Source organism: Zhengella sedimenti (assembly GCF_046506625.1).
GTDB lineage: Bacteria > Pseudomonadota > Alphaproteobacteria > Rhizobiales > Rhizobiaceae > Zhengella > Zhengella sedimenti.
The window spans coordinates 439028-496698 of sequence record NZ_JBKFFP010000002.1 but is presented as its reverse complement, the minus strand read 5'-3'; the positions used below and the strand labels follow the sequence as shown (position 1 = coordinate 496698).

Annotated in this window: 45 protein-coding genes, 1 tRNA gene and 1 pseudogene (1 of these 47 cut by a window edge); 23 read left to right on the top strand and 24 right to left on the bottom strand. The window is 66.3% G+C overall.

Annotated elements, in window-relative coordinates:
* Positions 1 to 877, bottom strand: the 5' portion of a protein-coding gene (locus tag ACLB6G_RS08050; protein ID WP_410355627.1) for an HlyD family type I secretion periplasmic adaptor subunit. It extends 485 nt beyond the left edge of the window; the window shows 877 of its 1362 coding nt (coding positions 1-877); its start codon is at positions 875 to 877; the stop codon falls past the left edge of the window.
* Positions 874 to 2865 carry a type I secretion system permease/ATPase gene (locus ACLB6G_RS08045; RefSeq protein ID WP_410355626.1) on the bottom strand — a complete coding sequence of 664 codons (1992 nt, stop codon included), beginning with the start codon at positions 2863 to 2865 and terminating at the stop codon, positions 874 to 876. Before ACLB6G_RS08045 ends, ACLB6G_RS08050 begins: the two co-directional genes overlap by 4 nt.
* Positions 2866 to 3175: 310 nt before the next feature.
* Between ACLB6G_RS08045 and ACLB6G_RS08040 the strand changes: the two genes are divergently transcribed.
* Positions 3176 to 4303 (top strand): DegT/DnrJ/EryC1/StrS family aminotransferase, encoded by a 1128-nt coding sequence (locus ACLB6G_RS08040; protein WP_410355625.1) that lies wholly within the window; start codon positions 3176 to 3178, stop codon positions 4301 to 4303.
* A 20-nt stretch (positions 4304 to 4323) separates the two neighbouring features.
* On the opposite strand, the gene ACLB6G_RS08035 is transcribed toward ACLB6G_RS08040, so the two are convergent.
* Positions 4324 to 5571 carry an MFS transporter gene (locus tag ACLB6G_RS08035; protein ID WP_410355624.1) on the bottom strand — a complete coding sequence of 416 codons (1248 nt, stop codon included), beginning with the start codon at positions 5569 to 5571 and terminating at the stop codon, positions 4324 to 4326.
* 127 nt (positions 5572 to 5698) lie between these two features.
* Here ACLB6G_RS08035 and ACLB6G_RS08030 point away from each other — a divergent pair, with 127 nt between their 5' ends.
* Positions 5699 to 6517 (top strand): class I SAM-dependent DNA methyltransferase, encoded by an 819-nt coding sequence (locus ACLB6G_RS08030; RefSeq protein WP_410355623.1) that lies wholly within the window; start codon positions 5699 to 5701, stop codon positions 6515 to 6517.
* A 6-nt stretch (positions 6518 to 6523) separates the two neighbouring features.
* On the opposite strand, the gene ACLB6G_RS08025 is transcribed toward ACLB6G_RS08030, so the two are convergent.
* The 6 genes from ACLB6G_RS08025 to ACLB6G_RS08000 all read right to left on the bottom strand — a co-directional run bounded on the left by ACLB6G_RS08025 (position 6524) and on the right by ACLB6G_RS08000 (position 13074).
* Entirely contained in the window at positions 6524 to 8134 is a 1611-nt protein-coding gene (locus tag ACLB6G_RS08025; RefSeq protein WP_410355622.1) for a GMC family oxidoreductase, read from the bottom strand.
* A gap of 128 nt (positions 8135 to 8262) precedes the next feature.
* Entirely contained in the window at positions 8263 to 9225 is a 963-nt protein-coding gene (locus ACLB6G_RS08020) for a fumarylacetoacetate hydrolase family protein (protein ID WP_410355621.1), read from the bottom strand.
* Between the two features lie 11 nt (positions 9226 to 9236).
* Positions 9237 to 10007 (bottom strand): cyclase family protein, encoded by a 771-nt coding sequence (locus ACLB6G_RS08015; protein WP_410355620.1) that lies wholly within the window; start codon positions 10005 to 10007, stop codon positions 9237 to 9239.
* Positions 10008 to 10068: 61 nt separating this feature from the next.
* On the bottom strand, positions 10069 to 11376 hold the full coding sequence (locus ACLB6G_RS08010) for a TRAP transporter large permease (RefSeq protein ID WP_410355619.1): 1308 nt from the start codon (positions 11374 to 11376) through the stop codon (positions 10069 to 10071).
* Positions 11376 to 11918, bottom strand: coding sequence for a TRAP transporter small permease subunit (locus ACLB6G_RS08005; protein WP_410355618.1), 543 nt, complete (start codon positions 11916 to 11918; stop codon positions 11376 to 11378). The genes ACLB6G_RS08010 and ACLB6G_RS08005 overlap by 1 nt, the downstream gene beginning before the upstream one ends.
* Positions 11919 to 12009: 91 nt before the next feature.
* Positions 12010 to 13074: a C4-dicarboxylate TRAP transporter substrate-binding protein gene (locus tag ACLB6G_RS08000; protein ID WP_410355617.1), complete on the bottom strand. Its 1065-nt coding sequence runs from the start codon at positions 13072 to 13074 to the stop codon at positions 12010 to 12012.
* A 137-nt stretch (positions 13075 to 13211) separates the two neighbouring features.
* Here ACLB6G_RS08000 and ACLB6G_RS07995 point away from each other — a divergent pair, with 137 nt between their 5' ends.
* Complete coding sequence (locus ACLB6G_RS07995; protein WP_410355616.1) at positions 13212 to 13901, top strand: TetR/AcrR family transcriptional regulator; 690 nt, start codon at positions 13212 to 13214, stop codon at positions 13899 to 13901.
* On the opposite strand, the gene ACLB6G_RS07990 is transcribed toward ACLB6G_RS07995, so the two are convergent.
* Positions 13847 to 14809, bottom strand: a complete 963-nt coding sequence (locus tag ACLB6G_RS07990) for a LysR substrate-binding domain-containing protein (protein ID WP_410355615.1) — start codon at positions 14807 to 14809, stop codon at positions 13847 to 13849. The two genes, ACLB6G_RS07995 and ACLB6G_RS07990, sit on opposite strands and share 55 nt — an antisense overlap.
* Before the next feature lie 127 nt (positions 14810 to 14936).
* On the opposite strand from ACLB6G_RS07990, the gene ACLB6G_RS07985 reads away from it, so the two are divergent.
* Both ACLB6G_RS07985 and ACLB6G_RS07980 read left to right on the top strand, forming a co-directional pair.
* Positions 14937 to 16493: a trimethylamine methyltransferase family protein gene (locus ACLB6G_RS07985; protein WP_410355909.1), complete on the top strand. Its 1557-nt coding sequence runs from the start codon at positions 14937 to 14939 to the stop codon at positions 16491 to 16493.
* 81 nt (positions 16494 to 16574) lie between these two features.
* A complete protein-coding gene (locus tag ACLB6G_RS07980) occupies positions 16575 to 18620 on the top strand; it encodes an oxidoreductase (RefSeq protein ID WP_410355614.1) in 2046 nt (681 codons plus the stop codon).
* Here ACLB6G_RS07980 and ACLB6G_RS07975 read toward each other — a convergent pair.
* From ACLB6G_RS07975 to ACLB6G_RS07960, 4 genes are all read right to left on the bottom strand, one after another.
* Complete coding sequence (locus tag ACLB6G_RS07975) at positions 18604 to 19875, bottom strand: O-antigen ligase family protein (protein WP_410355613.1); 1272 nt, start codon at positions 19873 to 19875, stop codon at positions 18604 to 18606. The genes ACLB6G_RS07980 and ACLB6G_RS07975 overlap by 17 nt on opposite strands.
* A 172-nt stretch (positions 19876 to 20047) precedes the next feature.
* On the bottom strand, positions 20048 to 20803 hold the full coding sequence (locus ACLB6G_RS07970; protein WP_410355612.1) for an SDR family NAD(P)-dependent oxidoreductase: 756 nt from the start codon (positions 20801 to 20803) through the stop codon (positions 20048 to 20050).
* Between the two features lie 44 nt (positions 20804 to 20847).
* Entirely contained in the window at positions 20848 to 21879 is a 1032-nt protein-coding gene (locus ACLB6G_RS07965) for a transketolase family protein (protein ID WP_410355611.1), read from the bottom strand.
* Positions 21876 to 22727: a transketolase gene (locus ACLB6G_RS07960; RefSeq protein WP_410355610.1), complete on the bottom strand. Its 852-nt coding sequence runs from the start codon at positions 22725 to 22727 to the stop codon at positions 21876 to 21878. Before ACLB6G_RS07960 ends, ACLB6G_RS07965 begins: the two co-directional genes overlap by 4 nt.
* 329 nt (positions 22728 to 23056) lie before the next feature.
* Between ACLB6G_RS07960 and ACLB6G_RS07955 the strand changes: the two genes are divergently transcribed.
* The 11 genes from ACLB6G_RS07955 (at position 23057) to ACLB6G_RS07905 (ending at position 34834) form a co-directional block, all read left to right on the top strand.
* Entirely contained in the window at positions 23057 to 24241 is a 1185-nt protein-coding gene (locus ACLB6G_RS07955; RefSeq protein ID WP_410355609.1) for an acyl-CoA dehydrogenase family protein, read from the top strand.
* A gap of 12 nt (positions 24242 to 24253) precedes the next feature.
* A complete protein-coding gene (locus tag ACLB6G_RS07950) occupies positions 24254 to 25318 on the top strand; it encodes an acyl-CoA dehydrogenase family protein (protein ID WP_410355608.1) in 1065 nt (354 codons plus the stop codon).
* A 27-nt stretch (positions 25319 to 25345) separates the two neighbouring features.
* A complete protein-coding gene (locus ACLB6G_RS07945; protein ID WP_410355607.1) occupies positions 25346 to 26143 on the top strand; it encodes an enoyl-CoA hydratase/isomerase family protein in 798 nt (265 codons plus the stop codon).
* 44 nt (positions 26144 to 26187) lie between these two features.
* Positions 26188 to 27453, top strand: a complete 1266-nt coding sequence (locus ACLB6G_RS07940; RefSeq protein WP_410355606.1) for an ABC transporter substrate-binding protein — start codon at positions 26188 to 26190, stop codon at positions 27451 to 27453.
* Positions 27454 to 27518: 65 nt separating this feature from the next.
* Entirely contained in the window at positions 27519 to 28403 is an 885-nt protein-coding gene (locus ACLB6G_RS07935; protein ID WP_410355605.1) for a branched-chain amino acid ABC transporter permease, read from the top strand.
* Positions 28400 to 29419: a branched-chain amino acid ABC transporter permease gene (locus ACLB6G_RS07930; RefSeq protein ID WP_410355604.1), complete on the top strand. Its 1020-nt coding sequence runs from the start codon at positions 28400 to 28402 to the stop codon at positions 29417 to 29419. Before ACLB6G_RS07935 ends, ACLB6G_RS07930 begins: the two co-directional genes overlap by 4 nt.
* Positions 29416 to 30174 (top strand): ABC transporter ATP-binding protein, encoded by a 759-nt coding sequence (locus ACLB6G_RS07925; protein WP_410355603.1) that lies wholly within the window; start codon positions 29416 to 29418, stop codon positions 30172 to 30174. The genes ACLB6G_RS07930 and ACLB6G_RS07925 overlap by 4 nt, the downstream gene beginning before the upstream one ends.
* Entirely contained in the window at positions 30161 to 30880 is a 720-nt protein-coding gene (locus ACLB6G_RS07920) for an ABC transporter ATP-binding protein (RefSeq protein ID WP_410355602.1), read from the top strand. Before ACLB6G_RS07925 ends, ACLB6G_RS07920 begins: the two co-directional genes overlap by 14 nt.
* The gene (locus tag ACLB6G_RS07915; RefSeq protein ID WP_410355601.1) at positions 30840 to 32522 is read left to right on the top strand and encodes an AMP-binding protein; all 1683 of its coding nucleotides are present in this window, start codon (positions 30840 to 30842) and stop codon (positions 32520 to 32522) included. The genes ACLB6G_RS07920 and ACLB6G_RS07915 overlap by 41 nt, the downstream gene beginning before the upstream one ends.
* A 78-nt stretch (positions 32523 to 32600) precedes the next feature.
* Entirely contained in the window at positions 32601 to 33242 is a 642-nt protein-coding gene (locus ACLB6G_RS07910) for a TetR/AcrR family transcriptional regulator (protein ID WP_410355600.1), read from the top strand.
* 11 nt (positions 33243 to 33253) lie between these two features.
* Complete coding sequence (locus ACLB6G_RS07905) at positions 33254 to 34834, top strand: class I adenylate-forming enzyme family protein (RefSeq protein WP_410355599.1); 1581 nt, start codon at positions 33254 to 33256, stop codon at positions 34832 to 34834.
* 42 nt (positions 34835 to 34876) lie between these two features.
* Here the strand turns inward: ACLB6G_RS07905 and ACLB6G_RS07900 are convergent, their stop codons facing one another.
* The 5 genes from ACLB6G_RS07900 to ACLB6G_RS07880 all read right to left on the bottom strand — a co-directional run bounded on the left by ACLB6G_RS07900 (position 34877) and on the right by ACLB6G_RS07880 (position 40871).
* Positions 34877 to 35461 carry a hypothetical protein gene (locus ACLB6G_RS07900; RefSeq protein ID WP_410355598.1) on the bottom strand — a complete coding sequence of 195 codons (585 nt, stop codon included), beginning with the start codon at positions 35459 to 35461 and terminating at the stop codon, positions 34877 to 34879.
* A 23-nt stretch (positions 35462 to 35484) separates the two neighbouring features.
* The gene (locus tag ACLB6G_RS07895; RefSeq protein ID WP_410355597.1) at positions 35485 to 36867 is read right to left on the bottom strand and encodes a hypothetical protein; all 1383 of its coding nucleotides are present in this window, start codon (positions 36865 to 36867) and stop codon (positions 35485 to 35487) included.
* Positions 36868 to 36873: 6 nt separating this feature from the next.
* Positions 36874 to 39915, bottom strand: a complete 3042-nt coding sequence (locus ACLB6G_RS07890; protein WP_410355596.1) for a hypothetical protein — start codon at positions 39913 to 39915, stop codon at positions 36874 to 36876.
* 5 nt (positions 39916 to 39920) lie between these two features.
* Entirely contained in the window at positions 39921 to 40643 is a 723-nt protein-coding gene (locus ACLB6G_RS07885) for a hypothetical protein (protein ID WP_410355595.1), read from the bottom strand.
* 151 nt (positions 40644 to 40794) lie between these two features.
* A tRNA-Pro gene (locus ACLB6G_RS07880) sits at positions 40795 to 40871 on the bottom strand.
* 194 nt (positions 40872 to 41065) lie between these two features.
* Here ACLB6G_RS07880 and ACLB6G_RS07875 point away from each other — a divergent pair.
* A complete protein-coding gene (locus tag ACLB6G_RS07875; protein WP_410355594.1) occupies positions 41066 to 42583 on the top strand; it encodes a phosphomannomutase/phosphoglucomutase in 1518 nt (505 codons plus the stop codon).
* Between the two features lie 20 nt (positions 42584 to 42603).
* Complete coding sequence (locus ACLB6G_RS07870) at positions 42604 to 44847, top strand: AGE family epimerase/isomerase (RefSeq protein WP_410355593.1); 2244 nt, start codon at positions 42604 to 42606, stop codon at positions 44845 to 44847.
* 4 nt (positions 44848 to 44851) lie between these two features.
* On the opposite strand, the gene betB is transcribed toward ACLB6G_RS07870, so the two are convergent.
* The 3 genes from betB to betC are packed head-to-tail and all read right to left on the bottom strand — an operon-like array spanning position 44852 to position 49544.
* A complete protein-coding gene (betB, locus tag ACLB6G_RS07865; RefSeq protein ID WP_410355592.1) occupies positions 44852 to 46315 on the bottom strand; it encodes a betaine-aldehyde dehydrogenase in 1464 nt (487 codons plus the stop codon).
* Positions 46316 to 46330: 15 nt separating this feature from the next.
* Positions 46331 to 47980 (bottom strand): choline dehydrogenase, encoded by a 1650-nt coding sequence (gene betA / locus ACLB6G_RS07860; RefSeq protein WP_410355908.1) that lies wholly within the window; start codon positions 47978 to 47980, stop codon positions 46331 to 46333.
* A gap of 37 nt (positions 47981 to 48017) precedes the next feature.
* Complete coding sequence (gene betC / locus ACLB6G_RS07855) at positions 48018 to 49544, bottom strand: choline-sulfatase (protein WP_410355591.1); 1527 nt, start codon at positions 49542 to 49544, stop codon at positions 48018 to 48020.
* Positions 49545 to 49765: 221 nt separating this feature from the next.
* On the opposite strand from betC, the gene ACLB6G_RS07850 reads away from it, so the two are divergent.
* Positions 49766 to 50932: an acetyl-CoA acetyltransferase gene (locus tag ACLB6G_RS07850; protein WP_410355590.1), complete on the top strand. Its 1167-nt coding sequence runs from the start codon at positions 49766 to 49768 to the stop codon at positions 50930 to 50932.
* Entirely contained in the window at positions 50929 to 51675 is a 747-nt protein-coding gene (locus ACLB6G_RS07845; protein ID WP_410355589.1) for an SDR family NAD(P)-dependent oxidoreductase, read from the top strand. Before ACLB6G_RS07850 ends, ACLB6G_RS07845 begins: the two co-directional genes overlap by 4 nt.
* Before the next feature lie 8 nt (positions 51676 to 51683).
* Here ACLB6G_RS07845 and ACLB6G_RS07840 read toward each other — a convergent pair.
* A pseudogene (locus tag ACLB6G_RS07840) lies at positions 51684 to 52418 on the bottom strand (DUF3750 domain-containing protein); the annotation flags it as partial.
* Between the two features lie 76 nt (positions 52419 to 52494).
* On the opposite strand from ACLB6G_RS07840, the gene ACLB6G_RS07835 reads away from it, so the two are divergent.
* Entirely contained in the window at positions 52495 to 53502 is a 1008-nt protein-coding gene (locus tag ACLB6G_RS07835) for an asparaginase (protein ID WP_410355588.1), read from the top strand.
* A gap of 28 nt (positions 53503 to 53530) precedes the next feature.
* Here ACLB6G_RS07835 and ACLB6G_RS07830 read toward each other — a convergent pair whose 3' ends face one another.
* Positions 53531 to 54901, bottom strand: a complete 1371-nt coding sequence (locus tag ACLB6G_RS07830; protein WP_410355587.1) for a TIGR03808 family TAT-translocated repetitive protein — start codon at positions 54899 to 54901, stop codon at positions 53531 to 53533.
* 107 nt (positions 54902 to 55008) lie between these two features.
* On the opposite strand from ACLB6G_RS07830, the gene ACLB6G_RS07825 reads away from it, so the two are divergent.
* A complete protein-coding gene (locus ACLB6G_RS07825) occupies positions 55009 to 56079 on the top strand; it encodes an AI-2E family transporter (RefSeq protein WP_410355586.1) in 1071 nt (356 codons plus the stop codon).
* 8 nt (positions 56080 to 56087) lie between these two features.
* On the top strand, positions 56088 to 57623 hold the full coding sequence (locus tag ACLB6G_RS07820; RefSeq protein ID WP_410355585.1) for a phospholipase D family protein: 1536 nt from the start codon (positions 56088 to 56090) through the stop codon (positions 57621 to 57623).
* The last annotated feature ends 48 nt before the right edge of the window (positions 57624 to 57671 follow it).

Here is a 57671-nt window from a genome sequence, read left to right as displayed (position 1 = left end):
TCTGCTCCAGGATGTCGCCGAGCTTCAGGCGCGCCTCCGTGAGTTCCGTGACGGCCGTTTCCACGCGCTGGCTGTTCAACCGTTCGAGCTGTTCCTGCGCTTCCACCACCTGGATACGGGTTCTGGCGAGCTGCGATTCCATGTCGCCCTGGCGCCCTGCGAGGTCGGCCTCGGTTCTGAGCAGCGCGGTATATTCGGAGCGGTTGGTCAGCCCGCGGTCAAGCAGGCGTTTCTTGCGCTCCATTTCGTCCGAAACGACGGCTGTCTGGTCGGCCAGCGCCTTTTTCTGTGCATTGAGGCCGGTCTCATTGGCTTCGAGCGCGATCTTGCGCTGCCGGATGATGTTGAGTTCGGTGTGGTGCCGGCCGAGCCTGGCCTCGAACTGGCTCCGCTGTTCGCGCATCGCCTGTTCGAAATTCTCGTTCCCGGCCAGCGGGTGGTCTTCGGGAACCAGGACCTGGATCCTGTTGTCGCGCTCGGCTTCCAGCCTCAGGATTTGCGCGTGCAGTCCGGCCGATTGTTTTTCCAGCCTGTTCAGGCTCACCTTTGCCAGCGTGTCGTCGAGCCGGATGAGGGGCTGGCCGGCCGAGACCCGGTCGCCTTCCTTCACCGCGATTTCGCTGACAATGCCACCTTCAAGGTGCTGGATGACGACGTTCTGGCCGGCTGCCGCGACCACGCCGGGTGCGATGACGGCACCACTCAGCGGTGCGGTCACGGCCCATACCCCGAATGTGCCCGCCAGCACCGCGATGGCAATGTAACCGGCATGCACGAGCGATCCGCTCGACCGGTTGACCGCACGCGTCCAGGCCGTTCCCCGTTCGCTCTGTTCCTGGCCGGCGGCGGCTGTGATGGTCCCCGGATGCGCGTTCATGACGGGTTTCCTGCTGTCTTGGGCAGGGGAGCCGGCTGGTCGGCGGTGCCAGGCTGCGCGGCGGCCTCATCCGTCCTTGGACGGATGGTGGCCTTGCCGTTGTTGGAGATGGACATTTCCGAGATCCGGTCGGCAAGGGTCTTGGCCTTGACGGGCGCGATCTCCCCTGCTGCGCCATTGATGGCCTTGTTGACATTGGCCGGCACGGCCGCCGGAGTGGGCTGGGCGGGTTGCGAAGGGCCCGCGGCGGCCGGTCCCGTCTGGGCCGCGGCCTGCGGGGACCGGGTGTTGGCCGGACCGGCGGCCGGTGCGGCGGCAGGGCGGCCGCGGTCACCCTTGGCCAGCGCCTCGAGCACCGCCTGTGTCGGGCCCAGCATGTCGATCATGCCCTGGCGCATCACCATGAGGCGGTCGCACAGCGGCGCGATCGACGGTCGGTGCGTGATGATGATGACGGTCCGGCCATCGGCCTTGGCGCCGCGGATCGCGGTTTCCAGCGCCGTCTCGCCTTCCTTGTCGAGGTTGGAATTCGGCTCGTCCAGAACGAGGATGGCCGGTTTGCCGTAGAAGGCGCGCGCCAGCGCCAGGCGCTGGCGTTCCCCGCCGGAAAGCCGTTCGCCGTTGGGGCCGAGTTCCGTGGAATAGCCCTTGATGCGCCCGACGATGAGATCGTGCGCGCCGGCCTTCTGGGCTGCCCGGATCACGTCCTCGTCGCTGAAGCCGGGCTCGAACCGGGCGATGTTCTGCGCGATGGTGCCGGGAAAGAACTCGATTTCCTGGCCGAGATAGCCGACATGCCGGCCACGGTCGGCGTCGAGCCACTGGCCGATGTCGGCGCTGTCATAGGCGACGCTGCCCTGGCTGGGCCGGATCGCGCCGACCAGCAGCCGCGCCAGCGTGGATTTCCCCGCGCCGCTGGGGCCGACAATGCCCAGGCATTCGCCAGCCTTGATGTCGAAATTCATGCGCTTGATCACCGCTTCGCTGCCCGGCATGGCATTGGGCAGGAAGTAGGTGAGGTTTTCCGCCGTGATCGCGCCGGTCGGGTCGGGAAGAAGCACCGATCCTTCCTGCTGCTCGGCCTTCAGCTTTGCCAGGGGAAGGATGCGGCGGAAGGCCGACCATGCCGTCTGTACATGCCGCCATGCGCCGATGATCTGGTCCAGCGGCTGCAGGGCGCGTCCGGCGATGATCGAGGATGCGAAGATCATGCCTGCCGTCATCTCGCCGGCCAGCACGTAATAGGCACCGACACACAGGATGGCGATCTGGAGCCCCATGCGGATGAAGCGCGATATGCCGGTGAACAGCGAGTTGATCCACTGGTAGCCGTCGTTCTCGCGGACGACCTCGCTCATCTTGCCGCCCCATTGCTCGATGACGTTGAACGTCATGCCCATGGCGCGGATCGTCTCGCTGTTGCGGGCGAAGGTCTGGGCCAGCGCGTTGCTCTCCGCATTCGCCTTGGCGTGGCGCGAGAGCTGGCCCTTGGTCATCAGCTGGTTGGCGACGGTGATCGCTATGAGCACGACGACACCGGCCAGGGTCATGTAGAACAGCGCCGGATGGATGAAATAGAGCAGCACAAGGAAAAGAGGCGCGAAGGGCAGGTCGAACAGGAAGAAAAGCGTGCGCGAGGTGACGAAATTGCGCACTGTCGACAAATCCTGGATGACGGGCACCTCGCCCGATGCGGCCTTGGGCCCGTACATGGCCACATGCATGGCATTGCTGGCCAGCGCGCTGTCGAGACGGTTGGCAACCCTTGATGCATAAATGGACCGCACCGCCTCCAGGAAGCCCATCAGCATGAAGGCGGCCATGAAGATCACGGTGATGTAGAGCAGTGTGCTCATGCTGCCCGATGTCAGCACACGGTCATAGATTTGCAGGAGATACAGCGGCTGGACCAGGAGCAGGATATTCACGACAAGCGAAAAAAGCCCGATCTCGAGGACCGCTCGACCAAAAATGCTTTTGAGGGTCATCCCGCCCGCTTTCTGCGAAGTTTGTGTTTTGAAAGGGCAATCAAATCATCATACGCGCCGGAGGCAACAACTTTCAAGTGCTTCCATAAGTAGGAATATCATTGAGAACCCTCGTTTCCCGTGACACGGGTCACACGCCCGGGGCGTGCTGTTGCCCTCCTTGCTAAACCCAAAAAGTTTTTTTCCGGTTGCAATGAATCGTGTGTTCCTGTTTTGAGCGGATCGGTTAAACCGGCACCCGACCGCCACGGGCGGCGCCGGGCGGGGCCGCTTCCGGCGAACGGGATGATAAAACGGGGCAGGGCAGTCAATGGGTATTCCCTTCATCGATCTGGGCGCGCAGCAGGCTGGGATCCGCGAGCGCATCGACGCGGCGGTTGCCGGGGTTCTCGACAGCGGTGCCTATGTGATGGGGCCGGCGGTCGCCGCCTTCGAAAAGGAACTTGCGGCGTTCTGCGGCGCGAAACATGCCCTTTCCTGCGCCAATGGAACGGATGCGCTGATGCTGGGCCTGATGGCGTTCGGCGTCCGCGCCGGCGATGCGGTCTTCGTGCCGTCATTCACCTTTGCCGCCACCGCCGAGGTCGTTCCCTGCATGGGCGCGGTTCCCTTCTTCGTCGATATCCTGCCCGGCACCTTCAACATGGACCCGCAGAGCCTCAAGCGCTGCATCGTGGCTGCCCGTGACATGGGGCTCAATCCGCGCATGGTCGTGCCGGTCGACCTGTTCGGCCTGCCCGCCGACATGGGCGCCATCCAGCCGGTCGCCGACGAGGCCGGCCTCGTCGTCATGTGCGACAGCGCGCAGGGCTTCGGCGGGCGCATCGGCAACCGCATGACCGGCACCTTCGGCAAGCTGACGACCACGTCCTTCTTCCCGGCCAAGCCGCTCGGTTGCTATGGCGACGGTGGCGCGGTCTTCACCGACGACGACGAGCTCGCCGCGCTGATCGACAGCTACCGCATCCACGGCAAGGGCACCGACAAGTACGACAACGTGCGCATCGGCATGAATTCACGCCTTGATTCCATCCAGGCGGCCATCCTGTCGGTGAAGCTGTCGATCTATGCGCATGAGATCGAGGCGCGCAACCGCATTGCCGCGCGCTACAACAGGCTCCTGAAGGATCACGTCATCGTCCCGGCCGTGCCCGACGGCTACGAGTCGGTCTGGGCGCAATACACGGTCCGCCTGCCCGATGCCCGCACGCGCAGCGAGGCCCAGACCCATTTGGCAAGGAACGGCATTCCCACGGCGGTCTATTATCCGATCCCGCTGCATCGCCAGACCGCCTACGAAACATTCCCGTCCGACCCGGCCGGCATGAAGGCGACCGATCTCGCCGCCGAGGAGGTGCTGAGCCTGCCTATGCACGCCTATCTCGACGAGGAAACGCAGGACCGCATCGCCGATACGCTCGCCGAGGCGCTCGCCTGAAACCGGTTGTGCCGTCCGGCTCAGGCCGGTACGGCCCTGCCGCGGCGCGGACGCCCGCGCCACAGCAGGAAGCCCATCACCGCGATGTTGACCGCGTTCCAGGCGATGCCGTTGATGAAGGCCGCCTGGTATGAGCCGGTCATGTCGTAGATGGCCCCCGACATCCAGCCGCCGATCGCCATGCCCATGATGGTCGCCATGATGACCAGCCCCGTGCGCTGGCCCGCCTCCGCGGCCGGCATGTATTCGCGCACGATGATGGCGTAGCTCGGCACGATGCCGCCCTGCGAAAGGCCGAAGATGAAGGAGACCACATAGAGCGAGGTCAGCCCGTCGGAGGGCAGGTAGAGCACCAGCGCAAGACCCTGGCCGAGCGAGCCGATCAGCAGGGTGCGCACGCCGCCGATCCGGTCTGCGAGCCAACCCGAGGCAAGCCGCGAGAAGATGCCCGCGCCGAGCATCAGCGCCAGCATGTCGGCACCCCGCGCCACGCCGTAGCCGAGGTCCGCGCACAGTGCCACGATATGGACCTGCGGCATCGACATGGCGATGCAGCAGGCCAGCCCGGCGATGAACAGCATGGCCTGGAGTGACGCGGGCGAAAGGCCCGCATCCATCGGCTGGAAACCGGCCGGCTTTGCCCCGGCGGCCGGTGGCAGGCCGCGCGGCGAGGCCCGGCGCATCATGGCCGTGAGCGGGATCATCAGCGCCAGGCAGGTCACGCCGATCACCGCATAGGTCAGCCGCCAGCCGCCAGCGGCCATCAGCGGCTGCATGACCAGCGGCCAGAACGTGCCGGCCAGATAGTTGCCGCAGGCGACGACCGCGATGGCGATGCCGCGCCGGCGCACGAACCAGTGCGAGATGTCGGCCAGCAGCGGCGCGAAGGCCGCGCCCGCGCCAAGCCCGATCAGGCCCTGCAGCGCCACGACCAGCCAGAAGGCGGGCGCCGCCGCGCAAAGCAGGAAACCCGCGCCGAGCAGCGTGGCGGCGAGCGCCAGCGGCAGCGCCGAACCGTGCCGGTCGATCAGCCGTCCGCCGAACAGGTTGCCGAGCGCGAAACCGATCATGGTCAGCGTATAGGCCAGCGAGGTTTGAGACCGGTCGAGCCCGAACTCCGCTTCCATGGCCGGCAGCACCACGACCACGGACCACATGCCCGCGCCCCCGACCGTTCCGTAGGCAAGGCACGCGCCCATGCGCGTCCAGGCATAGGGCCCGTCAATATCGTCACCCGAACCGGGCTCGGCGGAAAACCAGGAACGCATCCTCACCTCTGTTCCGCCATGTCGTTTCGGGCTTTCCGTCCCGTGGCGGCCGGGCTAAAGCCTTGAGGGGGACAATTTATGCCGGCCGGAGGCCGGCGCAAGGCTGAAATGAAACGGGGTCCGCGACATGACCGATTTTGACGAGGACAGGCTGGCGGAAGCCTATGAGCGGGCGCTGAAGCTGGAGAAGGCCGGTGACGTCGATGGCGCCGAGGCCGCCTGGCGCGAGGTGCTCGCCCTCGATCCGGCCGATCATTGCGGCGCTTCCGTGCGCCTTGCCGCCCTGGGCCGGGCGCCCGATCCGGACAAGGCACCCGACGCCTATGTCGAGACGCTGTTCGACCAGCACGCCGCCGCCTTCGACGAGATCCTCGTCGAACAGCTTGGCTACGCCATACCGTTGCAATTGCGCCAGATGCTGCTGGACCATGCGCCGGGACCGCATCAGCGCGGCCTGGATCTGGGCTGCGGGACGGGACTGACCGGCAGCGCGCTGGATGGCATGGTCGCCGACTTCATCGGCGTCGACATTTCCGAACGGATGGTCGAGATGGCCGACGAGCGCGACGTCTATGACGGGCTCTATGTCGCCGAGGCGGTCGATTTCGTAGAGAATGTCGAGGACGAGGCGCCCTGGGATCTCGTCGCCGCCACCGATGTCATGCCCTATCTGGGCGACCTGGAGCGCCTGGTCGCGGGCGTGGCGCAGCGGACCAATCCGGGCGCGCTCTTCGCCTTTTCCACCGAGACCATGCCGGACGAGGCAATCGGCGGGAAGGGCTGGAAGGTCACGCCGAAGCACCGCTTCGCCCATAGTCCCGCCTATCTCAAGGCGGTGTTGTCGCGTCACGGCTTCACCATCACGCAGATCGAGCCGGTGACCGTGCGCATGGACGAGGGCCAGCCCATTCCGGGCCATCTCGTCCTGGCGCGAAAGGTCAACTGAGCGCGCTCAGGCCGCCCTTGCATCCGCGCGGATCATGTCGGCGGCCTTCTCCGCGATCATCAGCACCGGCGAATTGGTGTTTCCGGACGTGATGGTCGGCATGATGGAGGCGTCAGCCACGCGCAGGCCGTCGAGCCCGTGCACCTTCAGGCGTTCGTCGACCACCGCCATCGGATCGGACCCCATCCTGGCCGTGCCGACCGGGTGGAAGATGGTCGTGCCGATGGCGCCTGCGGCCTCCACCAGTTCCTCGTCGCTCTGGTATTGCGGCCCCGGCATGAATTCCTCCGGGTTGTAGCGCTGCACCGGTTCCTGCGAGACGATCCCGCGCGTGATGCGGATGGCGCGCACTGCGACCTGCTGGTCGTGGGTGGTGGAAAGGTAATTGGGCTGGATGACCGGATGGGCCGCCGGATCGGCCGAGCGGATGCGCACATGGCCGCGGCTGTGCGGACGCAGGTTGCACACCGAGGCGGTGAAGGCAGGGAATGGGTGCAGCGGCTCGCCGAACTTGTTCAGCGACAGCGGCTGCACGTGGTATTGCAGGTCCGGATAGTCCAGCGACGGATCGGATTTCGTGAACGCGCCAAGCTGCGAGGGCGCCATCGACATCGGTCCAGTGCGCTTCAGCATGTATTCCAGCCCGATCTTCGCCTTGCCGAACAGCGAGGCGGCGCGCTGGTTCAGCGTGTCGACGCCGCTCACCTTGAAGGCCATCCGCAGTTGCAGATGGTCCTGCAGGTTCTCGCCGACGCCGTCCATCGCGTGCAGCACCTCGATGCCGTGTTGTTGCAGGACGCCGGCAGGGCCGATGCCGGACAATTGCAGGATCTGTACGCTGCCGAGCGACCCTGCCGACAGGATCACCTCGCCGCGCGCCTTTGCTTCCATGGCCTGGCCGTTCCGGGTGAAGGCAACGCCGGTCACGCGCTTGCCGTCAAGGATGAGGCGGCTGACCTGTGCATTCGTCATCACCGTCAGGTTCGGCCGGTTCATGGCCGGGCGCAGGAAGGCCTTGGCGGTGTTCCAGCGCCAGCCATTGCGCTGGTTGACCCGGAAATAGGAGACGCCCTCGTTGGTGCCGCGGTTGAAGTCGTCGGTTGCCGGAATGCCGGCGGCCACGCAGGCATCGCGGAAGGCGTCGAGAATGTCCCAGCGCAGCCGCTGTTCCTCCACCCGCCATTCGCCGCCAGCGCCGTGCATCTCGTCCGGTCCGGCGTAATAGTCCTCCGATTTCTTGAAGTAGGGCAGCACATCGTCCCAGCCCCAGCCCGTGTTGCCCAGTTGGCGCCAGTGGTCGTAGTCGCCCTTCTGGCCGCGCATGTAGATCATGCCGTTGATGGAGGAGCAGCCGCCGAGCACGCGCCCGCGCGGATAGAGCAGCGAGCGCCCGTTCAGGCCCTTTTCCGCTTCCGTGCTGTAGCCCCAGTCGGTACGCGGATTGCCGATGCAGTAGAGATAGCCGACCGGGACATGCACCCAGATGTAGTCGTCCTTGCCGCCGGCCTCCAGCAGCAGCACGCGCCGGGAGGCGTCCTCCGACAGCCGGTTGGCCAGCGCGCAGCCCGCCGTACCCGCGCCCACGATCACATAGTCGAACTCACCGATGGCTGCCATGGCCTCCCCCTGTTGCCGCCGCGGGAACCGCGCGGCATCCTCCTGCCACGCCATGATGGACTGCCGGGCGCGCAAGGAAAAGGGCAGGCGGTGCAAACCGGTTGGCGCATCCGCGCACGCCCCCGGCCTTATCCTTGCGCGACGACCATGTTGCGCAAGACGCCGATGCCCTCCACCTCCAGTTCCACGATGTCGCCGGATTGCAGGTAGCGGTTCTGCTCCAGTCCGCAGCAATTGCCGACCGTGCCCGAGCCGATCACCTCGCCGGGATGCAGCGTCTCGTCGGCGCTGACATGGGCGATGATGGCGTCGAAGCCGTGCAGCATGCCCGACGTGTCGGACGTCATCCACGGCGTGCCGTTGACGCGCACCTCCACCTTGAGCGCCTGCGGATCGGGGATCTCGTCGCGCGTGACGATCCACGGGCCGAGCGCATTGCCGCTGTCGAAGCTCTTGCCCTTGGCCGGACCGAGCATGCCCTGCATTTCCTTCAACTGTGCGTCACGCGCCGAAAAATCGTTGAAGATCGTGTAGCCGAAGATGTGGTCGAAGGCGTCTTCCCTGGAAATGTTCTTGCCGCGCGAACCGATGACGGCGGCGAATTCCAGCTCGAAATCCATGAATTTCGAATAGCGCGGCCAGGTCACCGTCGCCTCCGGCCCGATCACCGAGAAGCGGTTGGTGATGTAGTAGATCGGCAGGTCGCGATAGACCGCGGGCACGTCGTCGGGCAGTCTGGTCTCAGGCTCGGGCTGGCCTTGCAGCTTTGCCGCCAGCTTCTGCATGCCCGCCGGTGCCTGGCGCACATGCAGCGGGTAGACCGAGGCATCGCGCATCTGCGGCGGCACGGGCAGGGGTGCGAGCAGCTTCACGTCGCCCATGGCGATGCGGTGCTGCGGGCCTGCCCTTTCCAGCGCCATGCGGGCGATGGCCATGCCGTCCGCCCCCGCCTCGATCAGGCTCACCATGGTGTCCAGATAGCCGCGCGCCTCGGCCCCGGCGGCTGCCTTCAGGTCGATGAGCGCGGCGCCATCGTCCACCACGGCGCCGATTCTCTGCTGCAGGTCTTTCTCGTAGGTGGCAAGTTTCATGGTGCTTTTCCTCAATCCCGGAAGATGGCGACCGGCCGGCACCAGCCCGCGCTCGCCGCCTTCACCTTCACGGGAAAACACGCGACCTCGAAACCGGTTGCAGGCAGGCTGTCGAGATTGGCCAGTTTCTCGATATGGCAGTAGCCGTGCACCATGCCGGCACGATGGCCTTCCCATATCAGGGAGGCGTCGCCCGTCTCCGCCACCCGTTTCGCCGTATGGACAAAGGGCGCGTCCCAGCTCCACGCATCCGTGCCGCAGACGCGCACGCCCCGGTCGGTGAGATAAAGCGTGGCTTCCCGGCCCATGCCGCACCCCGTCGCCACGTAATGCGGCTGGCCGTAGGCCGCCCCGGCGGCGGTGTTGACGAGCACGATGTCGCCTGCGGCAAGGTCATGGCCGATCGCCTTGAAGGCCGCATCGATCTCGTCCGCCGTCACCACGTGACCGTCGGCGAAATGGCGGAAATCCAGCTTCACCCCGCGCCCCCAGCACCACTCCAGCGGCACCTCGTCGATGGTGATGGCGCGTTTCCCGCCGTCCATCGTGGAATGGTAGTGGTAGGGCGCGTCGATGTGGGTCCCGTTATGCGTGGACAGCGTCACCTGTTCCACCGCCCAGCCCTCGCCGCCGGGAAGCTGGTCGCGGGTGACACCGGGAAAGAAGGAAAGAAGCTGTTCCGCCGTGTCGTTATGCCCGAAATAGGCGATCTTCGGGCCCAGCCCCGGCGGATCGGCATAGTCGGTGTTTTCCAGCGGGTTGGAGAGGTCGACGATTCTCATGGTCTTGCTCCGTGGTTGCCGGGCCGCGCGAGCCCGTCCGGGTGGCGGGGAGGGCGCATGTCTACCGCCCCAGGATGAAGGTGACGATGGTGGGAAACGCGATGACGGCGACGAGCGTAACCGCCATGACCAGCGCGAAGGGCGCCGCCCCGATGAAAACGTCCTTCAGTTCCACGCCCGTGCCCTTGAGGGTGGACGTGACGACGAAGACGGAAATGCCGAGCGGCGGCGTCAGCAGGCCGATCTCGATGGCCATGACGGTGATAAGGCCGAAATGCACCGGATCGATGCCCAGCCCCTGCGCGATGGGGAAGGCCAGCGGCACAGTGACCAGCATGATCGAGGCGCTGTCGAGAATGGTGCCGAGCACGACGAGGATGGCGCTGAACAGGAGCAGGAAGCCGAACGGCCCGAGGCCGGCCTGCGTCGCCCAGTTGGTCACAGCACCGGGCACGCCGGAAAAGGCCAGCATCCGCCCGTAAATGGCCGCGCCGATGATGAGGAAGCACACCGCCGCGGTGATATGCCCGGTCTGCACCGTGATCCGCCAGGCGCGCGCGGCATCCAGGCGGCGCATGGCGAATGCGATGGCAAGCGCGGCGAAGGCGCCGACAGCGCCGGCCTCCGTCGGCGTGAAGAAACCCAGATAGATGCCACCCAGAACGATGGCCGCCAGGAAGACGACCGGCAGCAGCATGCGCCGGCGCACGTGTTCGCCTTCACCTTCGCCGGCAAGCGCGCCCTTGCCGACCCGCTCTGGCCGGGTCATCCCGATGAAGACGATCCAGGCCGCGAAGCCGGCGGTCAGCAGCAGGCCGGGGCCGATGCCGCCCAGGAACAATTCGCCGATGGAACTGTCGGTCAGCACGGCAAACAGGATGAGCAGCAGGCTTGGCGGGATCAGCATGCCGAGCACCGACGATCCGGCGACGACGCCCGCGGCGAGGCGCTTGTCATAGCCTGCCCGGATCATCTCCGGCACCGAGACCCTCGCGAAGACGGCCGCCGAGGCTATCGAAATGCCGGTGATGGCGGCGAAGACGGCGTTGGAAAAGACCGTGGCAATGCCGAGCCCGCCCGTCAGGCCGCGCATCATGCGGGCGATGACGGCGAAGGTGTCGCGGCCAAGCCCGGTTTCCGACACGGCAATGCCCATCAGCACGAAGAGCGGAACCACGCCGAAGGCATAGTCGGCGATGGAATCGGTGGCCGCCAGCGCCACGAAGTTCAGCGCGAGATTGAGCTTGCCGGTGATCGCCCAGACACCGAACAGCGAAACGGTGGACAGCGCGATGGCCACATGCATGCCGCCCCAGATGAGGATGAGGATGGCGGCCAGCGACACCATGCCGATGGTCAGCGGCTCCATCAGCCTTCCTCCGCCATGCCCGTGCCGGCCCGTGCCCGCTGCGCCGCCTGCCAGCACTGGATGAGGTATGAGAGCGACAGCAGCGCCGATCCGCCGACGATGATGGCGAGGAACGGCCAGACAGGTAGCACGAAATGGCCGACCGCACCCTCGAACTCGCCGCGATCATATGCCTTGATCAGACGCGGCCAGACCGTCCAGGCAAGCGCTGCCGTCAGCGCCGCGCCGGTCGCCTGCGCCAGCGCGTCGAGTGCATGGCCGAGGCGCGGGCGGCGTCGTATCAGGGCGTTCAGCAATCCGTCGGACCGGATCATCTGGCCGCTCACGTGGGTATGCGTGATCTGCAGGAAGACGATGCCCACGATGGAGAACTTCACCATTTCCGGCACGCCTGCGATCGGCGCGGCAAGGACGTTGCGGCCCAGCACATCGGCGACGATCAGCACCATCAGCAGGATGATCCAGGCTGTCGCCGCCACATTGGCCAGCACGGTGACGCCGGAAAACAGGCGCGCAAGGGCATTGGTCGGGTGTCTGGGCATGGCAGGCCTGGTGCGGCTGGCAATGACTGTGGGGCAGGGCGGGGACGCGGGCCGTTGCCGCGCCCCCGGTGAGGGGCTCAGGCGGGCCGCATCATTCCTTCGACCAGTCGCGGATCAGCGTCTCGCCAGCCGCTTCCTGCTTGGCCATGAAGGCCTTGAGGACTTCCGTCCCGGCCAGTCCCGCTGCATCCTGCGCCTTGGCCCATTCCATGGCGATGTTGGGCAGCGTGTCGGCCCAGCGCTTGCGCTCCGCCGGGTCCATCTCCGAGATTTCGGCGCCGGCGGCTTCAAGCGCCGCATAGGCCCCGGCCACCCGCTCTTCCAGGCCCGAACGGTAGGCCTTGGCATAGGCGGCGACGCCCGCCCGGATGGCATCCTGCACGGCTTCGGGCTGTTCCTCGAACCAGCTTTTCTTGGCGACCAGCGCGCCGGCATATTGAGCGCCGAAATGCACCTTCGTGATGTATTTCGCCTGTTCGACCAGCTTGGCCGGCGCGGCTGCCGTGGGGAACACGACGACGCCCTCGATCACGCCGGTCTGCAGGTCGTTGTAATAGGTGGTCAGGTTGCCCGAAACGCCGACGGCGCCCGTTTCCTTGAGCCAGTTGACCGCCGGTCCGGGCGCACCGATCTTCCTGCCCTTCAGGTCGTCGATGGACTTGACCGGGAATTTCGTGATCAGGAAATAATCCTCCAGCCCGAAGCCGCCGGAGAGGTATTCCAGGTCCTTGTCTTCCCACAGCTTGCGCATGTCGGGAATTTCCTCGTGCATCTCCTCGATGGCATCGAAGACGACGGCCGCATCGGGCGAATGGAACGGCGTGACATAGGAGACGTTCTGCAGCGGCAGCAGCGAGGCCTCGAACAGGCTGGAGACGACGCCGATCTGCGCCAGTCCCTCTTCCATGGCCTCCAGTTCGCCGCCCACCTTGGCCAGCGTGCCGCCATAGGCTTCCGTCCAGTTCACCGTGTGGCCGGAGCCTTCCAGTGCCTTGTTGACCGCCGGGATGAAGGCTTCCGGAATGAGCTTCACCCACAGGAAGACCGGCGGATGGCCGGCGACGGTCGTGATGTCGATCTCGTCGGCATGTGCGGCTGGCGAAGACAGGAAGCTGGCGGCGAGCAGGCCCGCGGCCATGATGGTTCTGCGAAGCATGACGGTCCTCCCAAATGACCTGGTGTGATGCCGGGCCTCCCAACCCGGACGTCGTCCCGCGTGGCATCCGCCGTGCGCAGGGACTGGAAAACTATCTGTACGTATGTATTAATTGTCAAGGGATCATGGAGGCCGGCGTGAAGGCAGGCGGAAGACAGCGTGAGGATGGCCGGGTGCTGCGCGGCGAGGCGACGCGCGAGCGCGTGCTCGATGCCGCCGAGCGCCTCTTCGCCGACCATGGCTTCGACGCCGTCTCGATCCGGCAGATCGCGCAGGAGGCGGAGGTGACGCTGGGCGTCGTCGGCTTCCATTCGGGATCGAAGGAAGCGCTGTTCTCAACCATCCTGAAGCGGCGCGTCGACATGCTTTCCGCTGGCCGCAGGGCGGCGCTTGACCGGCTGCTTGCCGAAAAGGGCAGGGGTGCGATCACGCTGCGCGACCTCATGGCAGCTTACATCGACCCCTATATCGATTGCGCTAGCGCCGGAGACCCGCAATGGCTGGCCTATGCGCGCCTGATCGCGCATACCGCGGGCGACAGCCGCTGGTATCCGGCCGTCAAGGATCTCTATGATCCCATGGCGCTGGTCTTCCTCGACGAGATCGCCGCGCTTTATCCGGGGGCCCCGCGTGAAAGGTTGGCCGCAGCCTTCGTCATGTCGGTGGCCGCCATGCTTTCCACCGTGGCGTCCACCACGCGCATGGCCGCTCTCGCTGCCCATGGCGATGTCCTGCCCGCCGCCGATACCGGCGACAGGCTGGCCCGCCACCGTCAGACGCTGATCGACTTCTGCTCAGGCGGGATCGAACGCGCCGTCTCGGCCTGAGCCTTCGCCGCTTCCGCCGCCATCCAGTCGCGCACGCGCCCTGCCTGCGGCGACAGGTCCCGCCCCTTCGGCCACAGGATGTGGAAACCGTAGGCGGTCGACAACGCGTGCCCCGTCACCCGGACCAGCAGGCCGGTATCGACAAGGCGCTGTACCAGGTGGCGCCAGCCGAGCGCGATGCCCTGGCCCTCCATCACCGCCTGGATGACGAGGACGTAATCGTTGATGAGCAGGGCGCGCGGCGCCACCTCCGCCGCCACGCCGGCGCTTTTCAGCCAGTCCTTCCAGTCCGTTGCATCCCGGTAAGGCTCTTCCAGGTGAATGAGGCGATGGTGGACGAGATCCTGCGGCGTTTCCGGCAGCCCGTGGCGTTGCGCATAGAGCGGACTGGCGACGGCATAGATTTCCTCCGCCGCCAGCAGCATGCTGTCATAGGCCGGCCATTGGGCCGGGACGCCGCCGCGCACGCCGAGCGGAATGTTTTCCCTCTGGAAATCGATGTCGCGATCCGACGTCTGGATGCGGATGTCGATGTCGGGCAGGGCCTCGCGGAAATCCTGCAGGCGCGGCATCAGCCAGAAGGAGGCGAAGGCCGTTGATGCCAGCACGGTGACGTTCCTGCCCGTCCCCAGCGAGCGCAATTCCTCCGCCGACTTGCGGATGTGGTTCAGCCCCAGCGTCACGTCGGTGAAGAAGCGTTCACCGGCCTCGGAAAGCCGCACCTTGCGGTGCTCGCGCAGGAACAGCGGCACGCCCAACTGGTCTTCCAGGCCGCGAATGGCATAGGAGACAGCCGCCTGGCTCATGCCCAGTTCCCGCGCCGCGCGCGTGAAGGATGAAAGCCGCCCGGCAGCTTCGAAGACGATGAGGGCGCCCGCGGAGGGCAGCAGGTGGCGCAGGCTTTGCATAAACCCAGCTTATACAAATGATGAAGATTTTCCAGCGTCACGGGCACCCGCCGAGCGGTTACCGTGAATGCATTCGAAGCGTGTATCGGAGGGGGAGATCATGGAAGCGGGCATGGGAGAAGACATCATGATCGAAACGGTCGCTGCCGCCGCGCCTTTGCGCCGCGAACGCCGGGGCCGCAATGCCCGCGTGGAAGCCCGCTCGCACGGGCCACAGGGCATCGGCCGGCCCTATGTCGTGCGCAACATCCCCACCTACGACATCCTTGGCGAGGAAAGCCTCGTGCGCATCGAGGAAACCGCCGACCGGATTCTCGCCGAGATCGGCATCGAGTTCCGGGGCGACCCGGAGGCGCTCGATCTCTGGCGCAAGGCCGGCGCGGAAGTCTCTGGCGAACTGGTGAAATTCCCCGTTGGCATGTTGCGCGAAATCCTGAAGACCGCACCGGCCGAGTTCACCCAGCACGCCCGCAACCCGGCCAACTCCGTCCGCATCGGTGGCCGCAACGTGGTCTTCGCACCGGCCTATGGCTCGCCCTTCGTCATGGATCTCGACAAGGGGCGGCGCTACGGCACCATCGAGGACTTTCGCAATTTCATCAGGCTTGCCCAGTCCTCGCCATGGCTCCACCATTCCGGCGGCACCATTTGCGAACCGGTGGACGTGCCGGTCAACAAGCGCCATCTCGATATGATCGATGCGCATCTGCGCTTTTCGGACCGTCCGTTCATGGGCTCCATCACGGCCGAGGAACGCGCCGAGGATTCCATCGCCATGGCCCGGATCGTCTTCGGGGCCGGGTTCGTCGAGGACAATTGCGTCATTCTCGGCAATATGAACGTCAACTCGCCGCTGGTCTGGGATGCGACGATGACGACGGTGCTGCGCGCCTATGCCCGCGCCAACCAGGGCAGCGTCGTCGTGCCATTCATCCTGGGCGGCGCCATGGGGCCGGTCACCAATGCCGGCGCCATCGCGCAGGCCCATGCCGAAACCATGGCAGGATGCGCGCTGACCCAACTGGAACGCCCCGGCGCGCCGGTCGTCTATGGCAACTTCCTGTCCTCCATGTCGCTGCGCTCGGGCTCGCCCACCTTCGGGACGCCGGAACCGGCCATCGGCTCCATGGTCGTCGGCCAGCTTGCCCGCCGGCTGAACCTGCCGCTGCGCTGCTCCGGCAACTTCACCACCTCGAAACTGCCTGACGCCCAGGCGATGAACGAGGGCACCATGTCCATGCTCGCCGCCATTCATTGCGGCGCGAATTTCATCCTTCATTCGGCCGGGTTCCTCGACGGCCTGCTGTCCATGTCCTACGAGAAGTTCATGATGGATGCGGACCTTTGCGGCGCGCTGCATTCCTATCTCGATGGCGTGAAGGTGGATGACAACGAACTGGCCTTCGAGGCCTTCCGCGAGGTCGGCCCCGGCAATCATTTCTTCGGCTGCGCCCATACCATGGGCAATTACCAGTCGGCCTTCTGGGACAGCGAGATCGCCGACAACGATCCGTTCGAGAAATGGGAACTCGGCGGCTCGGTCGATGCGATGACGCGCGCCAACCTTTTGTGGAAGAAACGCCTGGCCGAATTCGAGGTGCCGCCGCTCGACGAGGCAATCGGCGAGGCCCTGCGCGACTTCATCGCCCGCCGCAAGGCCTCCATGGATGACGCGTGGTATTGATCCGCGCTGCCGCGGCGGGCACGGTTTCATCGTCCGCCAATGGCCCGCCCTGACCGAAGAAACCCGATTGACGGCCTGACCATGTCCAGCGATCCCATCCTCCAGCCCTTCCAGCTTCGTCACCTGACGCTGAAGAACCGCCTCATGTCGACCGCGCATGAACCGTCCTATTCGGAGGACGGGATGCCGAAGGACCGCTATCGTCTCTACCATGTCGAGAAGGCGAAGGGCGGCATCGCGCTGACCATGACCGCCGGCTCGGCCATCGTCTCGCCCGACAGCCCGCCGGCCTTCGGCAACCTCTTCGCCTACAAGGACGAGATCGTGCCCTGGCTGAAGCGCCTTGCCGACGAGTGCCACGAACACGGCTGCGCGGTCATGATCCAGATGACCCATCTGGGCCGGCGCACCAACTGGAACAAGGGTGACTGGCTACCCGTCGTCTCGCCGTCGCCGGTGCGCGAACCGGCCCACCGCGCCTTTCCCAAGCAGATCGAGGACTGGGACATCGCGCGCATCATCGCCGATTTCGCAGCCGCCGCGGCCCGTATGAAGGCAGCCGGCCTCGACGGCATCGAGATCGAGGCCTACGGCCATCTGGTGGACGCCTTCTGGTCGCCCGCCACCAATCGCCGCGAGGATGAATGGGGCGGTTCGCTGGACAACCGGCTGCGCTTCTTCTGGGCGGTCGCCGATGCCATCCGCGCCGAGGTCGGGCCGGATTTCATCGTCGGCACGCGCATGGTGGCCGACGAAGACCGGGAAGGCGGGCTGACAAAGGCCGAGGGCATGGAAATCGCGCGCCGCATCGCCGCCTCTGGCAAGCTCGACTTCATCAATCTCATCCGCGGGCATATCGACCACGACGCGCCGCTGACCGATGTCATTCCGGTGTCGGGGATGCGTTCCGCCCCGCATCTGGATTTCGCCGGCGAGGTGCGCGCCGCAACGAAATTCCCTGTCTTCCATGCCGCCCGCATCGCCGATGTCGCCACCGCCCGCCATGCCATCGCGGAGGGCAAGCTGGACATGGTGGGGATGACCCGGCCGCATATCGCCGAGCCGCATATCGTGCGCAAGGTGATAAGCGGCGAGGAGCACCGCATCCGCCCCTGCGTCGGCGCGACCTATTGCCTGGACCGCATCTACGAGGGTGGCGAGGCGCTGTGCATCCACAACGCCGCCACCGGCCGCGAGGCGTCCATGCCCCATGTCATCGCGCCGGCGGCAGGGCTGAGGCGCCGCGCCGTCGTGGTGGGTGCCGGTCCGGCCGGACTGGAAGCCGCGCGCGTGCTGGGCGAACGCGGCCATGACGTCACGGTGCTGGAGGCGTCCGGACAGGCGGGCGGCCAGGTGCGCCTCGCCGCTCAGAACCCGCGCCGTCGCGAATTCCTCGGCATCATCGACTGGCGGCTGTCCGAACTGGAGCGCCTCGGCGTTGCCATCCGCTACGACACTTGGGCGGAGGAGGCGGATGTCCTGTCACTCGAGCCCGATCTCGTGGTGATCGCCACCGGCGGGGTGCCGCAGAATCCGCCCATGAAGGAAGGTGCCGATCTCGTTGTTTCCAGTTGGGACATCCTTTCAGCCGCGGTGAAGCCGCAGGGCGAGGTGCTGGTCTATGATGACCATGGCGGCCATCAGGCCATGGGCGCGGCAGAGGCTGTCCTGGCCGCCGGGGCGAAGCTCGAACTGGTTTCGCCGGAACGCTTCTTTGCGCCCGATGTCGGCGGCATGAACCTTGTCCCCTACATGAAGGCACTGCAGAAGGGCGGGGCACGCATCACCATTGCGACGAAGCTGACGGGTGTGCATCGGCAGGGCAACAGGCTCGTGGCCACACTGGGCTCTCCCTATGACGAAGCCCATGCCGAGGAAAGGCTCGCCGACATGGTCGTGGTCGAGCACGGCACCGCACCGCTGGACGAACTTTACCATGCGCTCAAGCCGCTGTCGCGCAACCTGGGAGCCGTGGACTATGGTGAACTCGTCGCGGGAAGCGGAGCGATTTTCCCCCAAGGCAGGCCAGGCGCCGCATTCGATCTCGTGCGCATCGGCGATGCCGTCGCCTCGCGCAACATCCATGCGGCCATCTATGACGGCCTGCGCTTCATGAAGGATCTCTAGCCGGCGACGTCGCACCGCTGCCGAAAGAAGCGTGCAGGCAGAGCACGCAAAGCCCGATGAACAGCGAATCGTGGATGTCGTGCCCGAAGGCGATGCCGGTCGTCCCGCTCAGCACGTAGGGTATGTAGAGCGCGCATCCGGCCGCCAGGGCGTTCCTTCCGTCTGCATGGTTCCGGTTCATCCAGAGCAGGACGAGCGGTGCGAGAAAGGCGGCCAGGAAACCGATGAGGTTGACGGCCCCGCCACGCACCATGACGTTCAGCAGGCCGTTGTGGAAATGGGTCATGGCGAAGTCGTAGCGGCTCAGTTCCGCATTGCGTTCGGCCATCAGCGCCGGAATGTCGCCGCCGCCATGGCCGACGAGCGGCTTTTCCGCGATGAGACTCACGGCGGACCGCCACAGGATGAGGCGCTGGCCGAACGAGGTGTTCAGATCGCCCTGCCGGGCCTTTTCGACGTCGGCGACGACCGCTTGCAAGCGTTCGTGAACGGGTGGAAGAAAAGCGTAGGCGCCAAGACCGGCCGCGCCCATCAGGATCAGTGCCCCGGCCAGCGGCAGGGCGGAGCGTTTGCCGGGGCGAAGGTGGATGGCGGCCAGCACGGCGGGAGACATGACCAGCGCGATCCAGAACGTGCGGCTGCCGCTCAGGATCACCAGCGCCGCCGCGGCCAGCGCGCCCGCCAGGCAGAACCAGCGCAACCGCCCGGTCAGGCGGATCACGCCATCGACGGCCAGACCGTACATGACCGCTGCGGCAAGCCCGAGCACCAGCGGATTTCCGGCCATCAGTTCGATCCGCATGCCGGCGTGAAACGGGAACAGCGGCACCGCGGCCAGGCCGGCGATCGCGCCTGCGGCTGCGCCGGGCGGGAGTGCTGCCAGGAGACGCCGGCCAGAAACGGCAAGGAGCGCGAAAAGCGGCAGAGCGCCCAGGAAGGGAAGGTTTTCGCCGATCTCCTTGAGCCCGTCTTCGCCCAGCCCTGCCAGTACCGTGGTGAAGGCCTCGGTGAAGAAGAAAAGCGCGAAAGCGCCCGCCGCCAGCCACGCCTGCCGGTGCGCCGGAAGCGCGATTCGGTGCGCCAGCAGCAGCAGCGCGCCCCAGCCCATGGTGATGGCAATCGCCACGACGACACCGCTGCCGGCCAGCGGCACGCCGCCGGCAACGAAAACGGCGAACAGGAGATTGGCCGCCACGAGCGCCTGGCCGCCGGGCGATGTGAGATAGCGCAGGATCAGGGCGGGATAGGCGCGCATGGGCTCCGGGACGCGAACGGTACGGGCCGGCCGTCCCGCTCTCGGGTCACGGCCGGTCCACGAATTGACCTCATGCGTTTAAGCATGTCCGGAGAAAAGGGGAAACGGCTTTTCGGACACCGCCGGGCGGCGGGACCGGCCCGGCAAGGTCCGGACCGGCTTGCAAGGCCGGTCAGTGGATCAGCGACCCGCCATTCACGTCGACTTCCGTTCCGGTGCAGTAGGCCGACAGGTCCGAAGCAAGGAACAGGGCGCAGCCGGCCACGTCGGAGGCCTCACCGGCACGCCCCATGGGGATGCCTTCCAGGATCTGCTCCTTCATTTCCGGCGTTAGCTTGCCGGCGGTGATGTCGGTGGCGATGAAGCCGGGGCAGATGGCGTTGACGCGCACGCCCGCCGGCGCCAGTTCGCGCGCCATGGCCTTGGTCAGGCCGAGGATGCCGGCCTTGGCCGCGGAATAGTGCGGTCCGCCGAATATGCCGCCGCCGCGCTGTGCCGAAACCGATGAAAGGTTGACGATGGAGCCGGACCCGGCACGGCGCATCCCCGGAATGACGGCCTGGCTCATGTAGAGCGTGCCGCGCAGGTTCACGTCGAGAACCGCGTCGTAGTTTTCCGGCTGGATGTCCATGATCTTCAGCGGCTGGGTGATGCCGGCATTGTTGATCAGGATGTCGATCCGCCCCCGGAGCCTTTCCAGTTCCGCAACGGCGGCCTCGCAGGCCGCCTTGTCGGTCACGTCGCAGGCCAGGCCCGCATGGCCTCCGCCCGGCAGGTCGGCTGCCGCGGCCTTCGCCGCGTCGGCGTCGAGATCGAGAATGGCGACCGTCGCGCCGTGTTCGGCGAACAGCTTCGCCGTCGCCTTGCCAAGGCCGCGCGGGCTGGCCGCGCCGGTGACGATCGCGAACTTTCCTTCAAGCAGGCCCATGGCCCTTGTCTCCTGTTTCGATGCGTCTGGTCGTGGAGCGTGGCTCAGAGCCAGCCCCTGATCTGTTCCGCCACCCTGGCGGTGGAAATTCCGTACATCTCGTGCAGCGTCGGCAGAGCCCCGGCCTCCAGGAATGCGTCGGGCAGGCCGATCATGCGGAAGGTCGGCGTTACGCCGCTGACGAGCAGGGCGCGCGCCACGGCCTCGCCCAGTCCGCCATTGACCGTATGGTTTTCCGCCGTCACCACCAGCCGCGTGCCTTTCGCCGCCTCGCCCACGATGGTCGGCGTATCCAGCGGCTTGATGGTCGGCACATGCAGCACCGCCACCTCGATGCCCTGTCCGGCCAGCAGCACCGCGGCATCGAGCGCGCGCATGGTCATGATGCCCGTGGAGACGACGAGCACGTCCCGGCCCTCGCGGATCATCTGGGCCTTGCCAAGCTGGAAGCGGTAGTCCGGCTTGTGGCGGGTCAGCACCGAGGGGACCTTGCCGCGCAGCAGCCGGGTGTAGACAGGCCCGTCATGCGCGGCGATCTGCGGCACCATGCCAATGATGTCGTCGGCATCGCACGGGTCGATGATCGTCATGTTCGGCAGGCCGCGGAAGATCGCCAGGTCCTCGGTCGCCTGGTGGCTCGGGCCGTAGCCGGTGGTCAGGCCGGGCAGGGCGCAGGCGATCTTCACCGGCAGGTTCTCCTCCGCGATCGCCATGGCAATGAAGTCGTAGGCGCGCCGCGCGGCGAACACCGCGTAGGTGGTGGCAAACGGCAGGAAACCCTCGCGCGCAAGGCCGGCGGCCGCCGACATCAGAAGCTGCTCGGCCATGCCCATCTGGTAGAAGCGGTCGGGCAGGGCTTCGGCGAGGATGTGCAGGTCGGTATACTTGCCCAGGTCGGCTGTCAGCCCGACGACCCGCTCGTCCTTGCGGGCAAGCTCGACCAGCGCGTGGCCGAAGGGCGCGGAAACCGTTTCATAGCCCTCCGCCGCCAGCGACGCGATCATCGCGGAGGTGGCTGCCTTTGTAGCGGGCGGCTTGCGCGGCTCGTGTTTCCGCTTCATCGAGGCAAGCGTCATGACGGCTTTTCCTCTTCCAGGACGGCCAGCGCCCTGGCCCATTCATCGGGCTCGACGCGCACGAAATGGGTAATCTCGCGCGCTTCGAGGAAATCGACGCCCTTGCACATGGTCGTGTCGAAGATGATGACGCGCGGCTGCGGCCCGGGGTGATCGCGCGCCGCGTCGAAGGCAGCCACGACGGCGTCCAGATCGTTGCCGTCGACCCGCTGCGCATGCCATCCGAAGGCCGCCCATTTCGCTTCTTCCGGCATGCGGGCCAACGCGTCGGTGGTCCTGCCGTCGGCCTGCTGGTCGTTGAAATCGACAAGGCAGACGAGATTGCCGAGCCCGTGCTGCACCGCCGACATGGCCGCTTCCCAGGTCGAGCCTTCGCCCAGTTCCCCGTCCGACATCAGGTTGTAGACGAAGGCCGGGCTCTTCTTGCGCTTCAGGCCGAGCGCGGCGCCCACCGCGATCCCGAGTCCCTGGCCGAGCGACCCGCCGGTGATCTCCATTCCCGGCGTGTAGGACGCCATGCCGGACATGGGCAGGCGGCTGTCATCCATGCCGTAGGTTTCAAGCTCGTCTTCCGGCAGGATGCCGGCCTCCATCAGCGCCGCGTAGAGCGCGATGGCGTAGTGACCGATGGAGAGATAGAAACGGTCGCGGCCCTCCCATCCGGAATCCTCGGCGCGATATTCGAGCGCGTGGAAATAGGCTGCGGCGAGGACGTCGGCAATGCCCAGCGCCTGGCCGACATAGCCCTGGCCCTGCACCTCTGCCATCAGCAGCGCCTTGCGGCGGATGTTCCATGCGCGCAACGCAAGCGGCATGTTCGAAGCGCGTTGCGGACGGCCGGCATCCATGTCGGGCTCCTCCCTGTGGCATTTCCCGGTTTGCTGGATATACCGCTGCAAGGCATCCGTCGTTCGCGAAAAATTACAGAGGTATGAAGCAGGACTGAAGAACTGTCCGGTCCGGCCGGTTCGCCGCACGGATCTCTGCGCGCCCGCTTCGGCGGCGGGCAGTCGCGGCAGCCTGCCTTCGCCTCTGACCGGATCCCTGTATCGGACCACATCGGGGGTTGTGCGCCGGACAGGCGGTTTTCATCCGCAAATCCGCATTTGCCCTGTTGACAAGGGCATGCGCATGAATAATGAATCACTAGTCATTATTTTGCTTTGGGAGGAGCTCGATGGACGCTGGATGGTCCCCATCCGACATCGCGTTTCGGGACGAGGTCAGGGCTTTCACGCGGGAGAACCTGCCTGCCGACATTCGCGACAAGGTGATGAGCGGGCGTCCGCTGGCGCGCTCCGACCACATGCGCTGGCAGGACATCCTGGCGCGCAAGGGCTGGATCGCCGGGTTCTGGCCGGAGCGCTACGGCGGTTGCGACTGGACGCCGGCGCAAAGCTACATCTTCCAGGAAGAGACCACCTATGCCGGCGCGCCCTGGCTCCTGCCGTTCGGTGTCAACTATGTGGGGCCGGTCATCTACACCTATGGCACGGAAGAGCAGAAGGCGCGCCATCTGCCCGGCATCGTGTCGAACGAGGTGTTCTGGTGCCAGGGCTATTCCGAGCCGAATGCCGGTTCCGATCTTGCCCGCCTTTCCACCCGTGCCGAGCGCGACGGCGACCATTATGTCGTCAACGGCTCCAAGATCTGGACCTCCATGGCTCACTGGGCCGACTGGATCTTCGCGCTGGTGCGCACCGATCCGCAGGTCCGGCCGCAGGCAGGCATTTCATTCCTGCTGATCGACCTGCGTTCCCCCGGCATCTCGATCCGGCCGATCCGCTCCATCGAGGGGGCGCATCATCTCAACCAGGTGTTCTTCGACAATGTCCGCGTTCCGGTGGAAAACCGCATCGGCGAGGAGAACAAGGGCTGGACCTACGCCAAGTACCTTCTCGGTCACGAACGTGTCCTGTCGGCCGAGATCGGCAAGGCCAAGCGGATGCTGGACCGGCTGCGCGCCCTGGCCGGCGAGCGCGGCGTGTCGAACGACTACCGCTATCTCGACCGTTTGAACCGGCTTGAGACCGACCTGCTGGCCCTGGAATGGACCACGCTGCGCATGCTGGAGGCCGTCATGGACGGCTCGGCGCCCGGCTACGAGGCCTCTGTCCTCAAGCTGCGCGGCTCGACGATCGTGCAGGCCATCGCGGAGGCGACGGCGGATACGCTCGGCCCGGAGGCCGTTCCCTACGACCCGGCCCTGATCGCGGAAGGAACGAACGATCCCGGCAGCGAACTGGCCCGCCACATGGGCATCGTGTCGGAATTCCTGTTCCAGCGCGCCCCGACCATCTGGGGCGGCAGCAACGAAATCCAGCGAAACATCATTTCCAAGCACGCGCTTGGTCTCGGCTAGGGTGAGGCAGACGTGAAGATCACACCGACCGAAGAACAGGCCCTGCTGGCGCAAAGCGTCACGCGTTTCCTGGCGGACCGCTACGGCGACGACGCGCGGCGGGCAAGCGAAGCCATGCCGGACGGTTTCGACCACAGCGTCTGGACCGCGATTGCCGATCTCGGCTGGCTGGGCGCGGCTGTCGGAGAAGCGGCGGGCGGTTTCGGCGGTCCGCGTGAAATGGCGATCGTCGCCGAGGGTGTCGGCAGCGCCATGATGGCCGAACCCGTCATTCCTGCATGCCTGGCGCTCGCCATCCTGGAGGCGGCCGACCCGCAAAGCGCGCTCCTTCCGGCCCTGCTGGGCGGCGAGCGCATGGCCTGCGGCCTTGTCGCGGAGATGGGTGAGGGGCTGGCCGTGGCCGGCGCCAATGGCGCGCGCACCGTCACAGGCCGGTTCCGCGCCGTGCCGGGCGGTGCGGCGGCCGATGCCTTCGTGCTGGCCCTGCCGGATCTTGCCTGCGTGCTGGATGCGTCGGCCAAGGGCGTGACGGTCAGCGGCTATCGCGGCATGGACGGGCGGCGCCATGCCGAAATCAGCCTCGACGGGGTGGCTGTCGGCGCGGACGCGGTCCTTTGCGAAGGCGAGGCGGCGGCCAGGCTTGCCGCGCGGGCCGGCTTGCTGCACGCCATGGCGGTCACGGCCGAGGCCGGCGGGCTCGCCGGGCGACTTTTCGCCGACACGCTTGCCTATGCCGGGCAGCGCGAGCAGTTCGGCCAGCCCATCGGCCGGTTCCAGGCCTTGCAGCACCGTCTTGCCGATATGTATGTCGCGGTTGAGGAAATCCGCTCGCTGGCGCTCGCCATGACGCGGGGCGCGGAGGACGGCGGCGCGCCGGGCCGCGCCGTCTCGCAGGCCGTGGTCGGCGCGGTCGACCGGGCGCTGCATGTGGCCAAGGAAGCCATCCAGCTTCATGGCGGCGTGGGCATGACGGAAGACCTGCCGCTGGGCGCGGGGCTCAGGCGGGTCAAGGTTTTGCAATTGATGCCGGGCGGGGCCGAAGACCACCGTGGCCGGCTGATGACATCCAACGATTGACAGCAAGACATCCGGGAGGAGACGGGAATGGAGCGGTTCGCCAATTACAAGACAATGACGTTCAAGCGGGACGGCCGGGTGCTGACGGTGACGCTGAACCTGCCCGACACGCTGAACGCGGTGAACGCGGACCTGCATTCGGAACTGTCGCGCGTCTTCATCGACCTCAACGACGATCCCGATTCCGACGTGATCGTGCTGACCGGCGCGGGCCGGGCGTTCTGCGCCGGCGGCGATGTCGACTGGATGCAGGAAGCCATCGACGATCCGTCCCGTTTCGAGGTCACGGGTTTCGAGGCCAAAAGGATCATCTTCAGCCAGCTTGACTTGGAAAAGCCGCTGATCTGCCGCATGAACGGCCATGCCATCGGCCTTGGCGCCACGATTGCGCTGACCTGCGATATCGTCATCGCGGCCGAGAATGCCAAGATCGGCGATCCGCACGTCTCGATCGGCCTCGTGGCCGGCGATGGCGGCGCGATCCTCTGGCCCCAGATGATCGGCTACCTGCGCGCCAAGGAATACCTGCTGACGGGCGATCCCATTCCCGCGCCGGAAGCCGCGCGCATGGGCCTGATCAACCGTGCGGTGCCGGCCGACAAGCTGGACGAGGATGTCTATGCCCTGGCCCACCGCATCGCATCCGGCGCACGCAAGGCGATCCGCTGGACCAAGGTCACGGCCAATATCGGCCTCAAGCAACTGGCCCATTCCATCATGGATACAGGCGTCGCCTACGAATCCATGTCCAATGTTTCGAAAGATCATCGCGAGGCGGTCGCTGCCTTTCGCGAGAAGCGCAAGCCCGTGTTCACGGGTGAGTAGGTCCGGCGCCTTGCGCCGACAGTTCAAACCGGGAGGAAAGTGAAATGGCATACAGGATCAGCAGACGTAACCTCATCAAGGGCGCCGCCGCGACCGGCCTTGCAATGCCCTTCATCAACCTGCGCACCGCGATGGCGCAGGACGGGCCGATCACCATCGGCGTCGTCACGCCGCTCAGCGGCCCGGCGCAGCTCATCGGCAATTTCGTACGCCATGGCGCCGAGATCGGCATCAAGCACGTGAATGCGGCCGGCGGTGTCAATGGACGTCAGCTTGCGCTCGAATTCCGCGATTCCAAGGCCAATCCGAACGATGCGTCCGTCGCGGCGCGCGAACTGATCGGCGCCGGCGTCAACCTGCAGCTTGGCACCATTTCCAGCGCCGTGGCGCTCGCCATGGGGCCGCTCCTGCAGAGCGAGGGCGGCATCGTGCTGACCTCCGGCGCGGGCACCGAGAAGCTGAACCACGAGAACTACAATCCGCACGTCTTCCGCGTCGGCGACAGCCCGGTCAGCCGCAATGCCGGCCTGGTGCGCCACATCGTCCAGAGCCGTCCGGAAATCCGCAAGTGGGGCGGCATCATCCCCGACCATGAATATGGCCGCACGACCTGGAAGATCTTCGAGGCCACGATGCGCAAGGCCATGCCGGAACTGACCGGCGAGGAAGCCCAGATCGCCGAGCCGATCCTGGTGCCCTATGCCTCGGGCGACTACCGCAACTACATCACCCAGGCCATGCGCCTCGACGTGGAGGGCATCTATACCTCCGTTTACGGTGGCGACGCGGTGACGCTCTACCAGCAGGCCAAGCCCTTCGGCCTGTTCGACAAGATCGACGTGCTCCTCGATTCGGCCAACGAGTTCCTCGTCGCCACCGCGATGAAGGACCAGACGCCGGCCCACTGGAGCGGCTTCCACTGGTACTACGAGGCCAACAAGGGCAACCCGCTTTCCGACCAGCTCTATGCCGACTATGTCGAGCGCACCGGCGACAATTACCCGATGGGCTGGGCGGCTGAGGCCCATGCCGGGATCATGGCCTATGCCGGCGCCATCGCCAAGGCGGGCGGCACGGAAACGGCCGATGTGATCGCGGCCCTGAAGGGGCTGGAGTTCGACAGCGCGACCGGCATGCGCCGCATTCGCGCCGAGGACAACCAGGCGGTCAAGAACGCCGAACTTGCCTTCATCGAGCCGTCTTCCGACGCGCCGGACGGCTTCGCGGTCACCGACTATGTCTCGCTGCCCGGCGAGAAGGTGATCGAGCCGGCAACGCCCGGCAAGCCGCTGGATACCTCGATCCTCTGACAAGCCTCCCAAGGCGCGCCGGGCGGGAAATGAGTCCCGCCCGGCATTCAACCGGAGCATCATCAATGGTCGATATCGGCTTGACCGTCTTCAACGGGCTTGCCTGGGGCATGGCGACGTTTCTCGTCGCGGCCGGGCTGACGCTCATCTTCGGGATCCTTCACATCCTGAACTTTGCCCATGGCGGCTTCTTCATGATCGGCGCCTATGTGGCCTATTCGGTCATGCTGGCCTTTGGCGGTTCGCTGCCGCTGTGGCTCTATCTCGTCGCCGCGATCGCCGCCGGCCTCGCCGTGGGGCTGATGGGCTGGGGTGTCGACAAGGTGATCCTGCGGCGCCTGCGCAATGTCGAGGACGCCTATTCGCTGATCGCGACCTATGCGCTGCTGCTCGTCTGCGTCGGTGGCGTCCAGCTTGTCTGGGGCCTGAACTACCTCTCCGTCATGCCGCCGCCGGAACTCAACTCGGTTGTCTTCCTGGGCGACATGTTCATGCCCACCTACACTATTTTCATCATCGCCTGCGGCATCCTGGCCTTCATCGCGCTGGAGATCTTCATCTCGCACACGGAAATGGGGCGCCTCATCCGGGTCGTCGCCGCCGATCCGTGGATGGCCAAGCTGCTGGGCCTGAACGTCCGGCGCATCTATCTCATCACCGTGGTCTTCAGCTTCGCGCTCGCCGGGCTTGCCGGCGGCCTGCTGATGGCCAACCAGAGCCTTTCGCCCGAACTGGGCGGCATCTTCCTGCTTCAGGCCTTCGGCGTTGTGATCGTCGGCGGCATGGGCTCGATACGCGGCGCCTTCATCGCAGCCATCCTGCTGGGCATGATCGAGAGTTTCGGCACCTACTTCTTTCCGCAATATCCGGGGATCTACTTCCTGATCGCGCTGGCCGTCATCCTGCTGGTCAAGCCGGAAGGCATCATGGGCAAGGAGCAGACCGCATGATCGACTATCGCAGGCGCATGCGGCTCAATCTGGCCGTCGTGGCCACGGGACTGGCGCTCTTTGCCGTCTTCCCGTTCTTCGCCAACAGCGGCCTTGTCTTCCTGGCCGGCCTTGTCGCCATCAACATCGTGTTCGGCCTGTCCTGGAACCTGCTGTTTTCCGGCGTCGGCCTGCTGAGCTTCGGCCATGCCATGTTCTTTGCCGGCGGCGCCTATGCCATGGCGGTGCTTTCCCTGCGTGTTCCGGAATTGCCCTTCGTCGTGGGTCTGTTTCTCGGCGCGCTGACCGGCGGAACCATCGCGCTGGTCTTCGGCTACATCGCGCTTCGCCGGGCCAGCGGCGTCTACTTCGCCGTGCTCACGCTCGCCTTTTCCGAACTCGTCCACATCGTCATCACCAAGACCACCTTCCTCGGCCGCAATGACGGGCTTGTGGGCATTCCCCGTCCGGTGATCGACCTCGGCTTCATGAGCCTCGACCTGACCAGCGCCGGCGCCTACTACTACTTCATCATCGTCGCCATGGCGGCGGTCGCCTTTGCCTTGTGGGCCTTCCAGAATTCGCCCGCCGGCCGGCTCATCCGGGCAATCAAGCAGGACCCCGTGCGCACCGCCTTCCTCGGCACCGATGTGCGCAGCTGGCAGCTCACCGCCTTCGTCCTGTCTGGTTCGGTCGCCGCCTTCTGCGGAGCGGTGATGGTGCCCTTCGCCCAGATCGCCTCGCCGGAAATCGCCTACTGGACCGTATCCACCGAGCCGATCCTGTTCACGCTGCTCGGCGGGGCGGGCCATTTCTGGGGGCCGGCTGTCGGAGCGATCCTGTTCGGCGCCATCGATTACGCCACCCGCGCCATGTATGGCGTGTCCGAGATCACCGTCGGCGTCCTGCTCCTGGGCGTTGTCCTTCTGATGCCGGGCGGCCTGCTCGGTTTCCTGAATTCCAGGCGCTCTGCAGCGCGCCGGGCACGCACGGGCATGCAGGATGCGGACCTTGAAAAGGCGGGGAAGGCAACATGACGATGATGCTGGAAGCCAGGGGGATCCACAAATCCTATGGCCGCGTGAAAGTGCTTGAGAATGTCGATTTCGATCTCGTCGAAGGCGAGGCGCATGTGGTCATCGGGCCGAACGGCGCGGGCAAGACCACGCTGTTCCGCTGCCTCAGCGGCGAATCCAGGATCAATGGCGGAACGATCACGCTGGGCGGCAACGACATCACCGCGCTCGACGGCTGGCAGCGGGTGAAGCTGGGCATCGGGCGTTCCTTCCAGGTCGCGCGCATCTTTCCCGACATGTCCGCCTTCGAGAACCTCATCGTGGCCATCGAGACCCGCGAACGTGTCGACAAGGGGCTGAAATCCACCTTCGGCCTGGTGGCGCCGCGCCGCGAGGTGCGCGACGAGGCCGAACGGCTGGTCGCCGAACTCGGACTGGAGGGCCGCCTGGACGAACCCGCCAGCACGCTGTCGCATGGCGACAAGAAGCGGCTTGAATTGGCCATGAGCCTCGCGCTCAAGCCGAAACTGCTGATGCTGGACGAACCGACCGCCGGCATGTCGCCCTCCGACCGCGCGGAAGCCGTCCGCCTGATTTCCGATGTGCGGGAGCGCTACGGGTTGACGCTGCTGCTGACCGAGCATGACATGGAGGTCGTCTTCGGCCTCGCCACGCGGCTGACGGTGCTTCATCATGGCGCAATCATCGCATCGGGCGAACCCCATGAGGTGCGCGCCCATCCCCGCGTCAGGGAGGTCTATCTTGGGCAACACTGATCCCCTGCTGTCCGTCTCCGGGCTGAACGCCTACTACGGCGGCAGTCACATCATCCAGGACGCGGCGTTTACCGTTGGCGCGGGCGAAAGCGTCGCGTTGCTCGGCCGCAACGGTGCCGGCAAGACAACGCTGATGAAGAGCCTGCTGGATGCGGGTCCCCGCGTGGAAGGCGAAATCCGCTTCGACGGCACCGACCTGGCCGGCATTCCGACCGATGCGCGCAGCCGGCTTGGCCTGATGCTGGTGCCCGAGGACCGGCGCATCTATCCCAACATCACCGTGGCCGAGAACATCGCGCTTGGCCGCCATGCCGCCCGCGACGGCAAGGCGCTTTCGCTCAGCGACATCTTCAGGCTGTTTCCGCTGATCGAACCGCTGAAGGACCGTGCCGGCTACCAGTTGAGCGGCGGCCAGCAGCAGCTCGTGGCGGTGGCGCGCGGCCTTCTGGGCGCGCCGCGCCTGCTGCTCCTCGATGAACCGGTCGAGGGCCTGGCCCCGGTCGTGGTCCAGGAAATGGCGAGGCACATCGCCCAGATCCGGCAGACGCAGGATCTCGCCTTGCTGATCGCCGAGCAGAACCTGTCCTTCGCCCGGGCCTCGACCGACCGGGTTGTGCTGATCGATACCGGGCGTATCGTCTTCGATGGAACGTGGGAGGATTTCGATGCCGATCCAGGGCTCAAGGACCGATACCTCGCCGTCTGACATGGCAGCGGCGCAAAAGGCGCCCTGGCCGTTGCGTTTCGAGCCGGGCGAGCGCGAGGCGCGCCGCGCGGCAGGCGAATGGCTGGGCACCAATCTGGCCTATGCGGCCCGTGACATGGCGGACAGGCACCCCGACACGGTCGCCATTGCCGGCGAAGACGGGTCGCTCGACTACGCGACCATTTACAAGCGGGCTACGGACCTGGCGCGGGGCCTGCGCGAAATGGGGATCGCGCGCGGCGACACGGTCAGTTTCCAGCTACCCAACTGGACCGAGGCAGCTGTTCTCAATCTCGCCTGCGCCTTGGCCGGCTTCGTCATCAACCCCGTCATCCCCATTTACCGCCAGGCGGAACTGGCCTTCATCCTCAACGATTGCCGGGCGCGGATCGCCTTCATTCCCGACAGCATCCGCTCCACCGACTACCGCGCCATGTATGCCGGATTGCGGGAGCGCCTGCCGCACCTGCAGCATGTGGCGACGGTGCGCGGCACGGGCGACCTGACCTTCGAGGCGATCGAGGAGCGCGGACGCGCGAGCACGGTCGCGCTCGAGCCGGCCGACCCCGACAGCGCCAAGCTGATCATCTACACGTCCGGCACCACCGGCCAGCCGAAAGGTGTCATCTACAGCCACAACCAGTCGCGCCGTCCCCTCTGGGCGAGTTTCGACGCCTGGGGGCTGAAGGCAGGCGACAGGCTGCTCATGCCAAGCCCCGTCACCCATGTGACGGGCTATTCCTACGGGCTGGAAATGCCCTTCCATTTCGGCACGACGACCGTCTTCATGGAGCGCTGGGACGCGGCGGAGGCTGTGCGTCTCGTCGACCGGCACCGCATCGGTTTCATGATCGGCGCGACGCCCTTCCTGTCGGAACTCGTCGCGGAAGCGGAAAAGGCCGGCACCCGGCTTGAATCCTTGCGCATCTTTGCCTGTGGCGGCGCGGCCGTGCCGCCGGCCCTGATCGACCGGGCCAACCGCCACTTCGCCAATTGCCGCTCCTTCCGCGTGTTCGGCAGTTCCGAATGCCCGATGGTCACGCAGGGATGCCTGGACGACCTGCACCTGGCCGCGCGCAGCGACGGGCGCGTGACGGACTGGGATGTCCGGGTCGTCGATGACGGGGGCAACCCGGTTCCGCCGGGTCGGGAAGGCGAGATCATCGCGAAGGGGCCGTCGCTGTTCCGCGGCTATACGGACCGCGAGGCCACGGCGGAAGCCTTCGATGCGCAGGGCTATTTCCGGACCGGGGACCTCGGCACCGTCACGCAGGACGGCGTGCTGACGATCACCGGCCGCAAGAAGGACATCATCATCCGTGGCGGCGAGAACCTCAGCGCCAAGGAAATCGAGGACGCCTTGCATACCCATCCGGCGATCCGCGAGGCAGCGGTCGTCTCCATGCCGCATCCGCGCCTGGGCGAGGGGGTCTGCGCCTATCTCATTCCCGCCATGGCCGATGACCGGCCCGATGTCGAAGCGCTGACCGCATTCCTGCTGGAGGCGGGCCTTGCCCGCCAGAAATGTCCGGACCGGATCGAATATGTCGACGATGTGCCGCGCACGGCATCCGGCAAGGTGCAGAAGCATATCCTGCGGGCGACGATTCGTCAGACCATGGCATCAGAGGCGGGGACTTGATCCCGCTGCCACAATGTCGGATTCCATGGCGGCGAAGCCCCTGCGCGGAATCAGGGCGATAGCGGCAGGAGACAGGCGATGGCGAAGAGAGCGGAGAAGGCCGAGGCCAACCGGCAGGCAATCCTGGATGCGGCGGCTGTCGTCGTCGGCCGCCACGGCTACGGCAAGGCTTCCATCGCCCGCATCGCGGAGGAAGCCGGCGTCGCCCATGGCCTGATCTATCTCTACTTCAAGAACCAGCAGGACCTGTTCGACCAGCTTCTGCCCCATGTCGGCGAGGCCATGCTGCGCTACATCGCCCAGGCCACGCTGGAGGCGCAGACGCTGGCCGACCGGGAGCGGAAGGGCCTCGAGGCGAACTTCGCCTATCTCCGCCGCCATCCCGCGCTGCACCGGATCCTCAACGAGGCGGCCTTCTTCGCGCCCGCGGCCCACCGGCAATACCTGCGGCGCATGGCCGGCGGCTATACCCGCTCGCTCCAGCGCGGCTGGGCGGCGGGCGAGATCGACGGTTATGACGAAAGCGAACTGGAAGTCCTGGCCTACATGATCATCGGCGCCCGCGAATATCTCCTGGAGCGCTATGCGGTCAGCGGCAGCCGCATCGATGAACTCCCCGACCATGTGAAGACGACCTATCTGCGCATGTTCGCCCGCAGCCTCGGTATCGACGAGACCAGGATTCTTTCCGGGTCCGTTGAGGCCAGGCAGGCCGGTTGATGGAGGACAGGATGCCGGAAGGGGCTTCGTTGGCGCAGGCAAGCGGGGCCGGTCTCTGGACACAGGGACTGTCCGTTCCCGCTCTCCTGCGACACCAGGCCGGAATCCATGGCGCCAGTCTGGCGCTGTCGGCCGAATCCGCGGGCGAATCGCGGGTCCGTCTGGACTATGCTTCCCTGTGCCGGCGCATGGACGCTGCCGCTGCCATCCTCCGGCAGGCCGGACTTGGCAGGCAGGAGCGCCTCGCCATCTACCTGACCAATGTCTGGGCGCTGGAATGCTACGTCGCGGCGCTGGGTGCGCTGGCCCTCGGCGCGGTCGTCGTTCCCCTGAACACCCGCAGTTCGGATGCGGAACTGGGCCACGCCGTTGCGCTGACCGGACCGCGCCTGGTTGTCAGCGACGGTCCGGGGCGCAGCCGCCTGGCCGAAGCGCTTGGATCATCCGTTCCCGGCCTGCTCGATGCGACCCTGTTTTCCAGGCTGGAGGCGGAAGATGAGGGTTTGGCGCCCGAGGCGATCCCGCCGGACCTGCTCGGCTGCCTGCTGTTCACCTCGGGAACGACGGCGCTGTCCAAGGCGGTCATGCACAGCCATGCCACCATGGTTGCGACTGGACTATGCACCGGCACGGCGCTCGGACTGCGCCATGGCGACATCTACCAGGGCGCTTTTCCGTTCTTCACCAGTTCCGCCCTCAACCTGGCGGCCATGTCCTGCTGGGTCGCCGGGGCCGGCCTGGTGATCGAGGGCCAGATCGGCAACGAGGAGCGCCTCGACCTGATCCGCGCGGAAAGAACGACCTTTTATCACGGGGTTCCCTCCATCCTGAATTTCATGACCCAGGCCTTCGATCCGGCCAGGCACGACCTTTCCGGTGTGCGCCGCGTGGCCAATGGCGGGGCGGCCATGCCGCTGGAACTGGTGGCAACCATCGGCCGGCTCTGGCCGTGGGCCGACCAGGTGCAGATCTACGGAATGACCGAGAGCGGTCCGGCGGGCACGGTGCTTGAACCGGACATGATGACCGCCAAGGCGGGTTCGGTCGGCCGCGCCATGCCGCACATGCGCGTGGAGGTCGTCGATGACGCGGGCCGGGCCCTGCCGGCCGGCGAGGAAGGCGAGATCGCCCTGTCGGGGCCGGCCGTGGCACTTGGCTATTTCCGGAATGAAGAGGCAACCGCCAAGGCGTTTTCCGGGCAGCGAATCCTCACCGGCGATGTCGGGAGGCTGGACGGCGACGGCTATCTCTTCTTCGGCGACCGCAAGAAGGATGTCATCAATCGCGGCGGGCTCAAGATATCCTCCGTTGCCGTGGAGAGCGCGCTCTACCGGCATCCCGCCGTGCGCGAAGCCGCGGTGTTTGCCACGCCCCATCCGCAGCTTGGCGACGATGTGGCGGCCTGCATCGTCCTGAAACCCGGCCAATCCGTCACCGCGGATGCGCTCGCCACGCATTGCCGGGCGGATCTGGCGGATTACGAAGTGCCTCGCCATTTCGCCTTCGTCGCGGAACTGCCGAAGAATCCCATGGGCAAGATCCTCAAGAAGGAATTGCGCGACAACCCGCCACCCATGCAACGCGTCTCCTGACAGGCCTGTCCGGACATCGCGTCCTTGCGGCGGGCTGCACCTTCAGCCACGCTCGTCCTGCGCGCCCGGGGCCGGGATTTTCCGGCGGGCGAGGATCGCCCGGACCGCCGCCTCGGCGGCCGGATAGCTCTCCGCCGTGCAATGGATTGCGCCGACCGGCCACCACCCCGACGGCGTGAACCGGATCACATGCCGGTCCGGGTCAAAGACCGCGCCGCCGATGCGCTTCCAGGACATGAATTCCCGCCGGCTTGCCGACGATGTGAGCCCTGCGCCGGTCAGTGTCGCATTGCCGCTCGCCGAACCGGCAAGGATGGCCAGCGAACCGCCAAGGGCGGCGCGGCGGTCGACGATGATCGTGGTGATGCCGTCCTCATCGACGATGAAACGGCAGCGCATCCTGTTTCCGAAGATGACCAGGGTGACGAACAGCATCAGCAGGGCGACGATGCCGAAGCCTACCAGCATGGCCCCCATGAAGGCCGGGATGCGTTCAGGATGCCCGTCACCGATCAGCACGCCGACGCCGATGAGTGCGATCAGCCCGTAGGCAAGGACGAAGACAGCGGCGGCAGCGCGCAGCATCACCGGGTTTGTCAGCAACGGCACGTCCGCGATCCAGGTCACCGCCGCCGGTTTGTCCGACCCGCTCACCGTTCCGGCCGCACGATCGGCTTGATGGGGGGTTCGATCGTGCTCGGAACCTTGGGCGGATAGCGCTGGACATGCCACTCGTGCAGCGCGCGGCCTGCCGCGCAGCCGTCGTAGTTGACGCATTGCTTGTCGGGGTCGGGCGCACGGCGCATGTTGCTGCGCACCTGGTTCTCCAGCGCGACGGCATAGTTGGAAAGCGTCCCGCAATCCCGCGATTCCGGAAACCCGCCTTCCAGCGCCTTGGCATGCTGGGGTTTGTATTTCTCCACGGCCTTCTGCACGGCGATGAACGGCACGACGCTTTGCCGGTCTGCCATCTCCAGTGCCATCATGCCGAAGAGATGATACCAGGCGCCTTGCTGGTCCTGGCTTGCCGTCTTCTTTGCCGACACGAACTCGTCGACGCCTTTCTGTTCGTTGTGCACCCTGATCGTGCTCTGGTCGGAATAGGCGTCCTCGTTGCGGATCGGTGCAAGGTGGTCGGCGATCAGTTTCGCGTTCGTCTTGCCAGGGTCGCGGTAGAGCCCGGCATGGGCGGTGATTAGTGCCTTGTCGATGTTGCCGTCGGAAACCTTGAGTGCGCAGTAGAAGAACTCCGCCGGCGTGATCCGCGCCTTCTTGGTCGCGGCCAGGTCGCGGGCGCAGTCGTGCAGCGCGGCCTCGTTGCCCGTGGGAAGCGCGCCGCTGTCGAACGACTGGGCGATGAACGGGGCGTCGATGGGGCTGGAGCCGAGCGTGGTTTCCTTGCCGGTTTCCAGTTCCCACTGCACCGCCATCGCCTTGAAATCGGAAATCAGGCTGGCGCGGTCATGCGTCAGCGAAGGCTTGCCGGTGTAGAAATTGTACAGCGTCTCGCCGTCATAGAAGAAATCGGCTTCCGGGCACGGGCGGTAGGCGGTGCGATAGCGCAATTGCCGCTCGATGAGGGCCGGCAGGCTGATCTTTTCGCCTTCCTCGCCTTCCTTGCGGGGGGGCAGGTTGACCAAGGCCGAAGCGGCGCATCTCTCCCAGGCCTTGGGGTCGGTCGGCAGGTCATGCGAAACGCAACCCCAGTTGCCGCCCTTGCACGGCCTCGTGTTCTGGCAGTCGCCTGATGGTTCGGGCTGGTAACGGATGCCGGATCCGGCAATGCTGTAGCTGCCGCACAGGCAGCCGAGGAAACCGTCCGGCCGGTCTATCTGAAGCTCCTTCAGTGTCATGAGAAGTTTGTCGTGGTTGAGCCGTTTCATCCGGCTCAGCACGTGGGCCTGCCGCCGGGCGATCTCTTCCTCGCCGATTTGCTGCGTCTGCCTTTCTCCCGGCGTCTGGGCCTGGGCAGGCGGCACGGCCATGATGAAGGCCAGCAGGAGGCCGGGAACGAAACCTTTGCAGATCGTCATGGCGTTTCACTCCGTTTCCAGATCATCGAACAGCGTATCGAGGAATTTGCCAGGCTCGAACGTCTCGTCGTCGAGCAGCGACCAGCGGTCGGCTGCACTCATGCCGTCGGGCGTCACCATGCCGGTCGTGATCGACCGCAGCGTGAGCGACGCCGCCTTTCGCTCGGCCGGCGGATGCGCCTGGACCACACCGAAGAGGTGGTAGTACGGACCGACGCCCATGCTTCCATACAGTCTGGGGCCGCCGGGTATCTCCATGGCCGTCCATCCGTCGCCGATGTCGATCCGCACGCGGCCGTCCCAGTTTTCGGCCATCCAGCCGGCATCCACCTCGCGCGACCACTCCTGGTAGGGCGAATGACGGAAGCCCATCACCCAGACCTGCCGTTCCGGGATGTAGGTGAACGTGTACCAGCCGCGATGATCCAGCCACATGTCGGCGATCTTGCGGGTCGACAGCGCGAAGTTGAGGTTCTGCGGTCCGGCCGGATCCAATTGCACTTCGATGCGCGCTGGTGTCTGCCGGATTCTGGGATCGAGCTTCAGCAGCGGTTCCGCCGAAAGCAGTCCGGTCTTCCCCCAGGAATGGCCCTCCGGCACCTCGACCACGAGCGCGCCGTCCGCGTAGCGGGCGAAGGCGTCGAAATCGCCGCCCGCGACTCCGATGGGTTCCCAGGCAGGCGAGGGCGAACCGTCAAAGGCCACTGTCTCCGGAAGGGGATCGACACCGGGGGCAGGTTCGGGCGTTGGGGCCACCGCACCGGGCTTCCGCGTCAGGACGATGCGGTCGAGCGCCAGGCGCGCCGGCGCATCCTTCTCCGGAACGATCGTGTAGGCATAGACGCGCAGGCCCGCGCCGTCGCGCGCGGCATCGTAGGGCCGCGTGACCGGTGCCATCCCCTCCGCCGAGACGGTCACTTCGCCCGCGCGGATGGAAAACCGCACCTGGGACGGCGGTGTCGCGGACACCTCCTGCCGGTCGAAATCGTTGTCGCCATGCGGATAGAAATGCACGTCCGCGAACGCGCCGGTGCTGTCCTTCGGCTTGTGCCAGGTGAAGGTGACATTCGGCTTTCCGGGCCCGTTCCCGCCCACGCCGCCATAGCCGGGATGGGCCAGTGCCAGGGCAAAGCCGTCCGTTTGTGCGGGGTCCAACTCGAAGGTGACGGTCACTTCGCCGTCCGCGCGAAGATCGTCCAGCCAGACCAGCGCCGCCGGGCTGAGAATGCCGGCATTGCCCCAGCTGGAGCCTTCCTTTACGTCAACCAGCAGCATGTCGCCGTCCAGCCTGGCGTCACGGTTGAAATCGCCGCCGGCGGCACTGTGTCCGACCCAGTCCGTTCCCAGCCGTCCGTCAAACAGCACCACCTCGGCGCGCTCGTCCGGCCACGCGGCCAATGCAGGCGCGTTGGCCGGAACGTCGGCAGCCTCTATTCGCCTGAGCGCAAGGCGCGCCGGCTGGTCCTTCGCCATCGCATGGGCGATGGCATGAACGTGATATCCCTCCGGTGCCGGCCCGCCGGGAAGGGTCGCTTCGAGCATCGTGCCATCCGGGAGGATGGCCGCCACCGCCCCGGAAGGGTCGATCCGCAACGTGATGCTGTCGGGTGCCCGGGGGCCGGTTGCGACGCGCCGCACGACGCCACGGCGCAGGAACAGCGTTGCATACGCCGCCTCTTCCCCGCCCTCCGAGCCCCAGGCAAAGCGGACATCGTGCGCCGGCCATTCATCGCTGCCGTCGGCTGCGGCAAGTGCAAGGACGAAGGCGCTCGTATTGTCGGCGTCGAAGTCGAAGCGGACCGTGCGGGCGCTGGCAGCGTCGCGCAGGCGCACCAGCGGCGCGGCGGAACGGATGCCGGTCTTGGCCCAGACATGGCCCGCCGGAACGTCGACAACCAGCATGCCGCCGGAATTCCTGGCGAAGGCATCGTAATTGCCGCCGGCCTCGGAGACCGGCAGCCAGCGTTCGTCGGGCAGTCCGTCGAAAAGGACAGGATCGCCGGGACGCGCCGTGGTCGCGGGTATTTCGCCGGGTCCGGCCGTTTCCGGTGTTCCGCCGGCGACTGCCTCGCCGCCGGAAGGCAGGCGGGTTTCGGTCTTGCGGTATTCGATCCGCACGAAACCCTTGTTGCCGCTGGCACTGTTCGTTGCCCATGTGCCCGGATCGGAATCGACCAGTTCATAGCGGCCCGCCGGCAGGATGATGCCCGGCTCGACGATCCAGTAGGCGTCCGGGACCCCGCCCTGACCCGGCCTGCCGCTGGCCTGCCAGGGGCCGTATGTCGCATCGGCGCCCCGCAGGGCGATCGTGCCGGGGGAGCGCCCGCGGCCATGGTTCCAGTGATAGGTCTGGATGGACTGGATGAAGACCGGTTCCGGCATGGTGAACACCACCGGCTTTTCCGGTCCGTTGACGACCGCGTAGATATTGCCGATCTCGGCGATGAGCACGTCGCCCGCCGGCACGGTTTCCGGTGGTGCCTCCGGCGCGGCGGCGCTCTCTTCCCGGCTGCTGTCCGGTGTCTGGTCAACCGGTTCCCCGCCGAAGGTGCGGCTGGCGCCGCCCTTGATCCGCCCGTAGCGGATGCCGGCCAGGAAACGGTCCAGCAGGTTTGCGGCGGCGGCGAAATCCTTGTCCTGGAATTCCAGGTTCATGACGAACTGGTGGCCGTCCCGCCTGGGGTCGAGGAAGGCCAGACCGTAGACGCCCAGTTGCGGAAAGTCGGATGTGATGACCATCGCCCGGCGCCCGGCGACCATGATCTCCTCATGCGCGACGATGTCGTCGTAGCCAAGCAGGGGCTCGTCCGGAAACCACCAGAAGGCAAGGAGGGTGTAGTTGCCGTCCGGGCTCCTCAGGTGGATCTGCTCACCCTCCTCCTGGTAGGTGATCTCCCATTGCGCGGGCGCTTCGATGCGGACTTCCCCAAGGGCATGGCTCGTCCATTCTTCGGCCCTGGCGGCCGGGACATGAAAGGTCATGGCGGCGGCAAGGACGAGAAACAGGCGAACCGACTGACAAAACCAGGTCGACAGAAGCATGTGCATCGGCGTCAATCTCCCTTGTCCTGATTGTCTGCCATGATCGGGATCCCGTTTTTGCCCAGTGCCTTGATCAGCCTTCGCATCGGGCTCTCGAAGGCTTCGCTGGCGATGGAGATCCGGCTGCCGTCGCGCAGCGTGAGTGTGATGCCGACCGTGTCGCGGGCTAGAAGGATGGCACCGGCCGGACCGAACTTGCCTGCGGCGATCAGGGCCGGTGTGATCCATCGCATCCATTTTGGCAGGCCCCGGCGGAACGGCGAGACCCGCGCGATGTCGGCGAAGCGGATGGCGCGGTGCCCCTCCAGCCGGTTGATCTGCAGGCGGTCAGGCTCGATGACGAGCCAGAAGGCAGCGTAGTGGGCGCTGAACCACAGGATCGAGACGGAGATCAGCGCCAGGGGCCAGCTCAGCAGCGCCGAGGGATGAACCAGGAGGCCGAAATCCGCCCACAGATATTCCTCGCCCATCCGCGCCCAGAAAGGCAGGGCGAAGAACACGCCGGTCAGCAGGTAGGCGACCAGGTCCGGCCCATGGACAGCAGGCATCCGGTCATAGATGAAGGCGTTGTCCGGACGCGGCGCACGTGGCATGAGGACATATACGGCCAGACCCGCGCCGGCCAGCATCAGGCCCGCTAGAAGCCCGCGCTCCGGCAGGATTGCAAGTGCCGCGCACAAAAGAGCCAGCACGATGAGACGCCTTGCCATTTCGCGCGACAGCAGAACCGCCATGGAACAGCCCCTCGGTTACGGGTTTCACCGTCTCGAGAAGGCAGCCGAATGGCGGATTTTGAAATGACAATTGTCAATGGTTTTAAAAAAACCGGCGGTGTGAATGTCGGGGAGAGCGTGCCCGGACATCGGTCCAGGTCCTTGATCTGGCTGGTCGGAGTGGCAGGATTTGAACCTGCGACCCCCTCGTCCCGAACGAGGTGCGCTACCAGGCTGCGCTACACTCCGCGAACCAGTCGGGCGGTCTATAACCGGCACGATTGCATCCTGCAAGCGGTCTGAGGGGGAAATCGGCGAAAAATCCCGTGCTGCTCCGTTCGCCGTCGCGGCCGTGCGAAAAGGATTGTTTCGGCAGGGCTTAATCGGACATAAGGCTTTTGCCGGCAGACTGTCGCGCGAGTCCGACCGATCCGGAAAACCCGATGCAGAAACCAGTGGCCGACGCCAGACCGAATACCTACGCCTTCGAGACCGTTCCGCTCGTCAAGCCGACCGGCTTTCGCGAATATGACGCGCGCTGGTGGTTCGGCCACCCGGCGTCATCCAAGCCGCCGGAACTCAACCTGCTTGGCGTCCAGGCGCTTGGCATGGGCCTCGGCACGCTGATCCGCCGCCTGGGCGCGGGGCCCGGCATCGTCACCGGGCATGACTACCGGTCCTATTCGATGGCCATCAAGCTGGCGCTCACGCAGGGCCTCATGGCCGCCGGCGCCCGGGTCAAGGATATCGGCCTGGCGCTGTCGCCCATGGCCTATTTTGCCCAGTTCGCGCTCGAAACGGCATCCGTGGCCATGGTCACGGCCTCGCACAACGACAACGGCTGGACCGGGGTGAAGATGGGGTGCCAGCGTCCGCTCACTTTCGGGCCGGACGAGATGGCGCAATTGCGCGACATCGTGCTGTCGGGCGATTTCGACCTCACCGATGGCGGAAGCTACGAGGCCGTCGCCGGAATGCGCGAGCGCTACCTGTCGGATCTGGCCGACGGCATCCGCCTCAAGCGCCGCCTCAAGGTGGTGGCGGCCTGCGGCAACGGTACCGCCGGCGCCTTCGCGCCCGACCTGCTGGAGCGCATCGGCTGCGAGGTCATTCCGCTGGACTGCAACCTGGATCATGCCTTTCCGCGCTACAATCCGAACCCGGAAGACATGGAAATGCTCCATGCCATCCGCGACGCGGTGCTGGCGCACGAGGCCGATGTCGGGCTTGGCTTCGACGGCGACGGCGACCGCTGCGGCGTGGTCGACAACGAGGGCAACGAGATCTTCGCCGACAAGGTGGGCGTCATGCTCGCCCGCGACATGTCGGCCGGCCGGCCGGGCGCGCAATTCGTCGTCGATGTGAAGTCGACCGGCCTCTACCGGACCGATCCGGTGCTGGCGGCCAACGGTGCGAAGACGGACTATTGGAAGACCGGCCATTCCTACATCAAGCGCCGCGTGTCCGAGCTTGGCGCCGTGGCCGGATTCGAGAAATCCGGGCATTTCTTCTTCAACGCGCCCTATGGCCGGGGCTATGACGACGGACTGGTCACCGCGATCGCCGTCTGCCGGATGCTCGAACGTAATCCGGGCAAGTCCATGGCCGATCTCTACCGCGACCTGCCGCTCACCTTCGGTTCGCCGACCATGTCACCCCATTGCGCCGACGAGGAGAAATACGATGTCGTGGAGCGCGTCACGGCGCGATTCACCGACATGAAACGCAGGGGCGAGACCGTGGCGGGCGAACGCATCGAGACCCTCGTCACGGTCAATGGCGTGCGGGTCGGACTGTCGGATGGCAGTTGGGGCCTCGTGCGGGCCTCTTCCAACAAGCCCGAACTCGTCGTCGTGGTGGAAAGCCCCGTCTCCGAGGAGCGCAAGCGCGCCGTGTTCCACGCCGTCGATGCCATCCTGCGGGAAAACCCGCAGGTCGGCGCCTACAACCAGTCGATATGAAACAGGCGGGGGAAGCCAGCATGAGTGCCAGGATTGTCAGCTTCGTGATGAGCGGCGGCGTCGGCTCGCGCCTGTGGCCGCTGTCGCGCGAGGACAATCCCAAGCAGTTCCATGATCTTTCCGGCGGCGGCTCGATGATCCAGCAGACCGTGCGCCGCATGGCCGCGCGCACGGCAGGCGAGGGACCCGTCTGCATCATAGCGACGGAGCGCCATGCCGGCCGCGTCAATGCCGAGCTGGCCGGCGTGGACCTGAAGGGCGGGCGCGCGCTCTACGAGCCGATGGGCCGCAACACCGCGGCCGCCGTGGCGCTGGCCGCCCAGGTGACGCTGCGCGATTTCGGCGATGATCTCGTCCTTGTCGTGCCTTCCGATCATGTCATCGCCACCGATGCCGATTTCTGGGCGACGGTCGAGGATGGCGTCGAGGCCGCGCTTTCCGGACGCGTGGTGGTCTTCGGCGTACGTCCGACCCATCCCGAGACCGGCTATGGCTATATCGAGGCCGGCCCGGACGAGGGCGCGTTCGTCCGTGATGTCACCCGCTTTGTCGAGAAGCCGGACCATGCCACCGCGCAGACCTACCTGGCGGCGGGAAACTTCTACTGGAACGCCGGCATTTTCCTCTTCCGCGCCTCGGCCATGCGCCAGGCCTTCGAGCAGCTGGAGCCGGCGATCTGGTCGGGCGTGGCCACGGCGCTCGAACGGGCCCGCGACGAGGTCGGCGGCATTTTCCTGCACGAAGACGACTACATGGCCGTCCGCTCCGATTCCATCGACTACGCCATCATGGAGAAACTCGACGGCATCGCCATGGTGGAGGCGCGTTTCCGCTGGAACGACCTGGGTTCCTGGCAATCGCTGCTCGATGTCTCGGACGCCGATGGCGCTGGCAATGTGATTGTCGGCGACGTCGTGGCCTTCGATTGCGAGCATTGCTACCTGCGCTCGTCCGGTCGTCTTCTGTCGGTCATCGGCCTGAAGGATGTCGCGGTGGTCGCCACCGCCGACGCCACCTTCGTCGCGCCGGTCAGCGAAAGCCAGAACGTCAAGAAGGTCGTCGAACAGCTTGAGAAGAGCGGCCGCCTCGAAACCCGCTATACGCCGAGCCACGACCGGGTGATCGAGGCCGGCGCCTTCGTCAACCGGGTTCGCCACTGGCTGTTCGAGGAAACACTGCCGCTCTGGTCCACCGCGGGCGTCGACCGCGTCCATGGCGGATTCCACGAGACGCTCGGCTTCGACGGCCAGCCGGGCCTCAAGCCCAAGCGTATGCGCACCATGGCCCGCCAAGTCTACGCCTTTTCCGTGGCCAAGGCCCATGGCTGGAGCGGACCGGCCGACGACCTGATCGCCCATGGCATCGGCTTCATGGCGGACAGGGGGCGCACGGAACGTGGCGGCTGGGTGCGCGCCTTCAATCCGGACGGCTCGGTGCTCGATGCGGTCGAGGACACCTACGACCATGCCTTCGTGCTGCTGGCCCTGGCCCATGCGCATCGCGCCGGTCATCCCGATGCCCTGACACTCGGCCGTGAGACCTTCAACTTCCTCGACGAGCACCTGGAAGACGCCAACCTGCGGGGTTTCCTGGAAAGCTCCGACGGCGAGAACCTGCGCCGCTCCAATCCGCACATGCATCTGCTGGAAGCCTTCCTGGCCTGGTTCCATGCCACCGGCGAGCGCACCTATCTGCGCCGGGCCGCCCGCATCGTCGACCTGTTCCGCCATTCGCTGTTCGATCCGGAAACCTGGACGCTGGGCGAATATTTCGACGCCGACTGGCGGCCGGAAAAGGGCATGCGCGGCGAATGGACCGAGCCCGGCCATCATTTTGAATGGGCCTCGCTGCTGACCGATTTCGCCGATGCCACAGGCCAGACAGACCTCGTGCCCTATGCGCGCAAGCTCTACGCGTCCGCCGTGGCCAACGGGCTGAACCGGTCCACCGGCCTCGCCTACAACGCGGTTTCGCGCTCCGGCGTGCCGCTGGAGCGCCTGTCGCGGTCATGGCCGCAGACGGAAGCCATCAAGGCGGCCATCGCGCTGGACGCCGAAGGCGGCGGACCCGACATGAAGCCGGAAATCGAATCGCGCGTCGCCCGCCTGTTCCGCTGGCATGTCGATCCCGCGCCGCGCGGATTGTGGATCGACCTGATCGATGAAAAGGGCGCGGCGCGCGCGCCTGACGTGCCGGCCTCCATCTTCTACCATCTCGTCTGTGCGCTGACCCGCTATCTCGAAATCCAGCCGGAGGCGCGTTGACCGCTCAGTAGGGGCTGTCCACCGGTCCGTCCGCGACGTAGACGCTTTTGACCTGGCTCCACGCGGCCAACGCCTCGATACCGTTTTCGCGGCCCATGCCCGATTGCTTGACGCCGCCAAACGGCATTTCCACTGGCGTCAGGTTGTAGGCGTTGATCCAGCAGGTGCCGGCCTGAAGCCGGTGGACGACGCGCCTTGCCCTTTCGATGTCGGCGGAGAAAACGCCGGCGGCCAGCCCGAATGGCGTGGCATTGGCCCGCGCGATCACCTCCTCCTCGTCGCGGAAGGACAGCACGGCCATCACCGGCCCGAAGATTTCCTCACGCGCGATGGTCATGCCGTCGGTCACGCCGGTGAAGACCGTCGGCTCGACGTAATGTCCGCCTTCCAGCCCCTGAAGCCGGGGACGGCCGCCGCCGCAGGCCAGGGTGGCACCTTCGGTCTGGCCGGCCTCGATGTAACCCGTCACCTTGTCCAGTTGCGCCGCCGAGACGAGCGGGCCCATTTGCGTTGCCTCGTCCATCGGGTCGCCGATGCGGATGGCGCGCGTGCGCTCGACCAGCCGTTCGATGAAGCGGTCATGGATCGCCTCATGCACGAAGACGCGCGTGCCGTTGGAGCAGACCTGGCCGGTGGAATAGAAATTGCCGAGCATGGCACCGCCGATGGCGCTTTCGATGTCGGCGTCCTCGAAGACGATCATTGGCGACTTGCCGCCCAGTTCCATCGTCGCCGGCTTCATCAGGCCGCCGGCCGTGGCGAGCACCTTCTTGCCGGTCGGCACCGAGCCGGTGAGCGAAATTTTGGCGATGACCGGATGCTCGACCAGCGTCGCCGCCACGTCGCCAAGGCCCTGCACCACGTTGAACAGCCCGGCTGGCAAGCCCGCCTCCATGTAGATTTCCGCCAGCTTCAGCGCCGAGAGCGGCGTGACCTCGGACGGCTTGAAGATCATCGCATTGCCCATGGCCAGCGCCGGCGCGGATTTCCAGCAGGCGATCTGGATGGGATAGTTCCAGGCCCCGATGCCGAGCGTGACGCCGAAGGGTTCTGGCCGCGTATAGGCGTGCGGCCCGCCCAGGTCGATCTGCCGGCCGGAATAGGACGGGACGGTCCGCCCCATGTAGTCGAGGCAGTCCGCGCCCGAAGCCGCGTCGGCCACCAGCGTTTCCTGGATCGCCTTGCCGGTATCGAGCGTCTCCAGTTCGGAAAGTTCACGGTTGCGGTCCCTCATGATCGCCGCCGCCCGGCACAGGACCGCGCCGCGTTCCTCGGCCGGGCGCGCTGCCCAATCCGCCTGCGCGCGTGCCGCGCTTTCCACCGCCGCGGCAATGACCCTGTCCGTCGCGCAATGGAGCCGCGCGATGACCTCGTCCGTTGCCGGATAGCGGCTTTCGAGCACTGCGCCGGACGCGTCCTCGAAGGGTTTGCCGTCGATGAAATGGGAGGCGGGGGGCTGTGCGCGCATGATTCTGTCTCTTGTTTATCTGTCGCTGACCTGCCAGCGCGGATTGATCCACGGCTCCAGGTTGGAGGCGGGCAGGGGATGGCGGCCCAGGATATGATCCGACGCCTTCTCGCCCACCATGATCGACGGCGCATTGAGGTTACCGTTTGTGATGCGCGGGAAGATGGAGCTGTCGGCCACGCGCAGCCCGTCCACCCCGATCACCCGGTTTTGCGGATCGACAACCGCCATCGGGTCGCCCGCCGCACCCATCCGGCAGGTCCCGCAAGGGTGATAGGCACTCTCGGCATGGTCGCGGATGAAGGCGTCCAGCGCCTCGTCGCCTTGGACATGGTCGCCCGGCGCGATCTCGCGCCCGCGATAGGGGGCCAGCGCCTCCTGGCCGAAAATCTCGCGCGTCAGGCGGATGCAATGCCGGAACTCGGTCCAGTCGTCGGGATGGCTCATGTAGTTGAACCGGATGACCGGGTTGTCCGCCGGATCGGGCGAGCGCAGCGTCACCGATCCGCGCGACTTTGAGCGCATCGGCCCGACATGGGCCTGGAAACCGTGGCCGGGTGCCGCCGCCTTGCCGTCATAGCGGATCGCGCCGGCCAGGAAATGGAACTGGATGTCGGGATAGTCGACACCGGCCGCCGAACGCACGAAGCCGCACGCCTCGAAATGGTTCGTTGTCCCGTCACCCCGTTTCAGGAACAGCCATTGCGCCCCGATCAGCGCCTTGGAGACAAGGCCCAGCTTGCCATTGAGCGTGATCGGCTGGGAGCATTCCTGCTGGATGTAGAGTTCCAGATGGTCCTGCAGGTTGGCGCCGACGCCAGGCCGGTCCGCAATCACCTCGATACCGTTGGCGCGCAGTTGCTCCGCCGGGCCGATGCCCGACAGCATGAGCAGTTTCGGCGAATTGATCGCAGAGGCGGCGAGGATGACCTCCCGTCTTGCGTGAACGGTCCGCACCTGTCCGCCGGCCTCGATCTCGATGCCGGTCGCGCGCCGGTTCTCGATCACCACGCGGCGCGCCAGGCCGCGGACCAGTCGCACGTTCTCCCGCTTCAGGGCAGGGCGCAGATAGGCCTTGGCGGCAGAGAACCGCTCGCCCTTGTGGATCGTCTGCTCGAAGGCGGCAAAGCCTTCCTGTTTCTGCCCGTTATAGTCGTCCGTCACCTCGAAGCCGGCCTGCCGGCCCGCTTCGATGAAGGCGCCATAAAGCGGATTGCGCATGGCCGCGCGGCGCACATGCAGCGGCCCGGCCTTGCCCCGCCAGTCCGCCTCGCCGGAGTCGGCATTCTCCATGCGCAGGAAATAGGGCAGCACGTCGGCATGGGACCAGCCATGCGCGCCTGTCGCCGCCCAATGGTCGAAATCGCGGGCATGGCCGCGGACATAGACCATGCCGTTGATCGAGGACGAGCCGCCGATCACCTTGCCGCGCGGCGTGACAAGCTGGCGGCCGCCCAGATGCGGTTCGGGCTCGCTCTTCAGCCCCCAGTCATAGAGCCGCATGTTCATCGGATAGGACAGCGCTGCCGGCATCTGGATGAACGGTCCGGCATCGCTGCCGCCATGCTCCACCACGATCACCGAATGCTTGCCGTCCTCCGACAGGCGGTAGGCCATGGCCGATCCGGCCGAACCCGACCCGACGATCACGTAGTCGGCGGCCAGTGACACGGCATTGTCGAAATGCTTGCCCGATGTCATGTCACTTGCCCCTCGGATAGCGCTTGCTCTCTTCCAGCACGTTCAGGTCCATGTGATTGCGCATGTAGCGCTCGGAAGCCTTCTGCAGCGGCTGGAAATCCCACGGGAAGTAGGCTCCGTTGCGCAGGGCCGGATAGACCACCCAGCGCCGCGCCTGGCTCTGGCGCACCTCCGCGTCATAGGCGGCCATGTCCCACAGGCCGCGCACGAGCTTCATGAAGGCCTGCACACTGGCACCGTGCGCCGGGTCGCCGGCAAGGTTGACCAGTTCCTGCGGATCGTCGGCCAGGTTGAAGAGTTGCGGCGGGTCCAGTTCGCAATGGACGAATTTCAGGTCGCCTTCGCGGATGCAGACCAGCGGTGCCTGTGACCCCTCGGCCGCATATTCCATCAGCACCGGGCCGTTCCTGCTGTCGCCATTCATCAGCGGCATCAGGCTCTGTCCGTCCGTCCAGGGCATGATGGCCGACAGGTCAATGCCGGCCAGGTCTGAAAGCGTCGGCAGGATGTCGATGGTCGAGACCGGATCGGCGACCGGGCGTCCCGTTCCGCCCGGCACCGCGATCATGATGGGCACGCGCGCCGAGCCTTCGTAGAAGTTCATCTTGAACCACAGGCCGCGCTCGCCGAGCATGTCGCCATGGTCCGAGCAGAACACGATCACCGTGTTGTCAGCCATGCGCGTGGCCTCCAGCACGTCGAGCAATTCGCCCACCTTGTCGTCGAGATAGGAGATGTTGGCGAAATAGGCCCGGCGCGACCGTCGGATGTCCTCGTCCGTGATGGAGAAGTTCGTGTAGTCGTTGGCAATGTAGATCCGCTGCGAATGGGGATCCTGTTCGTCGTAGGGGATCGCCGGAACCGCCGGTTCCAGGTGGCCGCAATCGGCATAGAGGTCCCAGTATCTGCGTCGCGCCACATACGGGTCGTGCGGATGCGTGAACGAGACGGTCAGGCACCACGGCCGCCGGCCGGCGTCGTCATTCTCGCGCGCAAGCTGGTAGAGCTTCTGCACCCCGTGGAAGCAGACCTCGTCGTCATATTCCATCTGGTTGGAAATCTCGGCCACGCCCGCGCCGGTCACCGAGCCGAGATTGTGATACCACCAGTCGATGCGCTGGCCGGGCTTGCGGTAATCCGGCGTCCAGCCGAAATCGGCCGGGTAGATATCCGTCGTCAGCCGCTCCTCGAACCCGTGCAACTGGTCCGGTCCGACGAAGTGCATCTTGCCGGAGAGGCAGGTGTGATAGCCGGCAGCCCGCAAATGGTGGGCATAGGTCGGGATGTCGGAGGCAAACTCGGCGGCATTGTCATAGACGCGCGTGCGCCGCGGCAACTGCCCCGACATGAACGAGGCACGTGCGGGCGCGCACAAAGGCGAGGCGGTGTAGGCGTTGCGAAAGCGCGTGGAGCGCGCCGCCAGCCGTTTCAGGTTGGGCGCATGCAGCCAGTCGGCCGGTCCGTCGGGAAACAGCGTTCCGTTCAGCTGGTCGACCATGATGACGAGAATGTTCGGCTTCGCAGGCACGAATGTCGGCTCCGGATCGGGGACGGTTTTTTATTGAATGGCTGTTCAATTTGCCTGAATGTGCCACGGCCGCATGGTCCCTGTCAATTCGGGCGGGGGGATTGCTGGCGCATTCATGCACAACCGCTTATCGATCGCGTGAGTCTTTACCTGCACGGAAAGGCGGTTCAGATTGACGCCCATGACAGGGCGCTGCGCGCCCGGCAATCGGGAGAGACAAAATGACCGCATGCATCGTGGGCTGGGCGCATCTGCCCTTCGGCAAGCATTCCGACATCACGCTGGAAGACATGATCGTCAAGGTGGCCCGCGAGGCGCTCGATCATGCCGGCATCGGCCCCGGCGATGTGGACGAGATCGTGCTCGGCCACTTCAATGCGGGCTTCTCGCAGCAGGAATTCACCGCCTCGCTGGTCCTGCAGGCCGATGACGGCTTCCGCTTCAAGCCGGCGACCCGGGTGGAAAATGCCTGCGCCACCGGATCGGCAGCCGTGCGCCAGGGCATCCGCGCCATCGAGAGCAAGGCAGGCCGCGTCATCCTGGTCGTTGGCGCCGAGCAGATGACCACGACGCCCGGATCGGAGATCGGGAAGAACCTGCTGCGCGCCTCCTACCTGCCGGAGGATGGCGACACGCCGGCCGGTTTCGCCGGCGTCTTCGGCAAGATCGCCCATGCCTATTTCCAGCGCCATGGCGACCAGTCCGACGCGCTGGCCGCTATTGCGGCAAAGAACCACCGCAACGGCGTCGGCAATCCCTATGCCCAGATGCGCAAGGATTTCGGCTTCGATTTCTGCCGCACCGAAAGCGAGAAGAACCCCTTCGTTGCCGGTCCGCTGAAGCGCACCGACTGCTCGCTCGTCTCCGACGGCGCGGCGGCCATCGTGCTGACCGACGTGGAGACGGCGCTGTCCATGAAGCGCGCGGTGGCCATTCGCGGCAATTCACATGTGCAGGATTTCCTGCCCATGTCGAAGCGCGACATCCTTCTCTTCGAAGGCTGCACCGAAGCCTGGGCGCAGGCCATGAAGCAGGCCCGTGTCGGCCTCGACGATCTTTCCTTCGTCGAGACCCATGACTGCTTCACCATCGCCGAACTGATCGAATACGAGGCGATGGGCCTTGCCAGGCCCGGCGAGGGCGCGAAGGTGGCGCTCGAAGGCCAGACGGAGAAGGGCGGCCGACTGCCGGTCAACCCGTCGGGCGGCCTGAAGGCCAAGGGTCATCCCATCGGCGCGACCGGCGTCTCCATGCATGCGCTCACCGCCATGCAGTTGATGGGCGAGGCCGACGGCTTCCAGGTGGAGGGCGCCACGCTGGGCGGCATCTTCAACATGGGCGGCGCCGCGGTGGCCAATTACGTCTCCATCCTGGAGCGCATCAAGTGAATCGGGTCGCCGTCGTCACCGGCGGCGCTTCCGGCATCGGTCTTGCCGTTGTCGAGCGCCTGCTGGGCGACGGCTGGACGCTTGGCGTCATCGACGCCAACCGCGCCGCGCTGGCGGAGGCCGAGGCGGAGTTCGAGGGCGAGGACGCGCTGTTCCTCGCCTGCGACATCACCGACGAGGACGAGGTGGCCGAGGTCTTCGACCGCTTCGCCGATACGCTCGGGCCGCTTTCTGCCCTCGTCAACAGCGCCGGCATTGCCCGCGACCTGCCGGCGATGGAAACATCGGCCGAACTTTTCCGCCAGATCCTCGACGTGAACCTGGTGGGCTCCTTCATCGCATCCAAGGCCGCGGTCGAGCGCATGGGCGACGATCTGGCCATCGTCAACATTTCCTCCGTGTCCGGCCTGCGCGCCAACAAGGGCCGCGTGGCCTATGGCGCGTCCAAGGCCGGCGTGAAGATGATGACCGAGGTCATGGCCGGGGAACTGGGCACGGCGCGCGTGCGGGTGAACTGCATCGCCCCCGGCCCGGTGGAAACGCCCATGGTCTCGCGCCTGCACACCGCCGCCGACCGGAGCCAGTGGCTGCCGCGCCTGCCGCTGGCCCGTTATGGCGACCCTGACGAGATCGCCGCCGCCGTCGCCTTCCTCGTCTCCGAGGAGGCAAGCTTCATCACCGGCCACACGCTGGCCGTCGATGGCGGGTTCCTGTCCGCCGGCATATTGGAAGACAAGGCGTGATCGCCTGACATCCCGACCCGGCCGACGCCGGGGATCTTCAGGGCAGGGCGCCGGACATCGATGCCCGCGACAAGGCCGAACATGTGCACTTCGAGGCCTGACCGCAGGCCGGCGGAAAAGCCGGCCAGCCCGCCGAGCGAGAAATGCATGTCCGCGCCGTCCGGTGCCACGTCGAAGGCGAAAAGCCCCGGCCGCCAGTCCCGTCCCACCGCGTGCGGCGGCAGCACGGCGTCCAGTTCCGGCACCGCGCGCAGCACATGGGCGACGAAGGAATTGGAATTGGGCCCCGGCCAGATGGTGTAGCCGCCCCGGTGATTGTAGGGATAGGCGGCGATGGCCGCTTCGATCCTGGGGATCAGCCGCGCCGCCTCTTCGCCGCGCACGGTCTTCACGAAGAAGGGCGCGTTGGAATACCAGCGCGCATCCGCCGCATAGGCGTTGCGCCGCACCGGCTGGCCCCAGCCCACCTTGTCATAGCGGTTGTAGCGGCCTTCCGCCGGGTCGAAGGTGACGATCCAGCTATGGACCGACAGGGCACCCTTCAGCCCCCCCGTGCGCGCCGCCATGACATGGATGACCGGTTCGTCGACCGATTCGGCCGGCGGCAGCACGCCCGACGACGTCCAGTCCGCCTGCCGCCATGAGCCCGGCCGGTCCACCGACATCCACCACGCGGCCGATGCCAGCGAGGGAAGCAGGAAGAAGATGGCGAAGAGGATGGAAAGCCGCTTGAAGAATCGCATGCGCTCGGGTCCGTATGGCATCGTGTCCGGCAATGGCCGTCATGACGGTATCTGGAACGGAAAATGAGGTCAAAACATGGACAATCCCGTGCTGGTTGAAATCACGCGCGGCGGCCGGGTGGAAAGCCGGCATCGCGGCGCCTTCGTCATCATGGACGGCGGCGGCCACGTGGTTGCCGCCAGCGGCGATGTCGAACGCCCGGTCTTTCCGCGCTCCGCCGTCAAGGCCATCCAAGCCCTGCCGCTCGTCGAAAGCGGCGCGGCCGATTCGTTCGGCTTCGACGACGCGGACTTGGCGCTGGCCTGCGCCTCCCATTCCGGCGAACCTGACCATGTCGAGCGTGCAGCCTCCATGCTGGCGCGCGCCGGCCTTTCCGAGGCCGATCTCGAATGCGGCAGCCACTGGGCGGCGGACCCGGCCGTGCTGGTCGAACAGGCCCGCGCCATGGAGCGGCCGAACCAGTTGCACAACAATTGTTCCGGCAAGCATGCGGGCTTCCTGTGCACCTGCCGCCATCTGGGTTATGCCACGAAGGGCTATGTCGCGCGCGGCCACGCGGAGCAGCGCCTCATCGCCGAAACCATGACCACGGTCACCGGCGCGCCCCATGACGCCGACAATGCCGCCATCGACGGCTGCGCCATCCCCACTTATGCCGTGCCGCTGACGGCGCTGGCCCGCGGCTTTGCCCGCATGGCGACGGGCGAAGGGCTGGAGCCGGGGCGGGCGGCGGCCGCGCGCCGCCTCATCGGCGCCTGCATGGCCGAGCCCTGGTTCATGGCCGGGACCGCCCGCTTCGACACGCGCGTCATGCAGGCCGCGCCCGGCAGGGTCTTCGCCAAGATCGGCGCGGAAGGCGTCTATTGCGCGGCCCTGCCGGAACTGGGCCTCGGCCTTGCGCTGAAGGCCGACGACGGCGCCGAGCGCGCCGCCGAGACCATGCTTGCCGCCGTGCTGGCCTATGCCGCCGCCGGGCGCGACGGCGCGCTGGCCGACCGGCTCGAAGCCTTCGCCCACCGCCCGGTGCTCAACCGCAATGGCGAGACGGTCGGCGAGATCCGCCCCGCCGCGCCGTTGGTGTGATCGCGCGGTTGGCGGGCATAATGACGCCTCACCCCGTCGCGTTGCGCTCCACGGTGAGATGCGGCCAGGCCTCCGCGCCGCGCGCGGCAAGGTCCCCGGTGGCGGGCTCGCTCCAGCGGTAGCCGACGATGGCGCCGTTTGGCGCGTCGGCGATCATGTTGCCGGAAATGACCGCCCGGCCGGCGCCGTCCGCCACCGTCACGGCGATGCCCGTGCCGCAGGCGCGGATGACGTTGCCGCTCGCCACCACGTTGCGCAGAAAGGCGCCCCACCCCAGATGCAGGCCGTAGCGCGGCGCGCCTTCCACCGTGTTGCCGGAAACGGATGTGTCGGCCTCCGCCGTGATGCCGACGCCGAAGCCCGGCGGATCGGCCGGGTAGGGGCCTTGCGTTGAAAGGTTGCGCACCAGGTTTCCCTGGATGACGGCCAGCCGCCCGCCCTCGTTGAAATTGACCGCGGAAATGCCGTTGGCCGCGCCGTCCACGATATTGCCCGCGATCACCGCGCCCTCGAAGGCGAATTCGGTGTAGAGCGCGGTCTCGCCGGAGCGCAGGCAAGAATTGCCTTGTGCGATCATGTTCGACGCGGAATTGGCGCGGATGGCCGAGAAGGCGCAATCGGAAATGCTGTTGTTGGCGACGGTCACGCCCCCGGCGCGAAACAGGTTGATGCCGTTGCCGAACTGCCCGGTGCCGCCGTTGCGCGCGCCGATGCGGGCAATGCGGTTGTGCGTGACAAGCGAGCCATCATGGGCGGCCTGCCAGCGGTGGACGAGCAGCCCGCCATTGCCGCAATCCTCCACCGTGTTGCCGGTGACGGTGAGGCCCGCCGATTCCACCGCGTAGAGCGCGTAGTCCTGCGCGCCGGAAAGGGTGCTGCGCTCGATCCGCCCGCCGCAGCGTTCCATGACGACGGCGCTCTTGCCTGCGCCGATGATCTCGCAGGTATCGATGGCCACGCGCGCCACGCGGCGCAGGTCGATCAGCCCTTGCGTCTGGTCCGACAGCCATCGGTTCTGCCCGTCGATGGTCAGGCCCGTGAGCGAGAAAAGCGAACAATCCTCCCCGGCGAACAGGTGGCCGTTGCCGGTATAGACGATGCGCGTCGCACCCGGCACGCCGGAAAGGCTGAGCCGGTCGGGCAGGGTCAGGTTGGAGACCGGGTATTCGCCCGGCGGCAGAAAGACCGGCTGGCCGCGCCGCGCGGCCTCGTCCAGCATGCGCTGGAAGACGCGCGACTGGTCGTCCAGCGCGCCGGGGAGCACGCCCAGTTCGCTGGCGGGAATGGAACCGCGCATGGCCGCATTCTCGAACAGCGTTCGCGCGCTGGCCGGAAATGGCACGGCGGCTGCCGCCGCGGCCGGGAGCAGGGCGGAGAAAAAGCGGCGTCTGTCCATCATTGGCACATCTCCCCGGTTCAAACCGGTTGACATGCGCGGACCGTGCCAAGAAGGATGGCCGCCTGTATCGAGGCACGGATCGAGAGGGGGCAAACAGGATGGTGTCGGTGGCCGCGAGCGCCCGCAACCTGGCTTTCGTCCTGCTGGCCGTCTGCCTGACCGGCTGGCTGCTATGGATCGGATCGGCGGTGCTCTGGCCGATCTTCGCCGCCATCCTGAGCGTCTACATCCTGTCCGCCGTGGCGGAATTCATCGCCCGCGTGCCGGTGTTGCGCCTGGCGCCGCGCTGGCTGCGCAGCCTCGGCCTCGCGGCCGCCTTCGCCGCCGTGCTGCTCTTCTTCGCCGCCATTGTCGGCTCCACGGTGGACAGCCTTGTCCGGGTGGCGCCCACCTATCAGCAGAACCTGGTGAGCCTCGCCGGCCAGCTCAGCCAATGGGCGGGCTTTGAACAGACCCCGACCTGGGAAACGCTGCGCACATGGCTTGCCGGGCGCGTCAGCCTGCAGGCCCTGATCACGGCCACGCTCGGGCAGGTGACCGCCATGGGTGGGCAGATCATCCTGATCATCTTCTACGTGGTGTTCCTCATGGCCGAGCGGGGCCAGTTCGCCGCCAAGCTGACGAGCGTCGCCGGCGATGCGGAAAGGGCGCGCCGCGCCCATGAGGTGATCGCCTCCATCAACCGCTCGATCACCGACTACCTGGCGGTCAAGACGCTCATCAACGTCATCCTCGGCGTTCTGTCCTACCTGATCATGATCGCGCTGGGCATTGATTTCGCGGCTTTCTGGGCCATCCTCATCGGACTGATGAACTACATTCCCTATGTCGGCTCCATTGTCGGCGTCGCATTCCCTGTCCTGCTCAGCCTGGCGCAGTTCGGTTCGCTGGGGCAGACGGCCGTGGCCGCTGTTGCGCTCACCTTGGCGCAGATGTCGGTCGGCTATGTGATCGAGCCGCGCATGATCGGCCAGTCGGTGAACCTGAGCCCCTTCGTCGTCATGGTCGCCCTTGCCATCTGGTCGGCGCTGTGGGGCGTGCCCGGCGCGATCCTCGCAGTGCCGCTGACGGCCATCCTCTCCATCGTTCTGGCCGCTTCGCCATCGACGCGCGGCCTCTCCGTCCTGCTTTCGGCCAAGGTGAGCGCGCCTTCTTCAGGGACGGATCCGGTCCGGTGAGGCTCGTGATGGCCGGCCTCCTCATTGCCATCCTTCTGGCGCTGCTGGGCCTTGTGGTGCTGCGGCTTGTCTACCCGCCGCCCGCGCCTGCGGGCGTATCCTCCGGCGCCTCGCCGCCGGCCACCCAAGGACCGCTGGCCGAGGGGCTGAGGCCGCTGCTTGACGCCAATCCCGGGCTGACCGGCATCCTGCCACTGACGGAAGGCGTCGACGCCTTCATCGCCCGCCTGGCGCTCGTGCGCGCGGCCACCACGGCCATCGACGCCCGTTATTACATCTGGCACCGCGACATGACCGGCCTCGTGCTGATGCGCGAATTGCTCGCCGCTGCGGAGCGCGGAGTCAAGGTGCGCCTGCTGGTCGATGACAACGGCACGCCCGGCTACGACGCCGAATTGGCCGCTTTCGCCCGCCATCCGAACATGGAAGTGCGCATCTTCAACCCCTTCATGATGCGCCGTCCGCGCATGCTGAACTATGCCTTCGATTTCTTTCGCCTGAACCGGCGCATGCACAACAAGTCGCTGACCGTGGACGGGTTGGCGACCATTGTCGGCGGCCGCAATGTCGGCGACGAGTATTTTGCCGCCGGCGACAGCCTGTTCGTCGATCTCGACGTCCTGGCCGTGGGCGAGGCGGTCGGCGCCGTCACGCGGGATTTCGATGACTATTGGGCAAGCCCTTCGGCCATTCCGGCCGAAACTGTGCTCGCCGGCGGGCCCGCCTCCAGCGATGGCCTGTTGCGCGACGCGGACAGGCAGGTCAAGGCGCAAGCCTTCGCGGATTACCGGCAGGCCCTGGGCGAGAGCGGGCTGATCCGGCGCATGGCCGCCGGCGAGGACATCTTTCGCTGGCGCAAGGCGCGGCTCCATTCCGACGATCCGGCCAAGGGTCAGGGGCCGGTGCCCGAGGAGCGCCTGCTGATCGCCCGCCTTTTCGAGGGCATCGGCGAGCCTGCCACCCGCGTCAACCTGGTGTCGCCCTATTTCATTCCTGGCCGGATCGGAGCGGCCAGCCTTGCCGATTGGGCCGGTCGCGGCGTCAGGGTCGCCGTGCTCACCAATTCGCTGGAAGCCACCGATGTGACGGCGGTCCATGCCGGATATGCCAAATACCGCAAGGAGCTTCTCAGGGCGGGGATCGGGCTTTTCGAACTGAGGCGCGAGACCGGCGTGCCGGGCGGGCGCGGCCGTCTCGGGCTTTCCGGATCGTCTGCCTCCAGCTTGCATGCCAAGACCTTCTCCGTGGACGGCCGCAACATCTTTGTCGGTTCGTTCAATTTCGATCCGCGTTCGGCGCTGCTCAATTGCGAGATGGGACTCGTCATCGAGGACGCCGCGCTTGCCGGGGAACTGGACAAGGCCTTTGGCGACACGGTTCCCGCGGCCGCCTGGGCGGTCTCCCTCGAGGAGCGGGACACATTGCTCTGGCACGGCCAGGAGGACGGCCGCACGGTCACCCGAGATGACGAGCCGGGCGGATCGCTTCTGCGCTCGGTCATGCTGACCGTGATCGGCTGGCTGCCGGTGGAGTGGTTGCTCTAGAGCAATTCCAGCGAAAGTGGGCACCGGTTTCGCGTCCGGAATTGCGGA

Excerpts from the sequence above, each read along its gene's own strand:
- ACLB6G_RS07985 (WP_410355909.1), top strand. The coding sequence starts at position 14,937 with ATGATCGAAACGGTCGCTGCCGCCGCGCCTTTGCGCCGCGAACGCCGG.
- ACLB6G_RS08010 (WP_410355619.1), bottom strand. The coding sequence starts at position 11,376 with ATGGAGCCGCTGACCATCGGCATGGTGTCGCTGGCCGCCATCCTCATC.
- ACLB6G_RS08000 (WP_410355617.1), bottom strand. The coding sequence starts at position 13,074 with ATGCTTCGCAGAACCATCATGGCCGCGGGCCTGCTCGCCGCCAGCTTC.
- ACLB6G_RS07980 (WP_410355614.1), top strand. The coding sequence starts at position 16,575 with ATGTCCAGCGATCCCATCCTCCAGCCCTTCCAGCTTCGTCACCTGACG.
- ACLB6G_RS07940 (WP_410355606.1), top strand. The coding sequence starts at position 26,188 with ATGGCATACAGGATCAGCAGACGTAACCTCATCAAGGGCGCCGCCGCG.
- ACLB6G_RS07965 (WP_410355611.1), bottom strand. The coding sequence starts at position 21,879 with ATGACGCTTGCCTCGATGAAGCGGAAACACGAGCCGCGCAAGCCGCCC.
- ACLB6G_RS07895 (WP_410355597.1), bottom strand. The coding sequence starts at position 36,867 with ATGACGATCTGCAAAGGTTTCGTTCCCGGCCTCCTGCTGGCCTTCATC.
- ACLB6G_RS07870 (WP_410355593.1), top strand. The coding sequence starts at position 42,604 with ATGAGTGCCAGGATTGTCAGCTTCGTGATGAGCGGCGGCGTCGGCTCG.
- ACLB6G_RS07890 (WP_410355596.1), bottom strand. The coding sequence starts at position 39,915 with ATGCACATGCTTCTGTCGACCTGGTTTTGTCAGTCGGTTCGCCTGTTT.
- ACLB6G_RS07970 (WP_410355612.1), bottom strand. The coding sequence starts at position 20,803 with ATGGGCCTGCTTGAAGGAAAGTTCGCGATCGTCACCGGCGCGGCCAGC.
- ACLB6G_RS08035 (WP_410355624.1), bottom strand. The coding sequence starts at position 5,571 with ATGCGTTCCTGGTTTTCCGCCGAGCCCGGTTCGGGTGACGATATTGAC.
- ACLB6G_RS07975 (WP_410355613.1), bottom strand. The coding sequence starts at position 19,875 with ATGCGCGCCTATCCCGCCCTGATCCTGCGCTATCTCACATCGCCCGGC.
- ACLB6G_RS07915 (WP_410355601.1), top strand. The coding sequence starts at position 30,840 with ATGCCGATCCAGGGCTCAAGGACCGATACCTCGCCGTCTGACATGGCA.
- ACLB6G_RS08025 (WP_410355622.1), bottom strand. The coding sequence starts at position 8,134 with ATGGCAGCCATCGGTGAGTTCGACTATGTGATCGTGGGCGCGGGTACG.
- ACLB6G_RS07935 (WP_410355605.1), top strand. The coding sequence starts at position 27,519 with ATGGTCGATATCGGCTTGACCGTCTTCAACGGGCTTGCCTGGGGCATG.
- ACLB6G_RS08045 (WP_410355626.1), bottom strand. The coding sequence starts at position 2,865 with ATGACCCTCAAAAGCATTTTTGGTCGAGCGGTCCTCGAGATCGGGCTT.
- ACLB6G_RS07930 (WP_410355604.1), top strand. The coding sequence starts at position 28,400 with ATGATCGACTATCGCAGGCGCATGCGGCTCAATCTGGCCGTCGTGGCC.
- ACLB6G_RS07905 (WP_410355599.1), top strand. The coding sequence starts at position 33,254 with ATGCCGGAAGGGGCTTCGTTGGCGCAGGCAAGCGGGGCCGGTCTCTGG.
- ACLB6G_RS07830 (WP_410355587.1), bottom strand. The coding sequence starts at position 54,901 with ATGATGGACAGACGCCGCTTTTTCTCCGCCCTGCTCCCGGCCGCGGCG.
- ACLB6G_RS07835 (WP_410355588.1), top strand. The coding sequence starts at position 52,495 with ATGGACAATCCCGTGCTGGTTGAAATCACGCGCGGCGGCCGGGTGGAA.
- ACLB6G_RS07955 (WP_410355609.1), top strand. The coding sequence starts at position 23,057 with ATGGACGCTGGATGGTCCCCATCCGACATCGCGTTTCGGGACGAGGTC.
- ACLB6G_RS08015 (WP_410355620.1), bottom strand. The coding sequence starts at position 10,007 with ATGAGAATCGTCGACCTCTCCAACCCGCTGGAAAACACCGACTATGCC.
- ACLB6G_RS08020 (WP_410355621.1), bottom strand. The coding sequence starts at position 9,225 with ATGAAACTTGCCACCTACGAGAAAGACCTGCAGCAGAGAATCGGCGCC.
- ACLB6G_RS08005 (WP_410355618.1), bottom strand. The coding sequence starts at position 11,918 with ATGCCCAGACACCCGACCAATGCCCTTGCGCGCCTGTTTTCCGGCGTC.
- ACLB6G_RS07820 (WP_410355585.1), top strand. The coding sequence starts at position 56,088 with ATGGCCGGCCTCCTCATTGCCATCCTTCTGGCGCTGCTGGGCCTTGTG.
- ACLB6G_RS07885 (WP_410355595.1), bottom strand. The coding sequence starts at position 40,643 with ATGGCGGTTCTGCTGTCGCGCGAAATGGCAAGGCGTCTCATCGTGCTG.
- ACLB6G_RS07910 (WP_410355600.1), top strand. The coding sequence starts at position 32,601 with ATGGCGAAGAGAGCGGAGAAGGCCGAGGCCAACCGGCAGGCAATCCTG.
- betB (WP_410355592.1), bottom strand. The coding sequence starts at position 46,315 with ATGCGCGCACAGCCCCCCGCCTCCCATTTCATCGACGGCAAACCCTTC.
- ACLB6G_RS07850 (WP_410355590.1), top strand. The coding sequence starts at position 49,766 with ATGACCGCATGCATCGTGGGCTGGGCGCATCTGCCCTTCGGCAAGCAT.
- ACLB6G_RS08040 (WP_410355625.1), top strand. The coding sequence starts at position 3,176 with ATGGGTATTCCCTTCATCGATCTGGGCGCGCAGCAGGCTGGGATCCGC.
- ACLB6G_RS07990 (WP_410355615.1), bottom strand. The coding sequence starts at position 14,809 with ATGCAAAGCCTGCGCCACCTGCTGCCCTCCGCGGGCGCCCTCATCGTC.
- ACLB6G_RS07960 (WP_410355610.1), bottom strand. The coding sequence starts at position 22,727 with ATGGATGCCGGCCGTCCGCAACGCGCTTCGAACATGCCGCTTGCGTTG.
- ACLB6G_RS08030 (WP_410355623.1), top strand. The coding sequence starts at position 5,699 with ATGACCGATTTTGACGAGGACAGGCTGGCGGAAGCCTATGAGCGGGCG.
- ACLB6G_RS07945 (WP_410355607.1), top strand. The coding sequence starts at position 25,346 with ATGGAGCGGTTCGCCAATTACAAGACAATGACGTTCAAGCGGGACGGC.
- ACLB6G_RS07925 (WP_410355603.1), top strand. The coding sequence starts at position 29,416 with ATGACGATGATGCTGGAAGCCAGGGGGATCCACAAATCCTATGGCCGC.
- ACLB6G_RS07875 (WP_410355594.1), top strand. The coding sequence starts at position 41,066 with ATGCAGAAACCAGTGGCCGACGCCAGACCGAATACCTACGCCTTCGAG.